A 57,671-nucleotide genomic window follows, 5' to 3' on the forward strand; every position below is an offset into this window, starting at 1 on the left:
GGGCGATAGATGCCAAGCGATGTGGTCGCTTTTTTCCCATTCGGGAACAAGATCGGCCAGTTGTAACTACCCTCGTAACCCTTTGCCTCCACGTCAATGCCCGCGAACAAATCGTAAGGACTTCGCCCGAGTTCATTCGCTTTCGCCGGGGAGTTCAGATACGGAGTCACGTAATCGTATTTCCCGTTTTCTTCATCTTTGTATTGCCAGCGAAAATCCAGAAACATCGCGTCGGATACCCTATTGGTCCCATTCTGGAAAAACATCGCGTTTTTGTCGGTCAGGGCCCCCTGCCACTTTATGTTGCCCTCGTTAATCATGGAATCGTACCAGATGATCTCCAACTCGGAGCCTTTGATTTGCTGCAAATATTCCAGGAAGCGCTGCATGTCGGCGGCATCCCCTTTGGAAGCTCCCTGCGTCTCCTGATTGATGAACCAGCCGTCGAACCCGTAATACCGGGCCGCCTCCACCAATTTATCCGCAACGGGGAACGTACCGTCTTTGCGCTGTTGCAGCAGATCATGCATCCATTCCAGCTTGCCGCCGTGCTCGGTCTGCGGCAAGAAAACGGTTCCAAAAACGGGTACCCCGTTTTTGTGCGCCGCATCGATCACATCCGCGCTTGGCGGTACAATTAGCCCTTCCCCGGCCGAACCGCCCCACATGACGAGCTTGTCGATGTACTGCCAGAAACTGAACGTGTAAGTGTGAAACTTCTCGGACCCTTGGGAAGGAGCCCCGCTCGTGCTCGGAAACATGGAGGACAGCGCGATGACCTTCGCCTCCGGCTTGGCGCTTGGATTCACGACGCCCCCAAGGAACCGGTCTTTCCGAAGCTTCACCGACCCCCGGTTAAACGCCGCATCCTTGTCGGTTGCCGGAGACCATTCCAGCAAAGTATCCGGATACCAGTAGGACGAATGCGGCTGTGCCGCCTCCGCTTTTCCGGGCGTTCCGAGAATAACTCCGGCGAGAAGCGCCGCTCCGGCTGCTGACATCATGACCTTTTTCCACTTCGTTTTCGTAAAATAGTCCAGCTTCACTCTTTTCATCATTCAACCTCCTGTTTTGGGGTATGAAAAAAGAGAAACGGCCGTACCCGCCGCCCGTTTCTCCGAATTTCTATTTTTGCTCGGCTTTCCAGGCATCAAACTGCTTTTGAGCTTCCGCAATGACTCTATCGATTCCGGCGTCCTTGAACTTCTGAAGCGCCTTCGGCAAATATTCGTCCGGATCCACCGATCCGGTGTACAGCGCCGGAATAAACTCTTTGGCTACGTTCGTGACCGCTGCGACTTCCGTCTTCACCGGTGCGGTATCGAAGTTGAAACCGAAAGTAGGCGCAACGATCGCCGACGAGTTGAATTTTTCGAAGGCATCCCATTTGTCTTTCGGCTCGCCTTCATGCAGGTAAGTCAGGAACATGTTGCCCAGCGCAAAGCCCGGCATTGCATAATTTTCATTCATTGCCGGAAGATCCTCGATGTAAGGGTCCTCCACTTTCTTGTAGTGGACGTCTTCAATTCCGTATTGAATCAGGTTACGCAAATAAGCGTCCGTATTCAGCAGATTCAGGAACATCATCGCCCGCTCCGGATTTTTGGAGTAGGAAGAAATCGCGAGCATGGACCCGGCGGCAGAGCTCGTATAAATGATCGGATCATGCATCGGTTTCGTTACGATGTCGTAGCCCGCGCTTCTCGACCAGCCGAGTTCGGCGTAAGGCTGCGTAATTTCACGGTCGACCAGCCATTTGCCGGTCTTCATGTTGTCGATGCCTTCCAGCGTGGCGATATCTTCGCGGACATAACCCGCTTTGTAATATTTCCGCATCGTTTGCAGTGCGGCTTTGAGCTCAGGCGATTCCAGAATATTCACGTATTTATTGTCTTTGGTATCAATGTACATACCGATCGGAATCTCATCGCCCAATACGAAATCGAACGGCAGATACGGCTTGAAGTTTTTCGGAACGGCCAAAGGAGTGATGTCGGCCGGTTCGTTCTCTTTAATCGTTTTCAGGAGCGGTTCCAGGTCTTCCAGCGTCGTTAGGTTGGAAATATCGAGATTGTATTTGTCCAGATACTTCTTGTTGAAACGCCAAACAAATTGTTGGGCCAGTTCTTTGTTGGCCGGAATTCCGTAGTTAACCCCGTTAACTTTCGTACCTTCGAGGAAGCGGGGATCCAACACTTCTTTAATCCCCTTGCCGTATTGGTCAAGCAGGTCGTTCAGCGGCATAAACGCGCCCTTGGCGGCATTCGGAAGATAGTCGAACGCCCAGGAGCTGGTGAACGCGATGTCGTAGTCTTCGCCCGAGCTGGTAATGACCTGCATGCGCTGGCTGTAATCGCCCCAGTCGATCATCGTAATGTCGACCTTGGCGTTGATTTTTTCGGATACGTATTTATTGATTTCTTCCTGCACTTTCGGCAGGTCGTTCTGGCTTGGACCGATCAGGTACAGCTTCAATGTCACCGGGTCCAGTTTGGAGACGTCGATCGAGCCGTCGCTCTGCACAGCCTCTCCCTCTTTTGCCGGCCCATTGCTTTTCTTCTCTCCGCCGCATCCCGCGAGAACCGCGGACAGCGCCAAAATCAAAGACAAGACCATAAAAAGGGACTTCTTCTTGTTCATTTTGTTTCCCCCTACGTACAAGTTGGATGATAAGAGCATTTATTGAAACCGCACTCACTCCGGCCGGGCAGCTGCTACGATTCTACGGCGGGTGTGGGAGCGGAAACAACCATAGTTATGGACCTGCCTGCCGGTTCAGGTTTAACCTTTTACCGAGCCGACGGTCAGACCTTGCACAAAATAACGCTGGAAGAACGGATACGCCATCACGATCGGAAGAGTGGCAAGCACGACCATCGCCATTCTTACGGTTTCCGTCGGCAGACTCGCTGCGGCGTTGAAGGAACCGAGGTTTTGGGCGTTTTTGATCAAAAAGTCCATGTTTTTCTCGATCTTCATCAGCATGAACTGCAACGGCGGCGTTAAATCCGGTTTATTGTAATAAAGCAGCGCATTGAACCAGTCGTTCCAATAAGCCAGGCAACTGAACAGCCCGATGGTGGCAATACCCGGCAAGGATACGGGGAGCACGATTCTAACAAAAGTCAGGAACTCCCCTGCCCCATCGATTTTGGCGGATTCGATGATCTCATCGGGAACCGTGGTTTGGAAAAACGTCCGCATGACGATGATCGAAAAAGCGCTCAAGGACAACGGAAGAATTAGGGACCAAACCGTATTCTGCAAATGCAGGAACTGGGTCATCACAATATATCCGGGAACCATCCCGCCGGAAAACAGCATCGTAAAAAACGCAAGAAAACTGAAAAAGCCGCGGAATTCAAAACTTCTTCTGGATACGGCATACGCGTAGGTCGTCACCAGAATCAAGGTGAACAGCGTACCCATTATGGTCACCAGCAGTGTGACGCCGAACGAAACAAGTAATTCGTGCCCGGTCTCGAAGATGTAGCTGTAGGCGGCGGTGCTGAATTTGCTGGGCCAAAGGCTGAAGCCTTCCAGCGCCAGCGTCTGCTCATCGGTCAAAGAGATGATAATGACGAACAGGAACGGAAAGACGCAAGAGAAAGAAAACAGCCCGATCACGATATTGAAAAATACGTTCCATGCCGGGGTGATTTCATTGAAATCCCGCTGCTTCTTTTTTCCCGGCTTGAGCGGCATTTCGATTTGAACAGGTCTTGATGTCATTGGCTATCCCCCCGGCTCTAAAAGATCGCATGATCTTTCTCAATTTTTCTGACGATCGCATTGGCTGCCAGAATGAGCACCAAACCGACCAGTGATTGGTAAAGGCCCGCTGCGGTACTCATGCCGATGTCCCCCATATTGATCAAGCCGCGATAAACGAAGGTATCGATGACATTGGTTACAGGGTACAAGGCACCCGCATCCTTCGGCAACTGGTAAAACAACCCGAAATCGGAGCGAAAAATGCCGCCGATGGCCAGAATCGTCAAAATGATCATGAGCGGTTTAAGCAGCGGTATGGTAATGTAGCGGATCTGCTTCCATTTGGTCGCCCCGTCGATGACGGCCGCTTCGTAGTAAGACTTGTCGATCCCGGTGATGGCGGCGAGATAAATAACGCTGTTATAGCCGACGCTCTTCCAGATCCCGACGAATACGATGATGAACGGCCAGTATTTGGGTTCCGAATACCAGCTGATCCGCTCCCCGCCGAAGAAGGTAATGATCTGGTTCAGCGTCCCTTTGTCCATGCTCAGGAAGGTGAACGCGAAATAACTGATAATGACCCAGGACAGGAAGTGCGGGAGAAACATCCCGGTTTGATACACCTTCGCCATCCGTTTGTTGACCAGTTCGCTTAAGAGAATCGCAAAGCCGACGGAAATGACCAGCCCGAGAAAAATGAGAACCAGGTTGTACAAGATCGTGTTTCTTGTGATCACGTATGCATCGCTGGTCGTAAACAAGTACTCGAAATTTTTGAGCCCTACCCACTTGCTGTTGAACACGCTGGCGAAAAATCCGTCACGGCTGATTCGGAAATCTTTAAATGCAAGGATTGAACCGAACATCGGCAAGTAGGCAAAAATAAGAAACCAGACGGTTCCTGGTATAACCATGATCAGCAGCGCCCGGTTGCGGACGACTTTTCTCCAAAATGCTGCCACGATCCTTCCTCCTTTGCCTGCTGTACCCTATGGAGTTAAGCGTTTCCAAGGGATGTTGAAATGTTTTCTGATTACGCATGTAACTGCTCCGTCATGGATCCCCTAAGACCAAAAACAAAGCACCGGCGAATAAACCGCCCTTCTGTTACGTTTGCCCTTAACTAACTCTATTTTGCCAAGTAAGCGCTATCTTCAACAAGTTGAAAAACCCTAGAAATCCATGGATAAATTAAAGAACAGTCTTTAAAAAAACAACAGGCCAACCCAAAAAGGTTGACCTGTCATGCGGCTATCCCGGAAAAATTACGACCTATTTGTTGTACATATGGCGCAATTCCGTCGGCGAAACTCCGGCGTACTTTTTGAACTGCCGATAGAAATAAGAGGTGTCAAGGTAGCCGACGCCAAGCGCGATCTCCGTAGTTTTACGGTCCGTGTTTATCAAAAGCTGGGTCGCCTTTTCAATCCGGTATTGGTTGACGTAATCCGAAAAGCTGTTTCCGACCTCCTGCTGGAACAGTTGACCCAAATAATTCGGGTGCAAACCCGCTTTTTGGCTTAGCGTCTTTAAAGACAGCTCTTCCGCGTAATGCCGGTGTACCTGCTCGACCAAAAAAGCTACATGCGGACTGAAGTCTTCACGGCCGGTCTCTTGCTTCTCCAGACTTCTCCGGACAACGGAGGTGACATGCCGGATCAGGGCAGGCAGCGTGCTGATTCTCCCGATCGGCGCAAACACTTCGCTGTAATCGGGATTGTCCTCCCTTTCTTTGACGGCGAGCATAAGCCGGAGGGCCGTGTTGACGCAGGACTCCCGCGGCGTTAAGTGCTCCCTGGTGGCGCTCCGCAGAACCCGTTCGATGAACGGCTCGACAACCTCGATCCTGCCTTCGATCAACAGCTCGACGTAATGCTCGTTATCCCACTCCAAAGACGGTAATCCGGCCTCCTCCGGCTTCGTTAATGCGGTAAACCGGATGCGTTCCTCCCCGGAAATCAGGTACCTGCGGAATACCGCCTTTGCAAGGCCGTAACTGTTCTGAACGCCTTTGGAATCACATCCCGCTCCGCCTTCCGAAATCCAGAAACTTGCCTCCGAGCCGTTTTGCACGGCCTCGGCGGCCAAAAGCAGCTGATGCTGCGCTGCGGAAGCGTCTTTTTGCCCCCCGAAAGCATACAGGATGACCAAATCGCCGTCCGGATCCATGAAGCTGATAACTTCCGCCTCTGCCGTCTTCGACTTCTCGACCGCCTTGGCCAGTTCCCGGCATTTCTCCCCCATTTCGTTTCTGAGGATTTCCGGCGCATCAGGATATTCCCCCGTAATCGGCCTAACGACGAACAACTGGTATAAACCGCAGTTTAGCGGCAGGCCCAACAATTCGGCGCGGTGCTTGAATTCCTGGCTTTCGATCTCCCCGCTGACCCAGCGTTGCAGGATGTTGCTTCGCAGCACTTCCCAATCCTCTTCAAAATGAACCTGCTGCAGTTCATCCCGGTCCCAATCCCCGCGGATATGGCGGATCGTGAATTCCAGTTCCTCAAGGTTAATCGGTTTCAGGATATAATTTTCAATCCCTAGCGTAATCCCCGCTTTGACATATTCGAATTCCTCATACCCGCTCAGCACCACGAATTTGACCTTTAACCCGGCTTCCTTAATCTTTCGGATTAGTTCGAGCCCGTTCATTCGCGGCATCATGATATCGGTAACCAATAAATCCACGGATTCCTCCCGAATCATCTCCAGAGCGCTCAATCCGTCATTCGCCGTCCCGGCAATTTCGATGCCGTATTTGCTCCAGTCGAGTATCGAGCTCAACCCTTGGGCGATCAACGGCTCGTCATCCACGAATAACACCTTTTTCATCACATGAATCCCTCCCTCAGAAGCGGTATTTCAATGCGGACGGTTGTACCTTGCCCTTCCTGGCTGCATACGGTGACTCCGTATTCGTCTCCATAGTTCATGCGTATTCTTTCATGGACATTGATCAGACCGATCGATGAACCTCCGCCCCCGGCAGGCTGGGGAGAAGGCGGAGCCGACAGCATCCGGTTGATTTCCTTCAGTCTTTCCGCCGGTATCCCCTTCCCGTTATCCGCTACCGTAATCGCAATCCGGTCTTTGTCACGTACGGTATGGAGCGATATTTCGTTATCGCTGTCCAGCGACCGGAATCCGTGAACGATATAATTTTCCACGATAGGCTGGATGAGCAGCTTAATGATTCGGCAATTCCCGATCTCGCCGTCCGTGCTAATCTCCACATTCAGGCGGCCTTCATAGCGGATCCGGAACAAGTCCAGATAAATGGAGCACAGTTCGATCTCTTCCTGGACCGTAACTACCGTATCCTTTTTGACCATGCTGCGGAACATGACGGAAAGGCTGTAAATCATTTGTCCCACATCCTTGGCACCGGAGGAATAGGCCTTCATCCGGATCGATTCCAGCGTGTTGTACAAGAAATGGGGATGAATCTGCGATTGCAGCGCGACTAATTCGGCATGCTTCTGCCTGATTTCCGACGTATACATTTTGTCGATGTACAGCTCCAGACGTTCGCACATATCGTTGACCCGTTCCGAGATTTGCTGAAGCTCATCTTCGCCCGGCATCTGTATCCGGATGGATAAGTCACCCTCCCCGATCCGGCTCATCGAGCGGATAATCCGCTGGATTTTCTTGGAGTATTTCCGCATGACCGTACTCGTAATGATAAAGCTGGCCGCGATAAACAGGAGGGTGCCGATCACCAGGCTGTTCCTCAGGCGCACCGTGCTATCGTGAATCGAAGATTTGGACACGATCCCGACGACCGATAATTCCGCGTTCCCGACGCTCAGCACATTCACCTTGGACATCTCATCAAGCTCAATCCATTTTCCCGTGTTATCCAATTCCGCCCGGTACGGATACGTCTGTCCGAAATAGCCCCCCTCTCCCTGTGAATCGTAAATGACCGTTCCCTGGGAACTCATCACCAGAATCCGCCCGCGGATTTCCGGCGTCCTTGTATTCAGCCAGGCGGATAGCTGTTTCGTGTCGAACTCCACCATCATCATCCCCATCTTTTCCAGCGTCCAGGGATCCTGAAGCTCACGGGTATAGGAGTAGACACCCGCCTGGGCCGAAGCGGCGGAATCCCAAAACCGGGCATCCTGATGAATCGTATCCCAGGCATAGATTCTGCGGCGGACGAACCAGGACTCCCACTCGGCTTTGGAACCGGTTTCATATTTGAGCTGCTGACTTACCGGCCGGATTTGCATGTAGAAATCTTTCGGATAGCTGTATATCGTAACTCCCGTAGCCCCCGGATTTTGTTCCAGATAGGATTTCAGGAGCGAGCTGAACGATCGGATCCGTTGTTCGCCGGGCCTGCTGAACAAATTCAGGCGATGGCTTAAATAGCTTTCGTACCGGTTATTCAAAAAATAGACCAAATCGTCGCTGAGCGCCGCGTCGCCGTAAATTTGCTGCACCGTGTTCTGAATGTTCTCGTACTGCCGGTTCAAATATATGCTCAAAACGTGCGCGGTTTTTAAATTGGCGTCGGTTTCCTCACGGATGATCCGCTGCACTTGATACTCATAAACCATGACCGCCGCGATCAGAAACAAAATCATCATGATGGCGGAATAGAGCAGGATGATCTTGTTAAACATTTTCCGTTTCAAGTGATTTAGATAAAAACGGCGAATTTTGTTCAAAGCGGGACACTTCCTGTCCTGTCGATTTTGGGTTCGCGTTTCAGTGTATCACCGCCGCCCCCTAAGCTGCAATCCGTATTTTCCGAAAGCAAGCGCCAATTATTTTTGTGTTTGAATTCTGCCATCGCTCTGATTATAATAGACCATGATCCCCTAAGATCACCGCAAAACAACACTTTCGAAGTCGTGTTTGGACTTCGCCTTCCTTTTTTTCTTCGCGTTTGCCCCTAAGATTCCAAAGGGGGTTCTTTCCTGATGTTTCTCACGCAGCACAAACTGCAAGCACGCATAAACGAATTATCCGCCTACCGTTACCGCGATAGCAGACCTATCCCTTTCTTTCACAGTCTGGAAGACACTCGACAAGAAATTAACCCCTCCCTGCCCGAAGTCTCGGCGAATTGGAGCAAAATGCGTACGGGCGATACCTGGAGCGGCCGCGATTTATATCTGTGGCTGTCTGCCGAAGCGGACATTCCGAAGTCGTGGGCCGGAGAGAAAATTCTGGGCCGCTTTGATTTCGGCGAAACCGGAGCGGGCAACAATTCCGGCTTTGAATCGCTATTTTATTTGCACGGCCAGCCTTATCAGGGCGTCGATTCCAATCATAAAGAAGTGTTCCTGCCGGACAGTCTGGCCGGGACAACGCAGCAGCTTCTGTTCCGGTTGTGGTCCGGTTTGGAAGGCGGCGGGCGGCCGCGAAACCAGACCCACGGCATCAAGCTGGCCGAGCTGTGCTGGCTGGATGAGGCCGTCGACGATTACTACTACACCGCCCTGGCGGTCTCGGAAACGGTACGCGTCCTGGACGAAAATTTGCCCGAGCGCGCGAAGCTGCTGCAATACGCCGACCGGTCCCTCGCTCTGATCGACTGGCGGGTGCCGGGTTCGGACGACTTTTACGCCTCGGTCCATGCGGCCAGAGACTTTCTCAACGAACAAATCGAAGGGATGGACAAAACGTCCCTCGTCAATATTACCTGCATCGGTCATACCCATATCGATGTGGCCTGGCTGTGGAGGCTGAAGCATACCCGGGAGAAATGCGCCCGCTCGTTTTCCACCGTCATGAGATTGATGGAAATGTATCCCGAGTACACCTTTTTACAAACCCAGCCACAGCTTTACGATTACGTCAAAAAGGATTATCCCGAACTGTATGAGGCGATCCGGGAGCGGGTTGCGGAAGGCCGCTGGGAAGCCGGGGGCGGCATGTGGCTGGAAGCCGACTGCAATCTGACCTCCGGTGAATCGCTGGTGCGCCAATTGCTTGTCGGAACCCGCTTCTTCAAGCAGGAGTTCGGAGCGGACTGCGACTACTTGTGGCTTCCCGACGTATTCGGCTACAGCTGGTCTCTCCCGCAGATTTTGAAAAAGTCCGGCATCCATACGTTCATGACCACGAAAATCAGCTGGAACCAGTACAACCGGATGCCGCATGATACGTTCAAATGGCGCGGGATCGACGGGACCGAAATTTTGACCCATTTCATCACCACCACCGAGCCTTGGTCGCAGCCGGGGTCCTGGTTCTATACGTATAACGGGCAAATCATCCCGAAAACGGTGAAGGGAAGCTGGGATGCCTACCGGGATAAAGAGCTGAACCAGGAACTCCTGTTCTCTTACGGCTATGGAGACGGGGGCGGCGGGGTCAACCGCGACATGCTGGAAATGCGCCGCCGGCTCGACAAGTTGCCGGGGCTTCCAAACTTAAGCACCGGCACGGCCGGAGACTACTTCCGAAAGCTTGGCGAGACGGTAAACCAAACCGACAGCTATGTCCATACCTGGGACGGCGAGCTGTATCTGGAATATCACCGGGGTACCTACACGAGCCAGGCGCATAACAAGCGGATGAACCGCAAGCTGGAGCTGCTGTATCGCGAAGCGGAGTGGCTGAACGTACTGCAGAGCGTAGCGAAGGGCGACTGGTCCCTGTATCCCGCCGCGAAGCTCAATGACGGCTGGAAGATCATTCTGCGCAACCAGTTCCATGACATTATCCCCGGCTCTTCCATCCGGGAAGTGTATGAGGACAGCACGATCGAATACGAACAAGCCGAGCAGCTTGCCATGCAGACGGTAGAAGCTGCGGTTCAGGCCGTTGGGATGCCGGAAACAGGCGACGCTCAAGTCTTCACGGTTTGGAATTCTTCCCCGTGGACGGAAACACGGCTGGCGGAAATTCCGGTACGCCCCGGATTGGAAACCGGCGTCTGGAGCGACGTCTCCGGCAACCGTCTCGCGGTACAGCGCGGCGATGGAGTCTGGATCGTGGAGGTGCCGAACGTTCCCGCTCTAGGCTATGCCGTGATCGCCTTCGAATCCGCGGCCCCGCAAGCGGCGGATCAGAATTCGCCGTTCATCCACCGGGAACGCGGACTTACAACCCCATTCTATGAGCTTGAATGGAATGAGCAAGGCCAGTTAACCCGGCTATACGACCGGGAAGAACAAAGGGAAGTGCTGGCCGCAGGCAAGCGGGGCAATCTGTTCCAGCTGTTCGAGGATAAACCGCTTGCTCACGAAGCCTGGGACATCGATATTTTTTACCAGCAAAAGTCGAGGGAACTCGGAGATCTCCAATCCTGCAAACTGGTGGAGTCCGGCCCTATTCGCACGGTAGTTCATTTTAGCTGGTCCTACGGGCAGTCGAAAATCGAACAGGACATGATCCTGTATGCCGGAAGCCGCCGGATCGACTTCGTCACGGAAGCCGACTGGCACGAACGCCAACAATTGCTCAAAGTGGCCTTCCCCGTCCATGTGCGGGCTACGGAAGCCACGTTCGACGTGCAGTTCGGCAACGTCAAGCGTCCGACCCATTGGAATACAAGTTGGGATGCCGCCCGGTTTGAAACCGTGGGCCACCAGTGGGCCGATCTGTCCGATAAAGGCTACGGCGTCAGCCTGATGAACGATTGCAAATACGGCTACGACATCAAGGACAATGTGCTTCGTCTCTCGCTAATCAAATGCGCGACGCATCCGGATATCGAAGCCGATCAAGGATACCACCGGTTCACCTATTCCCTGTTCCCGCATCAAGGGGACTGGCTGCAGGGCGATACCGTGCGTGAAGCCTGGATATTGAACAACCCGCTGCGTCATTCCCTTGGCGCCGCCCAAGGCCCGGCTAGCTCGCTGTTCAAATTGTCCGGCCGTACGGCCATGATCTCGGCCGTCAAGAAAGCCGAGGACCGGGATACCGTGATCGTCCGGATCCATGACTATTCGGGCAGCCGCAAGGCGCTGGAGCTGGACAGCGACCATAGAATCGTTGCCTGGAGAGAGTGCAACTTAATGGAACAATCCGACGAATCATGGAGTAATTCGCCGGGCATTTCCTTCGTGTTGAATCCTTATGAAATCAAGACGTTCGAGATCGAATTGAAGGCTTGAGGACAGTTAGACGATGTACAGGAGATCCCACCTCATTGGGGGAATCGAATTGTCGAGAAACCCCGTCCTTTTTCAAGGGCGGGGTTTCTCGGGTGCCCCATCTTCTTCATGTCGCAATAACGACCTTTTAGATCCTTATTTCCTCGAATGGGACAGGCATAGAGAAATAGTGTCCTTTTGGATCTTTATTTTTATGGAAACCTGCCAAAGCAGCTTCAAAGGGTCATTTCCTGCGAAAATTAGATCCCAAAAGTCCGCTATTTCATGCTACGTGACCCAAAAGCACAAAATAGCGCCCAAAAAGGGCATTATTCCGGCAGAGGAGTCAATTATTGAGGAGGGTGCGAAACACCCGGCTGATCCGGGACGGCGAACAGTTATACCGCACACGAAAAGAAACGATTGAGCGAAGCTTCGCGGATGCTAAAGATCTCCGTGGGTTTTGCTATTGCCGTTTGGCGCGGATTGGCTAACGTAAGAGGCAAGCCCTGATGACAGCCGCCGTGCAGAACAACATGAAGAAAATGGCTATCCACCTGGATCGGCTGGGAAAGCGGGGATGATCCCCCGCTTTTCAGGTTTGAAAATACAATGCGCATGAGAAAAAGATAAGCCCAACGTCTCATGACGTGGGTTTATCGACAATCTGAATCCCCCCACATCGGGGGATTTTTGTTTTCCGTATGGCTTAGCTTGACATAAAAGGGAATGGAAAATAAACTGGAAAATAAATAAACATTTTTGTTTTCCACGTTTTCCGAGAAGGAGGAGTTTTTCAGAAATGCGTCTGAGCTTAAAAAGTTTAATGGTTATGACCGATGTCGGATTCATCATTTACTGGGCGATAACCTTTTTAGAGTGGATTCCCAAAACCTATGCTTACCAAGACTATAGCAACCCGCTGCTTGTGTCATGGAACATGTCGTTTTTGCCGCTTGACCTGTTCATTTCGGGAACAGGCCTGATGGCGATTGCTTTATCGGCAAAGAAGAATCCCTTATGGAAGCCGCTAGCCCTCATATCCATGGTTTTGACTTTCTGCTCCGGGCTTCAGGCCATCGCTTTCTGGAGCATTCGGCTTGATTTCGATCTGTTATGGTGGATTCCCAACCTGTTTCTGATGCTGTATCCGCTATTCTTCATACCGGGATTGCTCCAACGGGAAGGAGGAATCCGGGCGTGAGAACAAAAATTATGGAAGCGGCAAAAAACGAATTCGCCTACCGGGGGCTGAAGTTCTCGATTCGCGATATCACGGCGCAGCTCGGAATCAGCTCAAAGACGCTGTACCAATACTTTGCATCAAAAGAGGAACTGGTCACCGCCTTAACCTTGGATGCGATCGACGAAATGAAATATACGGAAGCGATGATACTTAAGAATCCGTCCTTCTCTTTGCGGGAAAAAATACGGGAAGCGCTGGTAGTGCTCCCGAGCGCAATCATGATTAAAGATCTGCGCCTGCTGGATGATCTGCGGCGCAGCTACCCTCAGGCATGGAGCCACGCGGAGAAATACATTCGCGAGGGTTGGAGCGGAGTCGGAAAACTGGTAAAAGAAGGGATCCGGCAAGGCGTGATCCGCGAATTTGATTTCGATCTGTTCATACAGATGTATGTCGGTTCATTATACGGAATGATGGAGACGCGGGGAAACGGAGTGCCTTCCGCCGAAGACGTCGGCCGCATGGTCGACATTTTGCTGCACGGAATTTATGCCGAAAAGGAAAAATGAAACGATCCGGTTAACCCGTGAGCATGAAAAGAGACTGCCGAAAATGACCCTTAGCGGCCGTTCGGCAGTCTCTTCTGCTTAGAATAACTTATATGGAACCGGAGCTTATCTGCGAATTCCGATCGTCACGATCTCGCAGGGCCCGACCGGTAAGGAAAGCCCTCCGGCCGTGTTTCCGGACAAAGGCTGTGCGGGCTCCTCCAATATAGTCGTCTTATATAAATACTCCGACTTCATTTCCGGACTGAAGGTCAGTTCAGCGTCCCTATTGCTCATATTGTACCAGCGGAGCAGCAGATCCCCCGTCTCCTCGTTCATTTTGAGCGAAGAGAAAGCCAGCTCGGCTCCCTCCCACCGCAGCGGCGTTCCGAGCGGAGCGATTTGCCCGGTGTGCATACCCGTCTGGCACACCGTCCACGGAATCTGGAACTGGTAGGCTTCGGTATAGGCGCCGAACGCCCCGCCGCCTTCATGGCCGTAGGGGATCAGTTCCAGGCGGAAAGTATGCTCGCCGAGGCATTGCGCCTCGGGCGTCGGGAACAGGCCCCAGTCGCCCAACTCGCCGACGGAACGGAGCAGCGTCACGGCGATCGTATTGCGACCGTCCCGCAGCACTTCGTATTCGTTCAGGCCCAGGTTGGCTACCGCCAGGCCGGCATGGCCGTCGCTAATTTCCACAAAGGCTTGTTGATGCTGGGTATTGCTCGGGTTTGCCCATTCCGGAGCCGGCTCGTTGTCCCTGACGGCGATTTCGAACATGGAATCGACCTGATGCTTGGCTGCTGCGAGATCGGTCGGAAACAGAACGCGAATCCGGTGATCCTTCGCCCGGTTATCGAGGCTGCTTTCGATATGCAGCCCTTTGCCGCCTTTTTCCAAGGAGAGAACGGTGATGATTTCCAATGGAACGAGGCGCTTGCTGCGCTGCGCCTTGCGCTCGGGATAATAGACGAGCGCCCGCTGTTCCGCATCCAGCGTATCGTCCGCGGAAGCGGGGATTTCCCAGTGGTGGCGGATCTCTATGGATGCGCGGTACGGCGTATCCTCCAGCACGCGGATTTGCGCGGCCAGCCCCTTCGTGGTAAGCGCTTGTTCGCCTTCCGGTTGACGGTACATATATTCGTTGCCGATATCCCCGGTATCCTCGTAAACGCCGAGATCCCGGTAAGTGCGGCCCGATGTTTTATCGATCAGCGCAAAGGAGCCGTCCTCCGCGATTTCCACCTTGAGCGACGTATTTTCCATGACGAGGTGGCCGGTCAGCAATGAACCCGCGGTTTGAGGAATGGAGCTGGATGCCTCCTTCTCCCGGCGTACCCACGCATAAGCGCGGAGTCCGAGCGCCGGAACGTCTTCCGCCTGGAACGTGATCCGGACCCGGCGGCACATGTAAGGCTGACGGAACTTGTCATCCGGCAAATCGTAGCCGAACAGGAGCCCCAGATCTTCCACGGTGCATTCCACCGTCTTCCCGGCTTCGTCGACCAGAACGCGGCCGGACAAATCGGCCTCCTTCATCCGGCGGGCGGTTTCCTCCAGCGTAAAGCCTTCCCGCAAATACAAGCGGGCGGCATCCAGCTCCACCGAAATAACGCCGGTACGAGCCCAGCCCGTCGTATTCATCGCGACCAAAGGCAGCGGATCTTCCCCGTAGGCGGCGAACCCCGATGTATCGACCGCCTCGGCGATTACTTGCTTGCTGTCGTCGATGACGGCCTCGGCGACATGGCGGCTTTTGGCGAAGCGCGTTACCATTTCGCGGTGCACTTCATCCACGCTGCAGCCGCAGATGCTGTCGTGCGGATGGTTCTGCATCAGCGTTTTCCAGGCATAAGTAAACAGGTGATGCGGGTATTCCTTGCCCAGAAAATGCGCAAACGAGGCCAGCGGTTCAGCCACTTTTTCGAGCAAAGCTTGACCTTCCTGGTTCATTTGCTTCAGGTACACCCGGGCCGACGCCGTATTGACGAGCGTCCCCCAGCCGTCCGTGCGCTGGCTGCGCAGTTCGCCTTTCACGGAAGACAACTCCCGGTCCATTGCCCCTTCCAGCGACTGCAAATACTGCGGCAGGCTGGAGTGGACAAACTCCGTATCCGGGTATAACCGGGAGGCCGTTTCGATCGCTTCCGGCAGATCGAGCTGGATCGGCTGATGGTCGCAGCCGTTCATGAACAGCAGTTCCCCGGTGGACGCGTATTTCTCGGCGTCGGCCAGCTTGCGGTCCCAGAACGCCTTCGCCTCCGCTTCATCCGTCGGAACCTCGTTCCCGTTGGAATACCAGTTCGCGAACAGAATGCCGAGCACCTTCGAGCCGTCCGGCCCCTCCCAGATCAGTTCGGAGAAAGAGGACTCATACCCGCCGTCGGAAACGGTATTATTGAACCCGGTCGGCTTCACGCCGCGCCCGAAAAAAGCGTTATCGATCCCGGACTGCTTCATCAGCTGCGGCGTCTGCCCGACAAGGCCGAACGTATCGGGGAAATAGCCGATCTTGGCCGGCTCCCCATACCGTTTGGCGTCCTGATGGCCGATTTGCATGTTGCGCACATTCGCTTCTCCGCTAGTCAAGAACGCATCCTGCAAAATATACCACGGGCCGATCAAAATGCGGCCTTCCCGGATATGGGCTTCCAGCCGTTCTTTATTTTCGGGGCGGACCTGGAGATAGTCCTCCAAAATGATCGTCTGACCGTCCAGATAGAAGCTTTTGAACTCGCCGCCCTGGTCCAGTTTGTCCAGCAGCGCGTCCACCAGCGCTACGAGCCGGACATGATGCTTTTCATATGGCAAGTACCATTCTCTATCCCAGTGTGTGTGGGAAATGATATGGGCCGTTCTTTTTTTATTCATGCCTTGATTCCCCGCCTTCTTTAGCTATTTGGATCATAATTGTTTTTCTGAGTCAGGTCATTCCTCATTAATTTATCGTACCGGCCCGGTTTCATATAGAAGCTAAACTAAAGATATCGGTAGAAAAATTAAAGATGGGATCGTCGCGATCGGGTTGATCATGCCCCAATCCCATTAGCCGGAACCGGCCGGGAGGAATAAAGAACCGCCACCCTCGCTTCAAGCGAAGCAGGATAGCGGTTCTCCTGTTTCGGAAAAGCCCGTCATTGATTCACTATTGACTTCCGTAATCGATGGCTCTTCCGGTTCCTGTTCATTGCCTGTTTCCGTATTGCGCTTATACTTCCGCTTATGCTTCCAAAGGATACTTTTCCATGTAATCCAGCAACTCGTCCACGGTCGTGAAAGCGAGTCCCGTCACCGTATCGGCGCAGCCGTAATAGATGGCAATGCGGCCGGTGTCGGCATCGGTCAGGGCGGCGCACGGGAAGGTTACGTTCGGCACGTCTCCTACGCATTCGTACAGCGTTTCCGGGCCGAGGATGTAATTGCGGGAACGGGCGAGCACTTTCCAAGGCTCATTGATGTCCAGGAGCGCGCATCCCATGCGGTAAACGAACCCGTTGCAGGTATTGATGACGCCGTGATAGATCAGGAGCCAGCCTTTGTCGGTTTCGATCGGAACCGGCCCGGGGCCGATTTTTTTGGATTGCCATGCGGACTCGTCGCCGCTGATCGTACCCATCACGTAGCGGTGTTTCCCCCAGAACGTGAGGTCCGGGCTTACGCTGTAGAAGATGTCTCCGAACGGCGTGTGGCCCGTGTCGCTAGGACGGCTGACCATAGCATAGTAATCCCCGATTTTGCGCGGGAACAGTACTCCGTTACGGTTATAAGGCAAAAAGGCGTTTTCCAGCTGATGGAACGTTTTGAAATCGGTCGTGTATGCGATGCCGATGGTCGGGCCGTGATAGCCGTTGCACCAGGTGATGTAGTAACGGTCCCCGATCTTGCACACCCGCGGATCGTAGCGGTATTCCCGCTGGATTACTTCTTCGTCGCCTTCGAATTGGATCGGATCGTGATTGATGTTCCAGTTCACGCCGTCGTCGCTGAATCCGGCAAAAATATCCATGCTGACCGAACGCGAGTCGCAGCGGAACACGCCGGCAAACCCGCCCTCAAAAGGCACGACGGCGGAGTTGAACACGCTGTTGGAATTCGGGATCGCGTGGCGCTCGATGATCGGGTTAGAGGAATAACGCCAAACCGGTGCATTCAAGCCTTCGGGCTTCTCCTGCCAAGGCATGTTTGTCAGGGATTCGCCAATAATTTTGCTCATGATCATGTCTCCTTTTATAAGAACATTTATTTATAGATTCAGGTTAGTTCAAGATAAGCCGGCCGACTTACAAAATGCCTTCCTGCATGGCCCGGTACACGAGCTGCGAGAACAGGCTGTTCGACCAGGCGAACCACTTGCGTGTAAAAGTGTGCGGATCGTCGGCATGGAAGCCCTCATGCATGTAGCCGGTATCCGCGTCGGTCGCCTCCAGCATCGCGATCATCTCCAGCTTCTCTTCCTTGGTCTGCGCCGTGATGCCCTGCATCGACAAGGCCATATGCCAGATGTAATCCTTCGGCGTATGCGGGCTGCCGATACCCTTGGCGGCTTTCCCCTCGAAGTAGAACGGATTTTCCTTGCTGAGCGCGAAACGCCGCGTATTTTGGTAAATTTCATCGTCCGCGGTCACATAGCCGAGATACGGGATGGACATCAGACCCGGCGTACCCGCGTCGTCCATCAGGCAGTAGTTGCCGAAGCCGTCGGTTTCGTAGGCATAGATCGGCCCGAATTCAGGATGGCGGTAGATACCGTACAGCTTGATTCCGTGATCGACCTCGAACTCCAGTTCCTTCAATTCAGCCAGGAAATCCATATCGCGGAACACCCACTCCGCAAATTCCTGCATTTGGCGCAGCGCCACCACAGCGAACATATTGCCCGGAATGTTGTAGTGGAAGTCGCAAGCGTCGTCGCTGGAGCGGAAGCCCGACCAGATCATTCCCGTGTAATTAACCGGCATGCCGAGACCGCCGTTGCGCAGCGAATCTTCAGGAATTCCGTTGTTCCGGGAGAAACGGTACGGCGATTGTTCAAAATGATGCTGCTCGGTTTTGAACACGTCGTAGATCCGCCGCATCGCCGCTTTGAAGCCGGCATCGAAAATGTCGGTCCGCTCGGTTTCCTTCCAGTACGCATAGGCCAACCGGACGACGAAGCACAGCGAGTCGATTTCGAACTTGCGCTCCCATACCCATGGGGACATTTCCGTCACGTCCGTTGTGTTCCAGTGCCAGTCATTGGCCGATTCGTTAAACGCGTTGGCGTAAGGATCGACATGAATGTACATGATATGGCGTTTGATCAGGCCGCTAATGATCCGCTGCAGATCGGAGTCGTTCTTGGCCAGCGGTACGTAGTGGATCACCTGCTCCACCGAGTCGCGCAGCCAGGAGGCCGGAATATCGCCGGTAATGACAAAAGTCGTGCCGTCCTCCATCAGCTTGGTCGTCGTTTCCAGCGTGTTCGGAAAACAGTTTTTGAACAATTGCAGCAGCTTGGGGCGATGGGCGAGCTTGACTTCGGCGTCGGCAAGCACGTCTTGAACGGCCTGCGGAAGCTCCAGCTTCGGCATCGGTATTTTCGGTAGTCTAAATTGTTCCATGGGCTATCGACCGCTCCTTTTAAGGGAGTTCAAAAAGTCGACTTTCGATCACTCGACTTTTTGAACATGTATTTTGGGTTAGTTGTTTATTTTCAGTGTTTTGATCTCATACGGGGCAAAGTCCAGCTTGATCGGCCCCGCCGTGGCGCCCAGCGGCTCAACCTCCCGCTCCAGCGCGTCGGACAGGAATACCCCGCTATACGGCTGGATCCAGTTCAACTCCACGCGTTCGCGGCCGCCGGACGATTCATAGAAGCGAAGAATCACGCCGCTGCCGTCTTCGGCCGGTTTGACCGTATCGAGCACGACATGCTCGCCCGTGAAGCCGATCAGCGAGTGCACCGGCGGCAACGAACCTGCACGGGCTTCGGCGGCAATGACCGCCGGATCCAGATTCAGTTCCGCCGCAGCGCGCACCGTATGCGCCGATTGCCAATCCCCGGCATGCGGATACAGCGAATACGTAAATTCATGATCGCCCAAATCGGCGGTCACGTCCGGCCATTTCGGCGCGCGCAGCAAGGACAGGCGAATCGTGCTGCCCTGCACGTCGTAGCCGTACTTGCAGTCATTCAGCAGGCTGACGCCATAGCCGCGCTCGGATACATCGACGAAGCGATGTCCGCAGACTTCGTATTGCGCCTGCTCCCAGCTCGTATTCCGGTGCGTAACCCTTTCCAAAGCGCCGAACGGAATTTCGTAGGTCGCTTTATCCGTGACGACATCGATCGGGAAGCCGACCTTGAGCAGCTTGTGAGCTTCGTTCCAGCTTACCTTGGTCTCAAAATCGATCCGCCGGTCGTGATGATACAGGATCAAATCCTGAGTAATCTCCGATTGTCCGATGCTCCACCGGAACCGCAGCACGTCCCGCACGGCTCCGGCCGCAACCACCCGACTTTCCAGCAGTTCCGCTTGGCCGGCCGGCTGCCGCTCGTAGCGGCTGTCGATATCCCAGGCATCCCACAGCGTAGGCCGGTCATGGAAGAAATGGAACCGGTTCGCGGCTTCGCCCGCTTTGACGACTTCCCTGCCGGCGTCTTTATCCCAAAGGCTGACGATTTCACCGCGCTCATTGAATTTTAATCGGTAATACTCCGTTTCCCATTCGCTTGGGAATGTTTTCTCGCGGGCAGACGATCCCGGCATCTGTTCCTGTTTAGCTTCGCTTCGCAGCCAAATCGTCTTGTAGCCGAAGGCCGGAATTCCGGGTACGTGAACCCGGACCGCGTTATCTTCGCCTTGTACTCCAGAAGCGCCATCCAGGATCAGTTGTCCGCCGTTTTCGTCATATGCACTAAGAGTGCCGCTAAGCCCGTGGTCGCGGATGGAAACCGCCGTATCGCGGGACCAGCCCAGACTGTTAAAGACGATATAAGGCTTACCCTCGCCCTCCGTCGCCACCTCTCCGGCCAGAGACTCCAGACCCTGCAACAACCCGGCATTGCCTTTGCCGAAAATTTCTCTATATTCCTTTTCCGATGTCTCATAAGTTTCTGTGATCGCCGATCCCGGAATAATGTCATGGAACTGATTCAGTAAAATCAGCTTCCAGCCTTCATTCAAGTCTTTCCGGATTGCGTCAGTACGCTCTTCCTGCATACCCGGAACCACCAGCGTATTCCAAACCTCCGCCTCGCGGTATAAAATTTCCGCTTTTCGGTTGTTCCGCTTGTTGCGGCCATGCGTCGTGTAGGTGCCGCGGTGCAGCTCCAGGTACAGATCGCCGTGCCAGGCCGGAAGCTCCGGATGCGCCGCATCGATTCCGGCAAAGAACTCGGCCGCGGTACTGTACTCGCTGGCAGGCTGTCCGACCATAAGCTCGGCCCGATCATTATATTCCAGCATCTCGCGGGTTACGCCTCCGCCACCGTCGCCGTGGCCGTACAGCAGCATCTGTTCCGGGTGCGCAGCTTTCTCCCGATAAGATTGCCAATGATCGTGAATATCTTTAGGGAGCGTATTTTCGTTGACTCCATGATTCAAATAGGACAGCATCGGCGTTCCGTCAATCCCGACCCAGTGAAACAGATCGTACGGGAACACGTTCGTGTCGTTCCAGCCCAGCTTGGTCGTCATGAAGTAACGCACGCCGCCATGACGTAAAATCTGAGGCAGTGAAGCGCAGTAGCCGAACGTATCGGGCAGCCATTCGATCTCCGACGTCATGCCGAACTCCTCTTGATAAAAATGCTGCCCGTACAGCATTTGCCGCATCAGCGATTCCCCGCTAGGCAAATTCAAATCCGGTTCAACCCACATGCCGCCGACGAGTTCCCAGCGGCCTTCTTTGATCCGCTGCTTTACCCGTTCGTACAGCTCGGGGTCGTTCTCCTTTAAATAGGCGAACAACTGCGGCTGGCTCTGCGTATAGCGGTACTCCGGATACTCGCGCATCAGGGCGTCAACGGTCGAAAACGTCCGGCTCGCCTTGCGCACCGTTTCCCTGGCCGGCCACAGCCAAGCGATATCGATATGGGACTGGCCGACCATATGGATCAAGCCTTCGGCAGATCCTCCTATGCTCTTCACCCGTTCCCGGAGCCGCTGCTCCAGTTCCGTGATAGCCTGGCCTTCAGCAATCGCCGTAAAGTCCAAGGGAACGAATTCGTCCATCGCGGCATGCAGCGCCTCGATCAAGCGGGTGCGCCGGAAATCCTGTTCCGGCAGCAGCACGGCCGAATCGCGGATTACGGTTGCCGTGTACATTAAGCTTTGCACCGGGCGATTGACCAGGACCAGCCTGCTGTCGATCGATGTAATCGGCGGCTGAATAACCGCTTGACGGTTCAGGGGATCCACCGGTTCGGGAATCGGATCGAACAGTTCGATCTCCAGCTCCAGCGGATGATCTCCCGGCCCGGCAGGCAAGGTTACGAAAGTATGATTCCGGTCCAGGCCCTGGTACGATTTCCCGTTGATGCGCAGCAAACCTTCGCCACCGGAGGCAAATACGAGCCCGGCATGGCCGCCTTGCCACGATTCCGGCACCTCAAGCATCATCCGGAAGAAATACGTCGTTCCTTGCGTGCTGGGGAACCGCTCAAAATGCTGTCCCTCCGGATAATTCTTTTCCTCGGTATACTGCCCGGGAAGCCGATATTCGGAGGTCGTGATTTCCCACTCTCTCAGTTCCGATTGCTCCAGCCACTGCACATCGGCCAGCTCCCGGATAAACCGTTTGATCCGTTCCATAGCATTAACCCTCCCGTACGATCAGCTTGGCGCTCAGCGTCTCATTCACATGGCTTCCGACGTGAATTACGAATTCCCCGGGTTCCACGACCGGCTTGTAATCCCGGCCGATGTATTGCAGCTCTTCCGCTCCGATGGTAAACTCCACCCGCCGGGATTCACCCGGCGCGAGCTCTACCTTGCGGAAGCCTTTCAATTCCTTGGCCGGTCTCGTTACGATGCTGGCTACGTCGGTTACGTACAACTGGACTACTTCAGCGCCGGCCCGCTCGCCGGTATTTGTCACTTCCACCGCCACCTTTGCCGATCCGTCCGCAAGGATCGACTCCGGTCCGACGCTTAGATTCTCATATTTAAATTGCGTATAACTAAGGCCATATCCGAACGGATATCGCGGCTGTGAATCGGCTTCCAGATATCTCTTGCCGCGCGAACGCTTGCCGTTATAGTAAACCGGAAGCTGACCGACATCCTTCGGAATCGAAATCGTCAAGCGGCCCGACGGATTAATGTCACCGAATAACACGTCGGCGATCGCATGTCCGCCCTCCTGCCCCGGATACCAGGCCTCCACAATGGCGTCCGCGTGCTCGTCGATCCAAGGTTCAGTGATCGGCCGTCCATTGATATAAACCACGATTAGCGGCTTGCCCAATTTATGAACTTCCTGAATCAGTTCCAATTGGACTCCCGACAGCTTAAGGGACAAGCGGTCGATGCCTTCGCCGCAATCCATGTCGCTTTCCGAATTTCCGGTCACTTTGGAAGCCCCCGTCTTCAAATCGATGCTTCCTTCGCCAAAGTCCCGGGCGCTGGAACCGCCGACGACCATCACTACCGTATCGGCCTGCTCCGCACAGGATAAAGCAAGTTCAAAGCCTTCTTTGGAATCGCCTTTGATTCGGCATCCCGGGGCATACAGCACCCGCTCCGGCGCAGCGGCTAACTTGTCGCGTACGCCGCCAAGCACGGTCGTGACTTTCGACCGCGGCTGCGGCGAAGTATAATCGCCAAGCTGGTTATAACCAACGTCAGCGTTCGGGCCGATAACGGCGATGGTTCCCGCCGACTTCGACAACGGCAGCACGCCGCCTTCGTTTTTCAACAGCACGATGCCTTCCCCCGCGATTTTCCGGGCCAATTCCACATGTTCGGCGCTGCCGATCACCCGCTCGGCTTTCTCCGGATCGGCATAAGGCTGTTCGAACAGCCCCAGCTTGAACTTCAGCGTCAGAACGCGGCTGACGGCCTGGTCGACCACTGCCTCAGCCAACTGGCCGGACCGGACCGCATCAAGCAGATGCTTGCCGAACATCTCGCCGGACATCTCCATATCGATGCCCGCCTCGATCGCCTGAACGGCGGCATCCCGTCCGTCCCCGGCCACGTCATGGCCGGATGCCAGCATGTCGATAGCGCCGCAGTCCGTAATGACCATGCCGTCAAAGCCCCACTCGCCGCGAAGGACGCCGTCCAACAATTCGGTATTGGTCGTGCAAGGCACGCCGTCGATTTCGTTGTAGGCCGGCATGATGGAGGCCGCTCCCGCTTCCACGGCTTTGCGGAAAGGCAGCAGGTCCACCTCAAGCAGCTCGCGCCGTCCCATATGGACCGGACCGGCATTGCGGCCGCCTTCGGAGCTGCCATAGCCTACGAAATGTTTCAGGGTGGCGGCAACGCTGTCTTCTCCGTCCAGGCTGCTTCCCTGCAGCCCTTCTACCGAAGCCACCGCCATTTCGCCGATCAGATACGCATCCTCCCCGAAGCATTCCTCCGTCCGTCCCCAGCGGGGATCGCGGACGACGTCAAGCACGGGCGAATACGTCACCGCCCCGCCCTGACTGCGGGTTTCCAGGGCCACCGCCCGGCACATTTCCCGGTACAAATCCACGTTCCAGGTACTGCCGAGCGACAACGGCACGGGGAATACGGTGGCACCGATGGCCATATGCCCATGAGAGCATTCTTCCCCGATCAGGATCGGGATGCCGAGCCGGGAATGCTCGATCGCACACCGCTGGATCTCGTTGACCGCCTCGGCGCCCTGGCGGGGAGACAATCCGCTCTCCAGGGTCACTCCCGTCCAAGGGTCGGCGCGAAGCACGCCATATAAGGACCCGACGCCTCCGTCCGCCACTTGTTTTTTAAAGCTTTCCGTCAGCTCTATTTTTCCGTCTATATGCTCATAAGTCTGCCAGCCGAACGGCTGGATCAGCTGGCCGACCTTTTCTTCCAAAGTCATCAGGCTGAGCAAATGCTCCGCCCGCTCCTGTATCGGCTTAGTTTTGTCTTTATAGATCATGGTTTCCACTCTCTCCTCCAAATGATCCTATTCTTTAACTGCCCCTACCGTAAGACCTTGAATGAAATAACGCTGGAAAAACGGATATGCAAAAATGATCGGCCCCGTCGCCAGTACAACCATGGCCATCCGCGACGTATCCTGCGGCAATGAACGCAACGCCTCAAGACTCAAGGAGCTGTTTTGCGAATTTTGCAAAATGAACTGCATGCTGGTTTCGATACGCATCAGCATGGATTGAAGCGGAACCAGATTCGGATTGTCGATGTACAATAAGGCGTTAAACCAGTCGTTCCAATACCCCAAGGTGCTGAACAACCCGATGGTTGCCAAACCGGGAAGGGATAACGGCAATACGAGTTTGAGAAAAATCCGGAATTCTCCCGCTCCGTCGATTTTCCCTGATTCGATAATCGCGTCGGGAACGCTTGTACTGTAAAACGTACGCAGAATCATGATATAGAAGGCGTTGACCGCCAGCGGCAAAATCAGGGCCCAAACCGAATCTTTAAGCGAAAGCATTTGGGTCACGATAATGTAGGTCGGTACCAACCCGCCGTTGAACAGCATCGTAAAGAAGGCGAAAAACGCGAAGAAATTGCGGTATTTAAAGCTTTTACGCGAAATGGCGTAGGCATAAAAAGAAATAAACAGCAAACTGACGATCGTTCCCACTATGGTCACGAAGATCGTTACCCCGTAGGATCGAAGCAAAGTATCCCCGGTTTGGAACACGTAGCGGTAGGCTTCCAGGCTCCACCCTGCAGGGATCAATTTGTAGCCGTCTCTTGCCAGCACGTTTTCGTCCGTGAAAGAAATGATGACGACGAATATAAACGGAAATACGCACAAAAAGGCGAAAATACCGGCAAAGAGATTGAAGATTACGTTCCAGGGCGTTGAAAGCCGATGAAAATCGCGTGCTTTATAGGTTCTCGCAGACATGTTACTCACTCCTTCCGGTGGATTAGAACAAGGCGCTGTCCTTGTCAAATTTGCGTACGATATAATTCGAGGTCATGACCAGAACAAAGCCTACGACGGATTGATACAGACCTGCCGCCGTACTCATGCCGATCTCGCCGGTCGTTTTGAGTCCGCGATAGACATACGTATCGATAACGTTCGTAACCGAATACAGGGTGCCGGAATCTCGCGGAACCTGATAGAACAAACCGAAGTCCGCATAAAAGATTTTACCGACCGCCAATAGGGTCATGATCGTGATGATCGGAGTCAGCAGTGGAATCGTGATGTTGCGGATTTGCTGAAACTTGCTCGCGCCATCGATCATGGCCGCTTCATAAAGCGACTTATCGATCCCCATAATCGCCGCCAAATAAACTACGCTGTTGTAACCGACGGCTTTCCACAAATACACAAGGATAAGAATATAAGGCCAAACCTTGGGGTCGTTATACCATTGCATCGACTCCCAGCCGAGGCTCTGGAAAACCTGGTTGAGCAGCCCGCGCTCGGAGCTGAGGAAGCTGAATGCGAAATAACCGACGATAACCCAGGACAGAAAGTAGGGAAGGAACATGCCGGTTTGATATACTTTGGCCAGCCTTTTGTTGGCGATCTCGCTCAGCACCACGGCCATCAGCACGGATAAAATCAGGCCGAGGAAAATGAACGCGACATTATAGAGTAAGGTGTTTCTCGTGATGATGTAGGCATCGTTCGTACTGAACAAAAATTTAAAATTGTCCAAGCCCACCCATTTGCTGTTGACGATGCTCGCCCAGAAGCCGTCCCGGCTGAAGCGGTATTGCTTAAAGGCTATAATCGTGCCGAACATCGGCATGTAGGAGAAGAAGAGGAACCATAACGCACCCGGCAGAACCATTAGCAGCAACACTTTATTTTTGATGATATCGCGAAAAAATCCGCCTACCATTTTCATGCAAATCCCTCCTGATCGCTAAAATGAAAACCTGACGAGTGTAAAAAAGATCGGGCGTTAGGATCTTCACCCGCCCGATCTTCCTAAGCCTCATGAAGCTTTAATTACTTGTTGTTAGCGGCTCTCCACTCATCGATTTGTTTTTGCGCTTCGGCAATGATCTTGTCGAGTCCGGCTGCTTTGAATTTCTCGTTCGCTTTTGCCAGGTATTCGTTCGGATCTACCGTACCGGTCATCAGGGAAGACCAGAACTCTTCCTTCACGTTTTGCACGGCCGCGATTTCATTCGTTACCGCGGAAGTATCGAAGTTGAAGCCAAGCAACGGAGCGTTGATGCCCGATGCGTTGAATTTCTTGAATTCGTCCCATTTATTTTCCGGGTCCCCATCATTCAAGAAAGTGATCATGACGTTGCCTAGCGAGAATGTAGGCATGTCGTAGTTTTTGGCATCGGCCAGGTTTTTCACCGAAGTGTCATTCACTTTTTCATAATGAACGCCTTCGATACCCGAGTCGATCAGGTTGCGCAGATAAGGATCCGTGTTCAGCAGGTTCAGGAATTCCATCGCTTTCTCCGGATGCTCGGAGTTGGCGGAAATGGCTTGCATGGAGCCCATTACGGACCAGTTGTAAATGTACGGTTGGCTGGCTGGCGTCGAAACTACAGGATACCCGTAGCTAGCGGACCAGAGGTTATCGGCCAGCGGCTGCGTTGCCGCACGGTCCATGAACCATTTGCCGGATTTATACAGATCGTCAACGGATGTCGTCGTCGCTACTTCCGGAGAAACGTAACCCGCTTGGTAGTACTTGCGGACGGTATCCAGCGTCGATTTCGCTTCCGGAGTTTCGAGGATGTTGACAACCTTGTAGTCCTTCGTGTCCATATATACGGCCATCGGCATTTTCTCGATGACGTAGTCAAATGGCATAACCGGCATGAAATCCTTCACCATGGCGTAAGGAGTGATGCCCGGTTCGTTTTCCTTGATCGTTTTGAGCATCGGCTCCAAGCTTTCCATCGTTGTGGCCTGGCTCATGTCCAGATTGTACTTGTCGAGCAATTCTTTGTTGAAACGCCACACTTCTTGGGCCGGGAGTTCCTTATTGGCAGGAATCGCATAGTTATGTCCGTCAACCTTGGAGCCTTCCAGGAAAGCCGGGTCCAACGTTTCCTTGATGCCTTGCCCGTATTTGTCTAACAGGTCATCCAACTCCATAAAAGCGCCTTTCCGCGCATTTTGAACATAGTCGAATGCCCAGGAGCATGTGAACATGATGTCCATCGGCTCGCCGGAAGCGGCCATGACTTGCATTTTTTGCGTGTAATCCCCGAAGTCGATCATTTTCATGTCGATGGTAGCATTGATTTTTTCCAAGGTGTACTTGTTGACTTCCTCCACCACGCGGTTCAAGTCTTTTTGTGGAGCGCCGATGGTGTACCAGATCAGTTCAACCGGCTTTTCGGCCTTTGTTGAATTGCCCGAATTGCCTGTTGCCGCCGAATTGTCGGCCGCTTTGTTACCGCCGCAAGCGCTAACAATTAACGTAAGCGCAACCAACGAAGTCAGTAGCAAGGAGAAGCTTTTTCTTTTTTTGCTCATTTAGGTATAACCTCCCTTTGATGTAGAAGCATTAAATCTATCTTTACTGTAAGGCATGAAAGCATTTTCAAATAGAAGAGAAAATAAATAAATCATGGTTCAAAATAAAGAAAAGAGTCGGCCAGCAGAATTAATGCTAACCTAACCCTTTGAATTCCGTGGGCGATACCCCGACATATTTTTTGAATTGCTTGTAAAAATATCCAGTTTCCCAGTAGCCGACATTGCGGGCGATTTCATGAACTTTCTGGTTTGTCGTCTTCAGCATTTCCTTGGCCTTGTCGATCCGGTAACGGTTGATGTATTCGGTGAACGATTCGCCTACTTCTTTATGAAACAGCTGACCCAAATAAACCGGATGGATCTTGTACGTATTCCCCAGTGTCTTAAGCGAGAGATCCTGATTATAAGAATCCTGGATGGTGTTCAACACCTGCTGCACGACCGGGCTTTTGACATCCCGGCTCAGGGCCTCCATGACCGCAGCAGCCGTCTTCTTCACAATGGCAACAAGCTCCTCCAACGTGGTTGCCGATTGGATCTGCTCAAATCCGCCCGAAAACAAACCGATGTCTTCGGTATGGCGAATTTCCTGCAGTTCCAGCTTAAAACGGATCATCCATTCCAGAGACACTTCCTGGAGCAAAGCCGGAGACGCGGCACCCGACTCCCCCAATGAGGTAAACTGCCGGTCAATCAAAGCGAAAAGTCCCTCTTTGTCCCGGGCGAGCAGCAGTCTCGAGCTTTCGTTCCAGTCAAAGGAAGACGCCTCGGCGGCGGTCGCGGAGCGGGCGTTCAGACTGTCGTAGCTTATGATATCCTGTTCCGGAAAAATCATAAAATATTCCTGGGCCTTCTTCGCGTTTTCATAGCTGAGTGACGCTCCCGAATCCCTGTTCTCTACGCTGCCGAGGGAGATTTGGGGCTGATAAGGGGACAAAATTGAGGTAAGTCGGTCGATTCTCTCCTGAACCTCTTGTTTGCCCTGCTCCGCATCCTCAAAATGATGCAGCAGCACAATATCGCTATCGTTATTGCGAAACGGAACCACGCCCGGATCTCCGCCCAATTCCCGTTCGATCAGATTAAAAGAGCCGGCGGAATTCAACCTGAACCGCAGCAGCGAGATCAGAACGAGCGGCTTGTCGATGTCGATGCCAAGCAAGTCGGCTCTCTCTTTGAATTCCAGGGTGCCGATTTGGTTGAACAACCAACGATGCATCACATTATCACGCAGAATGCGGATGCTGTATTCGTTCAAAGCCTCATTGCTCCGGGACAATTCAAGCTTGTCGCGGACGCTGGTCAAAGTTCCGCGGAACTCCTCCAGATTGATCGGTTTCAGCAAATAATTTTCAATGCCTAGCGCCATTCCTTCTTTCAAATAGGCAAATTCGTCATATCCGCTTAACACGATCACCTTTAACGCCGGCTTGAACCTTCGCGCCTCGCGGATCAGGTGCAGGCCGGTCATTTCCGGCATCGAAATATCGGTAATCAGAATGTCGACCGGCTTTTCTTGCAATGCCTGTAGAGCGGCTTTCCCGTTTTCGGCCTGGCCGACGATCTCCATGCCGAGCTGGGCCCAATCCACGATATCGTACAATCCTTCGATGATAAACGGCTCATCGTCCACAAGAAATACTTTATACATTCCGGTCACCTTCCTCTAGCTCGGGAAAAGTCACGACCACCGTCGTCCCCCTACCCTCTTCGCTGTGTACTTCCACTCCATAAGCATCCCCGTACAGCAGTTTCAATCTCTCGTGGATGCTCCGCAGGCCGAAAGATTCCGCATATTCATCGTATCTCTGAAGTCCTTGATTAATTTCCTCCAGCCTGTCCGGGGGAATCCCCCACCCGTTATCCTCCACCTTGGCTTGCAGTATCCCTCCATCGGAAGGAACTACGGAAATCGAGACGATGTTATCGGCCCGGTCCGTCCGCAGCCCGTGGATGATGTAATTTTCGATGATGGGCTGTAGGGACATTTTCATGACGGGCCTGGTTTCAAGTTCCTTGTCATAATGAATTTCATACGCCAGCCTGTCCTTATAACGGATCCGAAACAACTCAAGATACATCCGGCAGGCTTCCAGTTCATCCTTTAGCGTGTAATTCCGCTTTTGCTGAACATAGTTCTTAAAGAGCATCGACAGGCTGTAGATCATTTCGCCGACATCGTTCGCTCCCTGCGAAACGGCGCGCATGCGGATCACTTCCAGCGTGTTGTACAGAAAATGCGGATTGACCCTGGATTCCAGCGCTTTCAATTCGGATTGCTTTTGCTTGATTTCCGCCTTATAGACCCTGTTGATATAGAGATTCAAATTATCGAGCACGCTGTTAAAGCTCTTGGAGATGAGCCCAAGCTCATCATCACGGTCGTCTTCGATGCGCACCGACAAATCGCCGTTTCTTACCTTGCGCGTAAAGCGGACGATGCCGTAAGTCCGTTTGGCAAAATTGATGATAAACAGGGACGGCAGGATGATCGCCACCAAAATGCAAATCGAGCTGATCGTCAGGATGGTGTTCCGGAGACCGCGATAAGTTTTGGCAAGTTCATGTTTCGGGACCGTACTCAGGACAGTGAAACCGCCCTGGTTTTGCATCAGTTTCGTGACGATCAGGTCATTGCCTATCGTTCCGTTGTCATACGCGGAATTGACCTGATCAAAATGGGGATATTCACGGCCGTAATACGTGCCCGAACTATCGAACAGAACATCGCCTTTGCTTGAAATTACAAGAATTTGGCCTTTCAGATTATCACGAAAGCGTTCCAGGCTATCCTGCACCCGGTTCGTGTCGAAATAGACGACCAACTGCCCCATGTTTCGCAATGACTGATCATTATTGACGGGAACCCGTACCGAGTATACCGGCGTTTCCGGCAAGCCGATTGTCTTGCGGATCCAGATATTCGGCAGGGAAACGCCGGTTTCTTCCTCCAGATACATCGCATCGGGAACATAGGAACGGGAGGCGTTGGTCGGTATGATTTTAAACTGCTTAAAACTATTATAGGCGTATAATTGCTGTATATCCGCGCTGTATAGCATAAGGCTCATGATATCCCGGTCATCCTCGACCTGGTTTCTGAAATACTGTACCGTATCCGTAGTGGAACCCGTATCGTTGAAAAACCGGTCCAGCCTGTACTTCACGTAGTCCTGATAAGGATGCTCCATAAAATAGGACGTATTATAAGCCAGTTCCCGGTCGCGGTAGACATCCCTCAGCATCCGCTGAACGGATTCGTACTTGCCGGAGATATAATTCGAAACGCTCTCAATCGCGCTCTTCTGCACGTCCATTTGCCGCTGAACCGCGGCTTCCGACATCACCCGATACATCAGATAGGAGAACGTAATGATCGTCAATATCATGATCATGGAGAAGAACAGGATGATTTTCATGAACAGGTTGTTTTTGAAGTATTTTCGGTAGATGCCCCCTATGATCATATCGCTCTCCTTTCCGCCGGGCGGCCGATTAACAAAATTATAACATGACCAAGCAAGCATTGCGGCTGACCCGATTATGACCTCATTATTAGCAAAACGGCTTCCGCAAGTATAACATCGGCTCATTTTCGGCTGGATTTCAGCTGAATTGCCGCCTAATTGTTTATTTTGAGCAGTTAAGATATATTGTCATCATTCGAAGATAGCCGGAGAAATCCATTCAAGGAGTTGCTTAAACCGTGATCCATATTTTAATTGCCGACGACGATCCCCACATCCGGGAATTGTTGACTTATTATTTGCAAGGAGAAGGTTATGGCGTCATCGAATCTGCCGACGGAATCGAGGCCTCGGCTATTTTGGCTTCAAGGCCCGTGCAGCTCGCCGTTATCGATGTCATGATGCCGGGAAAGGACGGGTTTCAGCTCTGCGAGGAGATCCGGGAAGATTACGATGTGCCCGTCATTTTGCTGACAGCCAAAGACCAGTTGTCCGACAAGGAGCAGGGCTATGCCGTAGGAACCGATGATTACGTCACCAAGCCGTTCGAGCCAAAAGAACTGCTGTTTCGGATCAAAGCGCTGCTGAGACGCTACCAAATGGTTAATGCGGAAACGATCCGGCTTGGCGATACCGTCATTGACCGCAAAAGCTATGAGGTCGTGTGCAAAGGGCAACAGCTGCTGCTGCCGATGAAGGAATTCGAGCTGCTGTCCCAGTTGGCCAGCTACCCGAACCGGATTTTTACCCGCGAAGAATTGATCGGACATATTTGGGGCTTCGACTTTGTCGGCGACGACCGGACGGTAGACGTCCATATCAAGCGCTTGCGGGACCGGTTTGCCGATTGCAGCGACGACTTTACGATCACCACGGTCCGGGGCGTAGGCTATAAACTGGAGGCCGCCAAGTGAGAAACCTATACCATCGTTTCGTCGCCACGACCGTCATCGTGATGATTCTCAGCAGTTCGCTGGCTTTCCTCGCCGCGAATCTATATTACCAGTATCGCTTGAAGCCGTTTAATGACGAAAAAGTCACGCATATGGCCGAACAGATCAAACAGTTCTACGAGCGGAACGGGGAGATCCATCTTGAATCCTACCTGAACCATATAGGGAAGCTGGGCTATCAGTTTTATGTGGTGGACGAGCAGGGCCAAGGTGCCTTTTACGGGGAAAATTTCCGGGAAACCGCTCTCGATCCGCAAGCCGTCCGGATGGTCCTCGACGGTCAGGTGTATCACGGAATTGCCGGGTTCCCCACCGGATTGTTAATCACCGGATTCTTCGACAATGATCTCGGCAACACGATCGGCGTACCGTTGAAACAGTCGGATGGGGAAACCTACGCTTTGTTCCTGCGCCCCAACGCCATGATCCAATTCGGAGAAATGCGGACTTTCTTTTCGATCATACTCCTCGTCTCCATTGTGCTAAGCATCCTTCTGGTTGCCTTCAGCACCCGATATTTGGTCAAGCCCATCGTCAAATTGAGCGAGGCAACCAAAATGCTGGCCCGGGGAAAATACAACATCAAACTGGACGTCAAACGCGACGATGAAATCGGAAAGCTGGCCGTTAACTTCTCGGACATGGCCAAAAGTTTGGGGCAGCTCGAAGCGATGCGCCAGGAATTCGTCTCCAACGTGTCCCATGAAATCCAGTCGCCGCTGGCGTCGATCCAAGGATTTTCGCACACGCTTCTGACCTCCGATTTGCCGCAGGAGCAGCGCCGCCACTATCTCGCGATCATCGAGGATGAGAGCCGGAGAATGTCGCAACTCAGCAAACAGCTGCTGACGCTTGCGTCGCTGGATAAGGAAGAAGCGATATTAGAGAAGATCAGCTTCGATGTGGGCGCCCAAATCAGGCAAGTGCTGTTCATGACCGAATGGAGCTGGCGCGAAAAAGAACTGGCCATCAAAATGGAGCTGCCTTCGCTCTTCATCCATGCGGACGGCAAGCTGCTGCACCAGGTTTGGATCAACCTGATTACGAACAGCATCAAGTTTACGGAAGAGGGCGGCACCATCTCGATCACTCTGCATCCAGTCGAGAAAAACCGTCTGGTTGCCGAAATTGCCGATACGGGCATCGGAATTTCGGAGAGCGACCTGCCGAATATTTTCCAACGGTTCTACCGGGCCGATAAATCAAGAAACCGTAAAGAGGGAAGCAGCGGATTAGGGCTGGCGATCGCCCATAAAATCGTCGAAATGCACGGAGGGGAAATCGAAGTGGATAGCGAACTCGGCAAAGGCACGAAATTCCGGGTCATTTTACCGCTGAAATCATCCAATGATTAATAGGATGAATATCCTCCATTTCATTTATCGTATGAATTACTTTTGGGACATTGTCCGCCCTGCTAAGGTTCCGTTCATATTCAGTTCACACACCCTGTCTATAGTTATTTTTGCAGCGAGGAATCGCTCATAAATAGATAACCGGATAGGAGCTGAATAGGGATGTTTCTCGCCTTACGTGAATTAAAGCATTCCAAAACGCGTTATATGCTGATTTCGTTGATCATGGTGCTGATCGCCTGGCTGGTCCTCTTTGTTTCCGGCCTGGCCAAGGGACTGTCTTCCGATAACGCCTCTTCGATTCAAAATATGAACGCGGATTACCTGGTGGTGGATCAGAACAGCGACCACCGATTGAACCGGTCGGTGATAACGGAAGACATGCTGACCCAGGTAGGCCGTGCAGCCGAGAAATCCGGCGGATTGGAAGCCGCGCCGCTCGGCGTTCAGATGTCTTCGGTGACCCAAGCCGGCTCGCCGAAAAAAATCGACGCCACCTTCTTCGCGATCGAAGCGGACGGCATGCTCGCGCCCGAAATAACGGAAGGCCGGATGATCGGAGATACCGCAGCCGATGAGGTCGTGGCGGATTCTTCTTTTAAAGATGAACATGGACTGAAGCTCGGCGACGTGATCGAAGATCAAATCTCCGACCGCTCATTTAAGATTGTCGGTTTTACCGATGGCCAATCGTTCAGCCACGCCCCTGTCCTTCATATGAATTTCACCGGATGGAAGACGATTACGGCAGATTCGCGTCCGACCGTTGCAGAGGGAGCCGTGGATGGAGATGCGGATAGTGCAGGTGTTGCTTTTAACGCTATTGCCTTAAAAGCAGCCGGTTCCGCAGCCAAGTCCATCGGCGATCAAGTGGACGGCATCGAAGTGGTCACCAAGGCCGAAGCCCTCAAAGGAATACCGGGCTATAAGGAAGAACAAGGCTCTTTGCTGATGATGATTGCATTTCTGTTTATTATTGCCGCATTCGTTTTGGCCGTATTCTTCTACGTGATCACGATTCAGAAAATGAACCAGTTCGGCGTGCTGAAAGCGATTGGCGCCAAAACAGGGTTCCTGGCACGCAGTCTGCTTTTCCAGGTCCTCTCCCTATCCATCTTCAGTCTCGCCATCGGGATTGCATTGACTTACGGAGTATCGTTCATACTGCCGGACAGCATGCCGTTTGAATTGAACCTCAAGCTGGTTGGCGGAAGCTCGCTGCTGTTTTTGGCGGTGGCGGTGATCGGCTCGTTGCTATCCCTTTTGCGGGTAGCCAAAGTAGATGCGATGGAAGCTATAGGGAGGGCTGCATAATGAATACCATGTTAAAAGAACAGGACGTAAATATGGGATCTACTCCTAAAAAGGACACGCTGCTGCTGCTCGACAAGGTCAGCAAAGTGTACGGGGACGGTGCTGCTTCGGTCAAGGTACTTGACCAAGTTTCTCTGGAGGTAAAAGCCGGGGAATTCGTGGCCGTCGTAGGCCCCTCCGGAGCCGGAAAAAGCACCTTCCTCTCCGTCGCCGGTGCCTTACTATCCCCATCCAGCGGCAAGATTCTGATCGGCGGCAGAGATATCAGCCGGCTGTCCGGGCCGGAGCTGAATGACGTGCGGCTTGCGAAGATCGGATTCATTTTTCAATCCGCCAACCTGATCCCCTACTTAACCGTCAGGGACCAGCTGTTGCTGATCGGGGAACTGGCCGGCAAGCCGAAGGCCGAGTCCAAAAAGAAAGCCGACGCCTTGCTTGAGCGCCTCGGTCTCGATCATCGGCTTCGCAACTACCCGGAAAGCCTGTCCGGCGGAGAGCGGCAGCGCGCGGCCATCGCTCGGGCTTGGATGAACGATCCCGAGATCATCCTCGCCGACGAGCCGACCGCCAGCCTCGATTCCGAGCGCGGCCGCGATGTCGTGCAAATGCTCGCCGACGAGGTCAAGCACCGCGGCAAGGCGGCCGTCATGGTCACCCATGACCAGCGCATGCTCGACCTGTGCGACCGCATCGTCTACATCGAGGACGGCAAGCTGTCGGAGGCCTAACGCATCCTGCGCTTTTCGGCACCTCATAGCCTTTTACTCTTAACAGGTTACTCTTAACCTCCTCTTTGCGCATTCGTGTGTCAGCCTCGGTAATCCTACTACAATGGGGTGAAGTTTCCATAAAGTTTGCACGATGCACGCGGTTTGGAATCCAGTTAGTTAAGTAACTAATTTGTTCTCCTTGAGGCTGGGCGCCATGGCGCAATCAGCAGGCCGTGCGTCGAAGATTAACTGGAAAACCTACAGTTAATTCCTTTGGCAAACCCCGTTTGAGCAGATTAACTGGAAATCCTACAGCTAATTTGAGCTCATGATGTGAAAACGGCGGAGAAAGCGGAAATTAACTGTAGAAAATACAGCTAATTGCCCAGAATGACCGAGTTGGGGGAAATTAACTGGAGGAAATACAGCTAATTGTCCAGCAGAGCGCCCAGTTTAGCGTCTTCAACGTCAAAAGCGCGTGATCCCTTCACCATAAAAGGAATCACGCGCTTTTTGCATGTTGTTATTCAGCTACTTTTCCTGCTAACCGCGTTAGCCGCGGAATTCCTGAAGCCCCTCGTTCAGCGAGCGGGTTGCGGAGTAAACTTGCTGATACAGCTTGAACAAGCGGCCGTAAGTTTCCACGTTGGCCGGGATCGGCTCGTACGTTTTGCCGTAGCCGATAAACTTGTCGGCGCACTCTTTCAAGCTGCCGAACCAGCCGCAGCCGACGGCGGCCATCATGGCCGAGCCCATGGCCGGGCCTTGCTCGTTCTTCAGCGACACGACCGGCGTGCCGAAGATGTCGGCTTGCATTTGCAGCCAGACTGGATTCTTGGCGCCGCCGCCGATGGAAATGACGCGTTCGACGGTGATGCTGGCCTCGCGGAACAAGGCCACGGACTCGGCTAGCGAGAAAGTGATGCCTTCCATCACCGCGCGGGCGAGGTGCTCGCGGCGGTGCGTGCCGGAGAGGCCGATGAAGCTACCGCGGATCACGCTGTCCGCATGCGGCGTACGTTCGCCGACCAGATACGGCGTGAACAAGAGGCCGTCCGCGCCTGGAGGCAGCGAGCCGACAGGCTCCAGCAGTTCATTGAAGCTAAGCTCCGGCGCCAGCGAGTCCTTGAACCAGCTCAGCGAATAGCCTGCCGCCAGGGTCACGCCCATGGCGTAAAAAGCGCCCGGATGTGCATGGTTGAAGAAGTGCACCTTGCCGGCGAAGTCCTTGTTCTTGTCCTCTTCGTACGTGAGGACAACGCCGGACGTGCCGATGCTGCACAGCGCATCGCCCTTGCGGACAATGCCGGCGCCTACCGCGCCGCAGGCATTGTCCGCGCCGCCGCCGAACACACGGGTGTCCGGCGAGAGCCCGCTCTGCTGCGCGAATTCCGGCAGCAGCGTGCCGGTTTGCTCCGTGCTGCCGACCAGCGGCGGGCAGAACCCTTCCGGAAGGCCGAACGCCTGAGCGATCTCCTCGCTCCAGGCCCCTTCCGGAACGTTCAGCAGCAGCGTGCCTGCGGCATCGGAGATTTCCATCTCTACGCGCCCGGTCATCCGGTAGCGAAGGTAATCCTTCGGCAGCACGAACCGTGCCGCCTTGGCGAACAGCTCGGGCTCATGCTTTTGCACCCACAGGATTTTCGGCAACGTAAATCCTTCCAGAGCCGCATTGCGCGTAACGTCGAGCAGCTTGCCGCCGAGCTTCTGCTCGATTTCCCGGCACTCCTTCGTCGTGCGCGTATCATTCCACAGAATCGCGTTGCGCAGCACATTGTTCTGCTCATCCATCAGGACCATGCCGTGCATTTGTCCCGAGAAGGACACGCCTTCGATATCGTCGCCCGAAACTCCGTTTTCCTGGAGCAATTGCTTCAGGCAGACGATCGTTCCGTCTACCCATTCCTCCGGATTTTGTTCGCTATAGCCCGGACGCTCCTGAATCAGCGGGTAAGCAGCCGTTGCTTCCCCTTTGATTTCTCCCTCCTTGTTCACCAGCACCGTTTTTACCGAGCTTGTGCCAAGGTCAATCCCTATAACATATTTCATCCGTGACGCTCTCCCTTCATCCAACTAGTCATCCAAGCCGCAACCAACCAGGCAGGCCAAATACCACAAAAAGGGACGGCAGGCGTCCCTTTTTGCTGTTTCAATCAAAGATCAATCGCACCGGTATTCATTCATTCCGACTGCTTATTTTGTTCCGAAGATATATTCGTTCAAACGGGCTTTCACCAGTTCGAGGTGGTTCGATTTGTTACGGATGTCGCTGTGCTCAAGAGCATAAGCTTCCAACGATTTGAAGTTGGCTTTACCGGACACGATGTCGGCGCCGATACCGGATTTGAAGCTGGAATAGCGCTCTTCAAGCAATCCGTCGATGAATTTTTCTTCTTTCATTTTGGCAGCCACTTTCAGGCCTTTCGCAAAGGTATCCATACCTGCGATGTGAGCATAGAACAAATCTTCAGGCTCGAAAGAAGTACGTCTTACTTTCGCGTCGAAGTTTACGCCGCCAGAGCCGATGCCGCCGTTTTCGAGAATTTCGTACATAGCAAGTGTAACGGAATACAGATCAGTCGGGAATTCGTCGGTATCCCAGCCGAGCAGCATGTCGCCTTGGTTAGCGTCGATCGAACCGAGCATGTTGTTGATACGGGCAACGCGCAGTTCATGTTCGAATGTGTGGCCTGCCAAAGTAGCATGGTTAGCTTCCAGGTTAAGCTTGAAGTGCTTATCCAAGCCGTATTTTTGCAAGAACGCGATCGTAGTAGCTGCGTCGAAATCATATTGGTGTTTTGTTGGCTCTTTTGGTTTTGGCTCGATCAGGAATTGGCCGGTGTAGCCGATTTCTTTGGCATAGTCCACAGCCATTTGGAAGAATCTTGCCAGGTTGTCAAGCTCAAGGCCCATATCGGTGTTCAACAGGGACTCGTAACCTTCGCGGCCGCCCCAGAATACGTAGTTCTCGGATCCCAGTTCAACCGCAGTTTCCAAGCCTTTTTTGACTTGAGCAGCTGCATAGGCGAATACGTCGGCATTCGAAGTCGTTGCTGCACCATGGACATAACGCGGGTTCGAGAACATGTTGGCCGTATTCCAGAGCAGTTTAACGCCTGTAGATTTCATGCCTTCTTTCAGTTTGGCGACGATCACATCAAGATTCGCGTTGGATTCTTTCAAAGTTGCGCCTTCAGGAGCTACGTCAACGTCATGGAAGCAGTAATAAGGAGCGCCGAGTTTTTCGAGGAATTCAAAGTTAACTTCAACGCGTTCTTTAGCCAGATCCAGGCCGGATACGGTTTCCCAAGGACGGATCATGTTGGCTTGACCGAAAGGATCGGTACCGTTCATTGTAAATGTATGCCAGTAAGCTACAGCAAACCGAAGGTGTTCTTTCATCGATTTTCCGAGTACGACTTCATTTTCGTTATAATGTTTAAATGCCAGAGGGTTGGTGGAGCCTGTGCCTTCATACGAAATCTTGCTAATGTTCTTGAAATAACTCACTTTTGAGTCCTCCCTGCATGATTTTAATTTTTTAGTAAGCCCTTTCATGGGCTCCCTTAAAAAGATGGTTCAATAAATCAATTTTCAGTCTGGAACGTAATCTAGGTGGTGAAAATCGCATTTTTTGAACTTGGTTCCAAAGGTAGCATGCCCTATCGAATTCATCGCATGCCCTTTTCAACTAGATCGTATCACGTTATACTTAGTTTGTCTAGTAAACTAACTAAGTTATTCAGTTACCATTTTGTTTTTATGTTATGATGGCAGATATGAGCAAGTCTATACGGAGGATTATGATGAAAATTACCGGCGACCAGCAGTTGATAAAAAAAATGAACAAGAGCATCGTGCTGGACACGATCCGTCAGCGCCAGCCCTTGTCCCGTGCGGATATCGCAGCCGGCATTGGACTGAACAAAGCGACGGTCTCCTCGCTCGTATCCGAACTGATCGACAGCAATCTCGTCACCGAAATCGGTCCGGGCGAATCGAGCGGCGGACGAAAACCGACTCTGCTTCTTTTTAATAAACATGCAGGCTTCGCCATCGGCGTAGACATTCGGGTCAGTGACCTGCTAGCCGTGCTGGTCGATTTAGAGGGTAACGTCATCCGTGAGAAAAACGTTCCTTTGAGTGATTTTTCACCGGAGGCGGTTATGGACCAAATCCGCAAAACCATCTCCCAGCTCAGCCGCAAGCTGCCGGAATCACCCTACGGAATCGTTGGGATCGGCATCGGAGTTCCCGGACTCGTCGATGAAAAAAGCAGCGTCGTTTCCGCTCCCAATCTGGGCTGGGAACACGTCGATCTGGCCGGAGCGCTCGCTGAAGAGTTTGGCGGCAACATTCATATAGATAACGAGGCGAATGCCGGAGCCATTGGCGAGAAGCTTTACGGTGTCGGAAAGGATTCGCTTAATCTGATCTACTTAAGCATCGGGGTAGGGATCGGTTCCGGAATTATCGTTGGAGGAGCACTGTACCGCGGCACTTCTAATTTCTCCGGCGAGGTCGGCCATATGACCGTTGCCGAGAACGGGCCGCTTTGCCGCTGCGGTAACCGGGGATGCTGGGAGACGCTAGCTTCGGAAAAGGCCATGCTGGACCGGGCGGCCGCCATCTGGCCGGGAGACGACGCCCCCGATCTGGAGGATGTCCTGAAGGCCGCCAAACAAGGCGATCAAGAAGCCGTTAATCTGCTTAATGAAATCGGCTCCCAACTCGGCGTAGGCCTGGCCAATCTGGTTAATATCCTCAACCCGGAACTCATCGTCATCGGCAACCGTTTGTCGCTGGCCGGCGAGCTGTTCGAAGAGGCCATGCTGCGCACGATCAAGAGCCGTAGCTTGTCCTATCACCGAAAAAAAACGCATGTCGATTTCGCCAAACTCGGCATCCGCTCAACGGCGCTAGGTGCGGCTTCCATGCCGATTACGGCTTTCCTGACCGACCCGGATGTAAGCGTCTAAGTATCCCCAACAACTACGCGCCAATCCATTTCGGCCAGTATGCCGACGATTACATTGTTTTCAACGATGTCTATAAATAAAGCAGGTCAGGTTGACGTGAAAGGGCCTGGCTGGAGTTCGGTAAACGGACAGCACAAACAAGGCGAGCATTTGCCGATTCGCAGGTGCTCTCTACTTTCATCTGCTCCGCTAGAATAGCGCCTATTTAGTACGTTATTCCGCGTTTTTGGATACTTAGCAAGAAACAGCGAACTTTCGGGCCCTTATTTCAGAGGAAATGACCATTTGGAGCTCTTTCAGCCGGTTTGTATTAAAATAACGTCCCAGGAGGACGCTATTTTCCTAATACCTTGCCTATTTGGGGAAATAAGGCCCCAAATGGGCGTTATTTGTGTTCCCGGCATAGCAAAATTGCCGGTTACGGTGACTGCGCAATGCTATGGACAAGCATAAATAACCGCAGCCATATGCGTGCGAACATGAGGTCGATGTCCATCCACCTGGATCGCGTCCAGGAACGGCGGATAATCCTGACAGGGATTTATCGACAATCTGAGGCGATCCCAAGGATTTCCTGCTCTTTTATTCCTTCATTCCGGATTCAGACGTGAGCTTTCCCGCTGATGTCATAGACGGGATTGCTGCGGAGTAACCTGATCGCTTCCTCTTCCGGAAGCGGTTTGCTGATGTAATATCCTTGAATCACGTCGCACTTAGCCCGTTTGACATGCAGCATTTGCTCCTCCGTTTCAACGCCTTCCGCCACCACCTGAAGTCCCATCTTCCTGCCGATCAGTACGATCGCCCGGGCAAGCGAACGATTGTCATCGTCTTTTGGCACCTGCTCGATAAACGTTTTATCGATCTTCAGTGTCGTGATCGGCAATTGCTTAAGATAACCGAGCGATGAATACCCCGTGCCGAAATCGTCGAGCGCAATCTGTATTCCCTTGGATCTTAAGAAAAACAAGTTTTGTATAAGCCGGTCAAACGACTCCACGATGGTCGATTCCGTAATTTCCAGCTCCAGATATTGCGGCTCAAGACCGGTCATTTCAAGCGCCGCCATGACCTTATCGACGAAATTATCCTGAAGCAGCTGAATGACCGAAATATTGACGGCGATTTTATAGGTTCCGTGTCCCTCATCCTGCAGCCGTTTGGCGAACATACATGACTGTAAAATAACCCATTCGCCAATGGAAACGATCAGTCTGCTATCTTCCGCAACCTTGATAAACGTGAGCGGCGAAACAAACCCTAACTCCGGACTGTTCCAACGGATCAACGATTCAAAGCCGTTAATCCGGCCCGTTTTCAAGCTGAGCTGCGGCTGATAATGGAGCAGAAACTCGTCATTTTGCAGGCCTTGCCGCAAATATTTCTCCAGTTGTACCCGCTCATTGAACGCCTGCAGAAACGAAGGATCAAAGACCATGTATTTCCCTTTGCCTGCTTCTTTGGCCGCATACATGGCTACGTCCGCATTCTTCAATATTTCCTCCGCGCTTTGGCCGTCTTGCGGATAATAGGAAATACCGATGCTGACCGAGACATAAAGGTCGCTGTCATGGATATGAAACGGTGTGTAGAATCCTTCAAGCAACCGATCAGCAAGTTCAACCGCCTGCTCTTTCCGCTCCATGTCCTTCATAAGGATGACGAACTCATCCCCGCCGAGGCGGAACAGGGTCCCTTCCTCTCCTATGATCCCGGAGAGACGGGCGCTGACATCCATCAGCAGACGGTCGCCGAATTTGTGTCCAAGCGTGTCATTAATATATTTAAAGTTATCCGTATCTACGAAAAATAAGGCCGCTTTCCCGTCGGGACGGGAGAACACCGCTTCCAGCTCCTCCAGCAAGTACAAGCGGTTCGGCAAATCGCTTAGGGCATCGTAATAAGCCAGATGTTGAAGACGTTGTTGAGACAATTTCAATTCATGGATATCTGTAATCGATCCCGTAAACCGGCAGGCTTCTCCCGTCTCATTAAACACGATTTTCCCGCGGGCCTGGAACCAGCGGTACTCCCCGTTTTTCGTACGGAGCCGATATTCGCATTCAAACAGGGACTTGCGATTATCAATAGCCGCTTCCATTTCGCGCTCATAATTGTCCATATCGTCCGGATGAATAATGTCCGTAATCATTTCGCTGGTCACATGATCTTCATAACTGTATCCCAATAGCTCGAACCATCTTTGGGAATAGTAATACCTTTTCCGCACCAGGTCGATTTCCCAAATGCCTCCATTGGAGGCTTCCGTAACAAGGCGGTAGCGCTCCTCATTCCGACGGAGCATCTCTTGATTCTCCAGCAGCTGTTCATAATTGATGCGCAGTTCCTCTTGGGCCGCCGTCAGCTCCTCGCATACCGCCTCCAAATCCTGATAGCTCTGCTGCAGGCGAAGCTCCGACTCCTTGCGGTCCGTAATATCGATCAGGGACCCGGCAAACCGGACGATCTGGCCCTCGCTGTTTTTCCGGAGTCTGCCACGGGCCTCGATCCAAATATAAGAGTCGTCCTTTTTGCGCATGCGGTACTCGCATTCATATACCGGCGTCTTTCCGTTCAAATAGTCCTGGCGCCGCTCCATGGCATCGACGAGATCGTCCGGGTGGACGAGCATTTTCCAGCCCTCGATGCTATGCGGTACCTCGATCCTGTCGTACCCGAGCAGCTCAAACATCCGGTCGGATACGAAATAATAGTCAGAATCGGGTACCGTATCCCAAATGACCGCGCCCGATCCCAACGTCGCTAATCTGAACCGCTCTTCGCTGATCCGCAGCTTGTCCTCTTTTTTGATCAATTCGTCGAACTGCAGCTCCAACTCCTCTTGGGTCGCCGCCAGTTCTTCATAGGTAGCCTCCAGCTCCTGATAGCTGCTTTGCAGCTTGTTCTCATACGTTTTGCGTTCCTGGATATCCACTCCCGCCACGATAAACACGTCCGGGTCTCCCGATAAGCCCCGGATCGTCGCCGAGCGGAACAAAAATACTTTAGGCGGGCTTCCGTCCGCGCATTCCAGCGTCATTTCCCGGTCATCCGCGAATTTCATGGTTAATGCATCGTCCAAAAGGGCGAACAATTCGCAGTAACGCTCCTTCAGAACGGGCAGATTATCGTATCTCATGCCGACAGCGTCAGCTTCCTTAATCCCGGTTAGCCATTCGGCATATTTATTGAAGCGGAGAATCGTCTTGTCCCCTTGAACCGCCCATATAAACAGGTTCGTATGATCCAGGACATCTTTGGAAAATTCTTTCTCCCCGTAAATCGTTCTCCGGAGCCGGTTGATATACAGCTTAAGCAGCACATAACTTAAGGCAATGAGCAACACAAGCACACAGCCGGCTAATATGTATCGGTTGCGGATCCGCTCCCCGTAAAAATCGGAATGTTTGAAGAAATATTTTTCGTACAACTCTTCATAATTCTCTTCCCCTCGCAGATCATCGATTCTTTGATTGATGTAATTAACCAGATCGGGCGAGCCTTTGCTTACGCCATAGGCAATGTCCACGGGATATAAATCATGCATGACCTGGCGGATTTCTTCGTTGAGGCCTTCTTTGACCATCAAATAATTGACGACTTGCTGGTTTTCGAACAGAAGATCGATCGATCCCTCTCTTAACGCTTTAAGCCCTTCTTCTACCGTCGGAAAAGTGCTGTAACTGTCCAAACCCACCTTTTCCTTGAGCTGTTGTTCCGTGTATTGTCCGGCCGCAACCCCGACGGTATAGTTCGACAAGGTTTCGACCGTTACTTCATCGTCAAAATATTCCCTGGCATAAACGCCAGCATATGTACGCATTACGGGTTTGGAATAAAGCAGATCGTCCTTCCGGCTATCCATCACCGCCATCAGCCCGACGGTATCGATCTCTTCTTTCTTAAGCCGATCATAGGAGGCATCCCAAGTATCAAAAGTAAAATAGATTGAATACCGGTCATCTTCAAACACCATTCGGGTCAGTTCAAGATCGAACCCGGAAGGATACCCGTGTTGATTGAACTTGTAGGGAGGATAGTCAAGCTCGGTGTAATAGGCTACGTTATAACGCACGCCTCCGGCTCCAAGGACGGAATTAGGGAAGGACGTTACAGTTACAAGCAGGACGGCAAAAATGAGCATCCAGAGGTTTCGCTTCATCATCATGCACCCTTTGATAGTATGGTCTTACACCCGGCCACTAGAAGAGAAAAGTGAGAGAACAGGAACAAGGAGCGGGAGTCATTGTACTTGAAGCAGTGACTTTGAGTCCATTTTTCCAGGATATTCATCCTTTTCCGTTTAATTTTAACATATTTCTGGAAGTTGAAATAGGATTTTTTACCTAACCTGCGAAACTTATCATTGAAAAAAACAAAGACCTGCCACTGCCTATAAGCAGCGTCAGGTCTTGCTCAACTTTATTTTTTTGTCGAATCGGGGGTGTTCTCCGCATCCAGAAACGGTTTATTAACAAAATAGTACATATAACCCATCAATAGAACGCCGCCCACCAGATTACCCAAAGTAACCGGGACCAGATTATGTACCACTCCGCCGAAGGAAATCGTCCCCGGGTGATTAAGCACCAGAGCGATCGCGAAAGTACACATGTTGGCGATACTGTGCTCGTATCCCGAAATGAAAAAACAAAAAACGAACAGCATCATGGCAAACATTTTAGCTCCGTCGCCCTGGAGCGACATCGGTACAAAGAAGGCCAGACAAACCAGCCAGTTACACAGAATCGCCCGGAAAAACAATTCGATCGTCGACGTACTCATCTTATGTTCCACGACATTCAGCAGAAAGCTATTTACGGAAGAATCCGTGAATAGTCCCGTCAGATAGATAAGCAGCGCAAAAGCACAGGCCCCGAGAATGTTGCCGAGATAACTGAGCACCCACAATTTCACGACCTGAAGCCACTTCAGCTTCTTTCGCAGTGCGGCGTACGTGTAATAAAAGGTATTTCCGGTAAACAGATCTCCGCCGCCGTAAGCGATCAGGATGATAGCCGCGCCGAATGTTACGGCCGCCATCGGATAGGTCAACGGTGAATGCTCCAAGTAGAAGAAGTTTCCTGTCTTGAAGGCTACAATTACCCCGAATCCGATGAACATGCTGGCAAGCATGGCTCTTGCGATGTAACGGAGCTGGCTTTGTTTAAAAATTTTGTATTTTTTCAGCGCCAACTCTTCCACTTTTAGCAGCGATTCAGTTTCCATAGTGCCTCCCTTGTATTATTTCTCCTCATTTTCCATATATCCGAGACATTGTCAAGCCAAATCCTTTTTCAGGAGTGAAGGTTGATATTTACTTTTTGCTCTAATTTGTGCATAATGATAATTAGCATATGATAATGATTATCATTATTGATTTGTCCGACTAGGATTCGGAATTTCACATAATAAGGAGTTTGAAGCCCATGAAAGTATCTACCCGCAAATCTTCGCTGCAAATCGACGATTACTTGGATCTGTTGAACCTTGCGTCCAGCTTGGGAGATCTCAAATGGCAAAAAGAGATTATCCGCAAGCTGGAATACCTGCAAGTTGATTTGCAACCCGGGAGACTAAATTAATCTCCCTTCTCCCTTAGGATGGATTGACAAGCGCAGGGGTTATCATGTATATTTTACAAAAATAGGATGTAATACACTTGCGATGGAAGCACCCGTAAGCAAAGGCACAGACCGTGCCTTTCTTGCGGGTGCTTTTTGTCGTCCGGAAGTCCCCGGAGCAATCCGGATACTTTTAATCAGAATCAAGGAGGAGTGTACAAAAATGAAGAAACATATCCTGATGGTGCTTGCCGTGGCCGTATGGCTTACATCGCTCCAGGGAGGGCGGACGGTTATGGCCGCAACCATTGAATTTACCGATTCCCTTGGAACCCAATTGAACAAGACCGCCGATGCCGCCGGAGGCGCATTGCGAACCAAAATCATCAAACAGTACGCCGACTTTTCCAAGCTACAAGATGAGCAAAGTTCCCTGACGAGCAAAACCTCTGCGCTTCATTATGACAATGAAGCCCGGCTTACCGCCGCCCGCAAAAAAATCAAGGACATCGACGGAGATACCATCCGCAAGCTTGATGATCAAGTGAAATCCGTTAAAACCAAGTATCAACCGCTGTTCGACTCCTATTCCTCAATCAGCAAACAGGCTTCCGCCGCTAAAAAGCTAAAAGACAAGACGTTGTACAAGCTGCTCCAAAGTCAGGCCGACGGTCTTAAAGCCGCCAGCACGCTGGCCAGGCACGATATCCGTAACAAAGAATCCGCACTCCAGGCGGCCAAGAAGGAAAAGAGCCGTAAGTCGGAGGAAATCCGGAAGATTCTCGGCGAAAGCGATGTCCATAAGAGCAAAATCAAGGCGGAGAAGAGCGCTATGGCGTCCACGAACAAACTGATTTCCACGGAATGGAGCAATTTTAAGGCAGCTGTGAAAAAGAGTGATGCCGACCGTACGTCCGACACGCTCGCCCGGCTGCATACCCTCTCTTCCCAAGTGCTGAAGAACAAGCAAAACATCTACAATCTGGAACTGAAAATTTCGGCATCCATCAAGAAAGCGGAGGACAAACTGCGTTAACGGTTGCTGATGCCCATTCAAAAAGGCTGCACCGGATCAATCCAGTACAGCCTTTCTTTCTTCTTTTGCAACTTATTATTTCTTCAAGGGATTAAATCGCGGAACTCACGGTTTCTTTAAGAAGGTAACGATTGACCTCTTTGGCTGCCTGACGGCCTTCTTGGATCGCCCAAACGACCAGACTCTGTCCGCGGCGCATGTCTCCGGCGGCAAATATCCCCTCAACGTTAGTGCTGTAGCTTCCTTCCTCGGTTTTCACGTTGGAGCGCGCATCTTGCTGAATGCCCAATTGCGACAACAAGCCCTCTTCCGGTCCGGTAAACCCGAGCGCCAGCAAGACCATGTCCGCCGGTAGTACTTGTTCGGTTCCCGGGATGAATGACGGAATCATCCCGCCTTGGTCCGAGGTCTTCCATTCAATCTCCGAAATTTGCACCCCGGAAACGGCTCCCCGTTCGTCGCCGACAAAGCGCTTCGTCGAGGTCAAATACCTGCGGGGATCGCTGCCGAACACCCGGATCGCCTCCTGCTGGCCGTAATCCGTCTTCAGCACCTTCGGCCATTCCGGCCAAGGATTTGCCGGCTGTCGGGTCAAAGGCGGCTGCGGCATGATTTCCAGTTGCGTAACGCTGCGGCAACCATGACGGATCGCCGTAGCCACGCAGTCCGTCCCGGTGTCTCCTCCGCCGATCACGACGATATCCTTGCCTTTGGCGGAAATATACCGGCCGTCTTCCAGGCCGGAATCCAACAGACTCCGCGTATTTTGCGTCAGAAAGTCCATCGCTTGATAGATCCCTTCCAGCTCTCTTCCTTCCACGTTCAGGTCCCGCATCCGCGTAGAACCGCCGCATAACACAACCGCATCGTAAGACTCCAGCAATTGATCCGTGGTAAGGTCTTTCCCTACTTCGCAGCCGGTCACAAAATCGATGCCTTCGGCTACAAGAAGGTCTACGCGGCGTTGTACTGTAGCTTTATCAAGCTTCATGTTCGGAATGCCGTACATGAGCAGGCCGCCGATCCGGTCCGCACGTTCATAAACCGTCACCGTATGTCCCGCTTGATTCAGCTGATCCGCACACGCCAGTCCGGCCGGACCGGAACCGACGACGGCCACTCTTTTTCCGGTCCGCGTCTCCGGAATTTCCGGCTGAATCCAGCCTTCGGCAAAGCCTCTATCGATGATCGCCTTCTCGATGCTCTTGATCGTTACGGGAGAACCGTTCTTGCCTACCGTACACGCTCCTTCGCATGGGGCAGGACAAACGCGGCCGGTGAACTCCGGAAAATTGTTTATTTTCTGCAGCCGTTTCAAGGCTTCCTTCCAGCTTCCGCGATACACCAGGTCGTTCCATTCGGGAATCAGATTGTGCACCGGGCAACCGGATGCCATTCCCGAGATCAGTCGTCCGGCATGGCAAAATGGAGTCCCGCAATCCATGCACCGGGCGCCCTGAACCCTCAGCTTCTCTTCTTCCAGCGGAACCGAAAATTCCTCCCAGGAAGATATCCGTCCCAACGGCTGAATTTCGCCCGGCACTTCCCTCTGATATTCCAAAAATCCGGTTGCTTTTCCCATCTCCATCCCCCTGTTCCCGTACGCCGCCCAATTCCATCCGAGTTCCCGCGTCATTGCGTTATCGTCATAAAGCGATACTTTACAAATTTGCAGCAATATCCCGGTTCGGCACACTAAATATGTTTATGTTATCACCGAACCCCTTGTCCACTGAATGAAGAATATCACTTCCAATGGCACAATTAAAAAGCCCCTGCGACATCTCTTTTATCCTCGATTGATAGGATGAAGATCTGTTTGCAGGGGTTTCCAGTAACCGGATTCCGGCTATATAAGTTGAACTATTCTTTAGTTCATTCCAGTTCCTCATGATTGCCCCGCCCGGAACCCGCAAGCCGTTCATGGCCCGCAAACAACTTGCCGCGGTATTCGAACGGAGAAATTCCCTCCAGTTCCTTAAACACCCTGGAGAACTGCTTCGTATTCTCGAAGCCGACTGCGGCTCCGATCTCCGACAATTTCAGCGTATCGGTTCCGATCATCTCTTTCGCCTTGCGAATGCGCACTTTCTTCAAATACAGCACAAAGCTTTCTCCCGTATAGGCTTTAAAAGCTTCGCTGAAATAGGAATAATTCAGAGAGACATAGTTGCTCACCATCGCCATATTCAGCGCACGATGATAGTTTTCTTCGATATAGGCGACCGCTTCCCTCATATCCCCATGTTCGCTATGAGCCGAACGGATTCCCTTAATATATTCGTCTAGCCCGAGCAGCAACTGCTCCAGCGATCTGTAATAGTCATGGAAGTGGCGGAAGTTCGTCATCGTGCCCACTTTCCGGTAGAGCTTCAATACTTCAATAGAAGCTTCCCCGTAAATCCGAAAAACTTCGTCCAGCACCTGTTCGTTGATGCGTCTGCTTACGGCTTCCAGATAAGCGATATCGATCCCGGGCAAAACCTCGATCCGGAAGATGTCATGCAGAAGCGCCCCGATTTCTTTTTCCCGGTTGGTGCCCAGAATGTTGCCAAGCTTGCGGATATCCTCCTCCGGTACGGGAAACGTCACCCTTTTTCCCTGCAGTTCACTGTACCAAATCAGCCGCGTTTTCGGAAAAATGAAGGTGTATTCCAGCGACGTCCGGGCATTCGCGTAACATTTGGCGATATCCTCCTGTCGGCTTCCCTCCTCGCTGATCCCCATCAGAAGTCCGCCCAGATCTTTCTCTGCGGCGAGTTGCGACAATTCCGCGAATTTCCGCTGCGGACCTCCGATCAGCACAACCCGGCCTTCACTGTCCAACAAAGAAGCATTTAAATGGCCTTGAACGCTGCTGAGCATATGTTCGGCCAGCGATTTAAGTTCGTCCCTATTCATCCGTCTTCCATCTTCATATCTATAGCTCAGCACGGCTACCGAAAAAGGAAGGGAGTAACCTTCGAATCCGATTTCCTCCCCCAGTTTGGCCGCCTCTTCCTCCGTTATCTCCGGCTGCAGCAGAAACTCCTGAAGACGCCTTGTCTGCAGTTGAATCCGGTAAGCTTCCGTTGTTGCAATCTGTTCGGCCAACTGCGAACGCTTCTTCAGGTCCTCCTCACTTTTGCGCAGGGCGGCAAACAGTTCATCCCGGCGAATCGGCTTCAATAGATAGTCCATAACCTGATACCTGATCGCGGCTTTAGCGTATTCGAAATCTTCATAGCCGCTGAGGATAATGACGATCGGCCGATGGCCCAGATCATCCGGTCTGGAGGTCCCCGACAGCTTTTCAATCAGTGCGATACCATCCATAACAGGCATACGGATATCGGTAATAACGACGTCCGCCCCCTCGGAGCGGTATAACTCCAGCGCTTCGGCGCCCTGTGTCGCTGTCATCACCTGATAGAGACCCGGAAATTCCCGCTCAATCATTGTCTTCAACCCGAGCCGGATATTTTTCTCGTCATCGACGATCAACAACTTTATCATTATTGCCTGCCCCTCCTGTCAAAAGCACTTTGGGTATGATCATAACCACGCTGGTATAGCCGCCCGGCTCGCTGAGCACTTCCAAACCGTAAGCCTGGCCGAAGAACAACCGGATCCTCTCCTGGACATTGATTAACCCGATTCCCCGGGCCTTTTCATCCTTTCCGAAACCGCCGGGAACTTTCTCCCTTGCGCCGATCAGACTCAGCTCCGCGTTCAACCTGTCCAACTGTTCGGGTTCGATCCCTTCCCCGTTATCCGTCACCGAAATCCGGATATTCTCTTCCTGATATTCGGCGACGCGAATGTAAACTTCCCGGGTACCCGGCTCTTCTCCCGTCCAGGCATGCTTTACGGCATTTTCGACAATCGGTTGAAGCGACATCTTGAGCACCTCCAATTCCATATAATCATCAGGTATATCGAGCTGGAGCTGAATGGGCTCATCAAATCGGATATTCATAACCTCTGTATAGTTCTCGATGTGCCGGATTTCATCGCGGAGCTTCACGTACTCTCCGGACCATTTGAAGTTATACCTCATCATGCCGCCAAGAGAAGTCAGCGCATCGGAGATGGCCCTCTGATTCTCGATTTCGGCCAGCATCTTAATGTTCTCTAATGTATTGTAGAGGAAATGAGCGTCGATTTGGCTATGAAGCGTACGCAGTTCCGCTTCCTTGGTCAAGGCCTGCTTGTATACAGCCTGCGCCAGCAGTGTATTGATGGTCTTCATCAGCTTCGAGAAGTGATGTGCCAGTTCCCCGACTTCGCCGCCCCCGCGGATGACGATTCCGCTGTATGCCTCTCCCCTCCGGACCTTTTTCATCTCTTCGGTCAGCAGACGAAGATTTTTCAAGATAAATGCATTCATTATATAGGCTATGACCGTTACCAATGTTATAAAGACGATGTTGGCACCGATTAGTAAATTGCGTGTATGTGATATTTCTTCCATCACATTGTCCATGGATACGATATTAAGCAGATCCGCATGGATTCGCTCGATCGGCTTGCGCAGCAGAAGAAATGAATTTCCGTTCTCCGAGTAATTATAATCCCATTCCCCGGTTGCCCTGTAATGCTGAAGCCGCTCCCGGATCACTGTTTGCATCTTTGGATTGGCCGCCAGGAAAGAATCTTTCTCCCGGGTGAAAATCTGAGACTCACTATCCACGATCAACATTTGCGATTGGCTGTCCTGAATGACAGAGTAGGTTCTGGGGCTAAACTTCTCCAGCAGCATATCTACTTGAACCATACCTACATGATGATTGGCCGGAATGCTCATTTCACGGAGAAGCGATACCTTTGGCGTTAATGCCGGGGACTGTCCCTTGTAGCGGTTAAGGATATCGGGATCATTGTTTAGGAAAGACCAGGATTCCGTTCCCTTCATCCGCATGGCCTTCTGGTACCAAACTTCGTCAGCTACTCTGCTTTCGCGCAGGAACATCGGCCAAATTTCAATAATGTTGTTGCTGGAGAACATCCGAAGATGCTCTACATTAGGGTTGTAATATTGAATACGCGTCAGATCCTTGAAGCTGTTATTCCCGAAATTAACCAGATCTTCGGTATCAGGTTCGCTTGTATTAGCCAGGTAGTCTTTTGCATCCGGATCCTCATACGCTACTTCCATGGCCCGGGCCATGGATTCGATCTGCGTATCGATATGGAGTTCCTCCATATCCAGCAAAGATTGGTTCTTGTCCCTGGCATCCCGCACATACATGTTGTTAATCATTTCATACGAATAAAAAGATACCAACGCGCAAGGTCCCAAAATAATAAAAACATAGGCGGCAATCAGGCGGCTCTGCAGCGAGCGGCGCCCGAACCAATACATGAAGGAATCCCATATCGATATCCAGCGCTTGCTCTTCATAGACGGTGACTCCTTTTTATAAACACCCAAAAGCCCGCTGCACGCGGGCTTTTGGGCGTGCTATTATTGCATGCCAAGCTTTTTCTTGTTCTCTTCGTATTTCGTTTGTTGGAATGCCATTACTTTGGCATTGCCCAAGTCTTCTTTCTTCTTCATGTAATCTGCATAAATCTTGTCGAATTCGGCCTCGGAAGAAGCCATCAACAGCTTAGGCAACGTTTTGCCGCGCAGATCTTTGATTTTGGTAAGGATGATACCCTCATCGGAGTTGGCCAACGGATCAATCAAGTCGAATTCCGAGACACTGTTCGTCTTGCCGCGAGTCCAGTCTTCCAATTGCTTGTATGGCTCTACTGCTTGAGGGGCCCATTGATTCGTAATGTTAGTATCTTGCATCATCCAGAATGTGAACGAGGATCCGTATTGCTTGTCGAATGCCGCGCGGTCTTTATTCATCAGATCAAATGCTTCAGGCTTGAATTGGTCTTTTCCGTCAATTGTATCATAGCTGACGCCTTTTTCACCAAGGAAAAGGTCCTTTTGGCCTTCTTCACTCATCAGGTAGCTCAGGAACTTGATTGCGCGAGCTTTATCCTTAACATCCTTGGAGATCAGGGTTACTGTCCAGCCGGAAATAGAAGGGCCGTTCAGCTTAGGCGCATCCAGGTTGGTGTTAGCCGGACCGTCCACGGCGATATAGATCTTGTTAGGATCTTGTTGGAACAAGGTGCCCAATTGAGCCGCAAAATCCGTACGTTGGTACAACATGGCAAAGTAACGGCCTTGTACGATTTTTTCTTCCATTTGCGCGCGCTTGTCGATGAAGATATCCTTCGCCAGCAAACCTTCTTGATTAGCTTGACGCAATGTCTTCATCCAGCGTACATATTCAGGATCGCTTTCGCGGTCATACAGCTTGCCGTCCTTTTCTCTCGGAATGGCCAGGAAGTTCTGAATGTAGCCTTCCAAAGAATCATTTCCGGTTGGCGTGAACTCATGCAGGCCAAGCGGGATGATCGGCTGACCGTCGATTTCAGGGAATTTCTCTTTAGCTGCTTTCAGAGCGGCTACGAAGCCTTCAGGCGTACGCATATCAGGGCTGCCGATTGCTTCATAAATGTCCTTGCGAACTACGAAAGTTTGGTTGGATACATAAGTATCGCCATATTTCTCATAGTCTTTAGGGGACGAGGAAGAGTTTGGATATCCATATACGTTGCCGTCTTGTTGCTCGTACCAACCAAGTTTGTCCGGGTCGGCCACTTTGAAGAAGTATGGATCATATTCTTCGGCCAATTTATTCAGCGGCTCAACAAGGCCGCCTTCGATCATTTTCTTCACGCCGTCTTCATACCAGCCAAGGGTGATGAAGTCAGGCAGTTTTCCGGAAGCGATCAGCGTATTCAGCTTCTCGTTTTCGTTACCGGCAGGAACGATGAAGTTAATGTCAACGCCAGTCTTTTTCGTTACATATTGAGATGTTGGATCCACGCCCCATTTATTCGGGAACCAGGCAAAGTTCAGATACCAGTCGAACGTAATCGGAGACGTGTCGGACTTCCAGCCCGGTTCATCAGCCGATGGTTTAGCAGCCGGTTCGGACGGCGTTGCCGTCTCCTTCGACGTGTTGTTAGCGTTTTCCGTTTTGGCTGCATTTTTGCCGTTACCGCCGCAAGCGGCCAGAGACAGAATCATGATACATGCCATCAAAAGCATCATCATTTTTTTGGACTTACTTTTCATGCCCATGCTTTTTTACCCCTTTTCTGAAATTGTTAAAATGCTATAAAGTGCAACCCCAAAGCCGCCGTGAAGCGGCCCGGAGGAGTTACTGAAATTAAGGCGGAACCACGCTGAAGATTAGCCCTTGATGGAACCGATCATCATTCCTTTGACGAAATAACGCTGCAGGAACGGATATGCAAATACGATCGGAAGCGTTGTGACAACCATCGTCGCCAATTTAACGGACTGCGAAGTTACCGTTTTGGTGACTGCGCTTCCTTGCAAGGCTGTAGTCATAATATTGGAACTCGACTGTGCTACCACCCGGTAAAGGAAGGTCTGAATCGGCTGCAGCGATTCGTTATTGACGTAGATAATCCCCGTAAAGTAGTCGTTCCATTGATATACCCCGTGGAACAGGGCGATGGTAGCGAGCACCGGCATAGATACCGGAAGCACAACCCTTAGGAAGACCGTCCAGTCGTTCGCCCCGTCGATTCGTGCCGCCTCTTCCAGGCCGTCGGGAATTTCGCGGAAAAAGGTCATGAAGATAATGAGATCAAAAAAGCTGAACAGCACCGGAATAATATAAACCCAAAAGTTGTCAAGCAAGTGCAGATCGCGAATGAGCAGATAAGTCGGAATAAGACCGCCGGAGAAGATCATGGTGATCGTTCCCATCAGGATATAAAGCTTGCCGCCGATCAGACCCTTGCGCGAGAAGGCATAAGCTACCATGGCCGTGAAAAATACGTGCGCCACCACCCCGAGGACGGTCTTGGCAACGGTGAGCCCCATTGCGGTCATAATGCCGGCATTATTGAATACAGCCTCATAGTTCTCCACACTGAATACCCGCGGCCACCAGTATATCCCCCCCAACATGGCATCCTTGCCGTCGTTGAAGGAATTGATCAATACATACCAAATCGGATACAGCGTAACAAAGCAGATAAGGAGCATTCCCAGATTGTTAAGGATATCGAAGGCGACATCGCCTTTTGTTCTGCGTTTGGTTAAAAACATGTGCATGTCCTCCTTGGCCTAAAACAACGAGGTGTCGTTGAGTTTTTTGGATACTTGGTTCGCAATCAGCAGCAGCGTGATCGCAATGACGGATTTAAACAATCCGATTGCCGCAGAGTACGAATATCGGCCGGAAGAAATACCTGTATAATATACATAGTAATCAATGACATTACTAGCGCTGTCGTTTAACGCGTTGCGCAATACCAGGATCTGGTCGAAGTTCGAGTTCAGTACGCCGCTGACAGCCAAAATAAACAGGATGCTAATCGTGGCTTTGATTGCCGGAAGCGTAACGTACCACATTTGCTGGAAACGACCGGCACCGTCGATTTTAGCGGCCTCGTACATTTCAGGAGAAATGCTCGTAATCGCGGCCAGATAGATAATCGCGGACCAACCGAGCTCCTTCCACACATCCGAAGTGATGACGATCGTCCAGAAGTACTTCGGTTCGGCCAGGTAAGAAATCGGCTGATCAACCAGGTGCAGCGCCATCAAGATTTCATTAATAATTCCCACGTCCGACAACCAGGTTGCAAGAATTCCGCCCAGCACGACCCAAGACAAGAAGTGAGGCAGATAAGAAATCGTCTGGATTGCTTTTTTGAAGCGCAGCGAGCGTACCTCATTCAAGAAGAGAGCAAATAAAATCGGCAGCGGGAACGTCAACAGCTTGATTAAGCTGATGCCGAGCGTATTTTTCATGACATAGCCAAAATTCTCATCCGACAAAAATTCTTTGAAATGCTCCAGTCCGACCCAAGGGGCTTCGGAAATGGTTCTGATGATATCGTAATCCTTAAACGCAATGATGATGCCGTACATGGGAACGTAGTTGAAAATAATCATCCAGGCGATGCCTAGAAGGGCCATGATTTGAACATGTCTTTGCGAATACAGTTTTTTCAGCCATTTGCGCCTCTCTGATGGCGGCGTCTCTTTTTGTGTCATGGCTGCAGGTTTAGTAGTCTGTTGCATTTCCATTCCCTCTGACCTCCAAGCTGTTCATGGGCTTTAATGTGTAAGCACTTCCAAAATCCATACTTTAATTCTAAGTTGATTCAGGGACAGAGGTAAGGCTTCATATTTCGTATTGGAGGGCTCATTTTTCGGTTGTCGAAAAAGTATCCATTGATTTCCTGAATGGCCCCCATGTATGATGGAATTGAGATGTACTCCCGTATACCGGACATCATCAGTTCAACCTACCCGTTTACGGTTCATTTTTAGGGGGTCTTACAGTGGACAAGGAAGTCTATCCTGCCCGAATCGAGTCTATGATCAATGCTTCCGCCTTGCTGAGTTCCATCGATTTGATGAACGTCGGCTTGGCGATTACCGATCCCAATTTGAAGGACAATCCGCTCGTATACGTCAACCAAGGGTTCGAGCAGATTACCGGATATTCCCGGGAAGAGGTTTTGATGCGAAATAGCCGGTTTCTTCAAGGAGAAGAGACGGATAAAGAACATCTTGGCGTCATTCGCCGGGCGATCAAGGAAGGCCGGGCGGACACGGTCACGATCAAAAATTACAAAAAGGACGGGAGCACTTTCTGGAACCAGTTCATCATTAGCCCCATTCTCGATTCGGACGGCAAACCGCTGTACTTTATCGGACTCCAGTTCGACGTCACCAAAGAAATGGAGGAGCGGGACGCTTCCAACCAGAAGATCCGCCAACTCTCTTACTTCGATCCGATAACAGGACTCTTGAACATGAACCGTTTTAAAGAAGTTGTTAAATCGGAGTTGTCCCTAACCGGCAGCGAACAGAAAACCGCCGCCATTTTGCGGGTAAACCTGAACCGATTCAGATATATTAACGAAAGTTACGGGGAAGCTGCAGGCAACGAGATTCTTGTCGGAGTTGCGGACCGGATTCGCGGCTGCTTCGGCGAAGGAACTCCAATATGCCGGAGCTTCGCGGATGAGTTTATCATTTTGCTGTCCCGTCTCTCCGATCCGTTGCAAATCCATAAAATGGCCAGCAATTTAAGCGGTCTGCTAAAGAAACCGTATATGATGCATGG

37 protein-coding genes and 1 pseudogene (2 of these 38 running past the window's edge) are annotated in these 57,671 nt (G+C 52.0%); 12 read left to right on the forward strand and 26 right to left on the reverse strand.

The features are described from left to right. The 6 genes from ACLB09_RS17545 to ACLB09_RS17570 form a co-directional block, all read right to left on the reverse strand. On the reverse strand, window positions 1-1,055 hold the start of the coding sequence (locus ACLB09_RS17545) for an endo-beta-N-acetylglucosaminidase (RefSeq protein ID WP_410771402.1). The gene continues 1,747 nt to the left of window position 1, outside the view; 1,055 of the gene's 2,802 nt are visible here — the first part of the coding sequence; the start codon lies at window positions 1,053-1,055; the stop codon falls past the left edge of the window. Between the two features lie 70 nt (window positions 1,056-1,125). Beyond that, window positions 1,126-2,640: an ABC transporter substrate-binding protein gene (locus ACLB09_RS17550; protein ID WP_410771154.1), complete on the reverse strand. Its 1,515-nt coding sequence runs from the start codon at window positions 2,638-2,640 to the stop codon at window positions 1,126-1,128. A 141-nt stretch (window positions 2,641-2,781) separates the two neighbouring features. After that, the gene (locus tag ACLB09_RS17555) at window positions 2,782-3,732 is read right to left on the reverse strand and encodes a carbohydrate ABC transporter permease (RefSeq protein WP_410771155.1); all 951 of its coding nucleotides are present in this window, start codon (window positions 3,730-3,732) and stop codon (window positions 2,782-2,784) included. Between the two features lie 17 nt (window positions 3,733-3,749). Continuing rightward, the gene (locus tag ACLB09_RS17560) at window positions 3,750-4,679 is read right to left on the reverse strand and encodes an ABC transporter permease (protein ID WP_410771156.1); all 930 of its coding nucleotides are present in this window, start codon (window positions 4,677-4,679) and stop codon (window positions 3,750-3,752) included. 310 nt (window positions 4,680-4,989) lie between these two features. Beyond that, complete coding sequence (locus tag ACLB09_RS17565; protein ID WP_410771157.1) at window positions 4,990-6,549, reverse strand: response regulator transcription factor; 1,560 nt, start codon at window positions 6,547-6,549, stop codon at window positions 4,990-4,992. Next, complete coding sequence (locus tag ACLB09_RS17570; protein ID WP_410771158.1) at window positions 6,549-8,396, reverse strand: sensor histidine kinase; 1,848 nt, start codon at window positions 8,394-8,396, stop codon at window positions 6,549-6,551. The genes ACLB09_RS17565 and ACLB09_RS17570 overlap by 1 nt, the downstream gene beginning before the upstream one ends. Window positions 8,397-8,651: 255 nt before the next feature. Here ACLB09_RS17570 and ACLB09_RS17575 point away from each other — a divergent pair, with 255 nt between their 5' ends. From ACLB09_RS17575 to ACLB09_RS17590, 4 genes and pseudogenes are all read left to right on the forward strand, one after another. Continuing rightward, window positions 8,652-11,801, forward strand: a complete 3,150-nt coding sequence (locus tag ACLB09_RS17575; RefSeq protein ID WP_410771159.1) for an alpha-mannosidase — start codon at window positions 8,652-8,654, stop codon at window positions 11,799-11,801. A 320-nt stretch (window positions 11,802-12,121) separates the two neighbouring features. Then, window positions 12,122-12,364, forward strand: a pseudogene (locus ACLB09_RS17580) (transposase); the annotation flags it as partial. A gap of 218 nt (window positions 12,365-12,582) precedes the next feature. Then, window positions 12,583-12,984, forward strand: a complete 402-nt coding sequence (locus tag ACLB09_RS17585) for a YvaD family protein (protein WP_410771160.1) — start codon at window positions 12,583-12,585, stop codon at window positions 12,982-12,984. Further along, complete coding sequence (locus ACLB09_RS17590) at window positions 12,981-13,535, forward strand: TetR/AcrR family transcriptional regulator (RefSeq protein ID WP_410771161.1); 555 nt, start codon at window positions 12,981-12,983, stop codon at window positions 13,533-13,535. Before ACLB09_RS17585 ends, ACLB09_RS17590 begins: the two co-directional genes overlap by 4 nt. Window positions 13,536-13,640: 105 nt before the next feature. On the opposite strand, the gene ACLB09_RS17595 is transcribed toward ACLB09_RS17590, so the two are convergent. From ACLB09_RS17595 to ACLB09_RS17640, 10 genes are all read right to left on the reverse strand, one after another. Beyond that, window positions 13,641-16,385, reverse strand: a complete 2,745-nt coding sequence (locus tag ACLB09_RS17595; protein WP_410771162.1) for an alpha-mannosidase — start codon at window positions 16,383-16,385, stop codon at window positions 13,641-13,643. Window positions 16,386-16,734: 349 nt separating this feature from the next. Beyond that, the gene (locus tag ACLB09_RS17600; protein ID WP_410771163.1) at window positions 16,735-17,727 is read right to left on the reverse strand and encodes a glycoside hydrolase family 130 protein; all 993 of its coding nucleotides are present in this window, start codon (window positions 17,725-17,727) and stop codon (window positions 16,735-16,737) included. Between the two features lie 67 nt (window positions 17,728-17,794). Then, complete coding sequence (locus ACLB09_RS17605; RefSeq protein ID WP_410771164.1) at window positions 17,795-19,114, reverse strand: glycoside hydrolase family 125 protein; 1,320 nt, start codon at window positions 19,112-19,114, stop codon at window positions 17,795-17,797. Window positions 19,115-19,192: 78 nt separating this feature from the next. Beyond that, window positions 19,193-22,309, reverse strand: a complete 3,117-nt coding sequence (locus tag ACLB09_RS17610; RefSeq protein WP_410771165.1) for an alpha-mannosidase — start codon at window positions 22,307-22,309, stop codon at window positions 19,193-19,195. Between the two features lie 4 nt (window positions 22,310-22,313). Beyond that, window positions 22,314-24,611: a glycoside hydrolase family 3 N-terminal domain-containing protein gene (locus ACLB09_RS17615; RefSeq protein ID WP_410771166.1), complete on the reverse strand. Its 2,298-nt coding sequence runs from the start codon at window positions 24,609-24,611 to the stop codon at window positions 22,314-22,316. 27 nt (window positions 24,612-24,638) lie between these two features. Next, on the reverse strand, window positions 24,639-25,556 hold the full coding sequence (locus tag ACLB09_RS17620) for a carbohydrate ABC transporter permease (protein ID WP_114497704.1): 918 nt from the start codon (window positions 25,554-25,556) through the stop codon (window positions 24,639-24,641). A 22-nt stretch (window positions 25,557-25,578) separates the two neighbouring features. Further along, on the reverse strand, window positions 25,579-26,517 hold the full coding sequence (locus ACLB09_RS17625) for an ABC transporter permease (RefSeq protein ID WP_410771167.1): 939 nt from the start codon (window positions 26,515-26,517) through the stop codon (window positions 25,579-25,581). A 104-nt stretch (window positions 26,518-26,621) separates the two neighbouring features. Then, window positions 26,622-28,121, reverse strand: a complete 1,500-nt coding sequence (locus ACLB09_RS17630) for an ABC transporter substrate-binding protein (RefSeq protein WP_410771168.1) — start codon at window positions 28,119-28,121, stop codon at window positions 26,622-26,624. Window positions 28,122-28,257: 136 nt separating this feature from the next. After that, window positions 28,258-29,775, reverse strand: a complete 1,518-nt coding sequence (locus tag ACLB09_RS17635; protein ID WP_410771169.1) for a response regulator transcription factor — start codon at window positions 29,773-29,775, stop codon at window positions 28,258-28,260. After that, entirely contained in the window at window positions 29,768-31,591 is a 1,824-nt protein-coding gene (locus tag ACLB09_RS17640) for a sensor histidine kinase (RefSeq protein ID WP_410771170.1), read from the reverse strand. The genes ACLB09_RS17635 and ACLB09_RS17640 overlap by 8 nt, the downstream gene beginning before the upstream one ends. A gap of 239 nt (window positions 31,592-31,830) precedes the next feature. On the opposite strand from ACLB09_RS17640, the gene ACLB09_RS17645 reads away from it, so the two are divergent. From ACLB09_RS17645 to ACLB09_RS17660, 4 genes are all read left to right on the forward strand, one after another. Next, window positions 31,831-32,505: a response regulator transcription factor gene (locus tag ACLB09_RS17645; RefSeq protein WP_410771171.1), complete on the forward strand. Its 675-nt coding sequence runs from the start codon at window positions 31,831-31,833 to the stop codon at window positions 32,503-32,505. Next, window positions 32,502-33,899, forward strand: coding sequence for a sensor histidine kinase (locus ACLB09_RS17650; protein ID WP_410771172.1), 1,398 nt, complete (start codon window positions 32,502-32,504; stop codon window positions 33,897-33,899). Before ACLB09_RS17645 ends, ACLB09_RS17650 begins: the two co-directional genes overlap by 4 nt. 162 nt (window positions 33,900-34,061) lie before the next feature. Beyond that, window positions 34,062-35,213 (forward strand): ABC transporter permease, encoded by a 1,152-nt coding sequence (locus ACLB09_RS17655; RefSeq protein ID WP_410771173.1) that lies wholly within the window; start codon window positions 34,062-34,064, stop codon window positions 35,211-35,213. A 32-nt stretch (window positions 35,214-35,245) separates the two neighbouring features. Next, a complete protein-coding gene (locus tag ACLB09_RS17660; RefSeq protein ID WP_410771403.1) occupies window positions 35,246-35,941 on the forward strand; it encodes an ABC transporter ATP-binding protein in 696 nt (231 codons plus the stop codon). A 534-nt stretch (window positions 35,942-36,475) separates the two neighbouring features. Here the strand turns inward: ACLB09_RS17660 and xylB are convergent. Then, on the reverse strand, window positions 36,476-37,972 hold the full coding sequence (gene xylB, locus ACLB09_RS17665) for a xylulokinase (protein ID WP_410771174.1): 1,497 nt from the start codon (window positions 37,970-37,972) through the stop codon (window positions 36,476-36,478). 144 nt (window positions 37,973-38,116) lie between these two features. Next, a complete protein-coding gene (xylA, locus tag ACLB09_RS17670; protein WP_410771175.1) occupies window positions 38,117-39,433 on the reverse strand; it encodes a xylose isomerase in 1,317 nt (438 codons plus the stop codon). Window positions 39,434-39,729: 296 nt separating this feature from the next. On the opposite strand from xylA, the gene ACLB09_RS17675 reads away from it, so the two are divergent. Then, window positions 39,730-40,902, forward strand: a complete 1,173-nt coding sequence (locus ACLB09_RS17675; RefSeq protein ID WP_410771176.1) for an ROK family protein — start codon at window positions 39,730-39,732, stop codon at window positions 40,900-40,902. A gap of 601 nt (window positions 40,903-41,503) precedes the next feature. Here ACLB09_RS17675 and ACLB09_RS17680 read toward each other — a convergent pair. Then, on the reverse strand, window positions 41,504-45,064 hold the full coding sequence (locus ACLB09_RS17680; protein ID WP_410771177.1) for an EAL domain-containing protein: 3,561 nt from the start codon (window positions 45,062-45,064) through the stop codon (window positions 41,504-41,506). A 260-nt stretch (window positions 45,065-45,324) separates the two neighbouring features. Further along, complete coding sequence (locus tag ACLB09_RS17685) at window positions 45,325-46,131, reverse strand: formate/nitrite transporter family protein (protein WP_410771178.1); 807 nt, start codon at window positions 46,129-46,131, stop codon at window positions 45,325-45,327. A gap of 200 nt (window positions 46,132-46,331) precedes the next feature. Between ACLB09_RS17685 and ACLB09_RS17690 the strand changes: the two genes are divergently transcribed. After that, window positions 46,332-46,487, forward strand: a complete 156-nt coding sequence (locus tag ACLB09_RS17690) for a hypothetical protein (protein ID WP_410771179.1) — start codon at window positions 46,332-46,334, stop codon at window positions 46,485-46,487. A gap of 202 nt (window positions 46,488-46,689) precedes the next feature. Beyond that, complete coding sequence (locus ACLB09_RS17695; protein WP_410771180.1) at window positions 46,690-47,502, forward strand: hypothetical protein; 813 nt, start codon at window positions 46,690-46,692, stop codon at window positions 47,500-47,502. Window positions 47,503-47,593: 91 nt separating this feature from the next. Here the strand turns inward: ACLB09_RS17695 and ACLB09_RS17700 are convergent, their stop codons facing one another. The 6 genes from ACLB09_RS17700 to ACLB09_RS17725 form a co-directional block, all read right to left on the reverse strand. Next, a complete protein-coding gene (locus ACLB09_RS17700; RefSeq protein ID WP_410771181.1) occupies window positions 47,594-49,084 on the reverse strand; it encodes a glutamate synthase subunit beta in 1,491 nt (496 codons plus the stop codon). A gap of 293 nt (window positions 49,085-49,377) precedes the next feature. Further along, on the reverse strand, window positions 49,378-50,997 hold the full coding sequence (locus tag ACLB09_RS17705; protein WP_410771182.1) for a response regulator: 1,620 nt from the start codon (window positions 50,995-50,997) through the stop codon (window positions 49,378-49,380). Then, complete coding sequence (locus tag ACLB09_RS17710; protein ID WP_410771183.1) at window positions 50,972-52,885, reverse strand: cache domain-containing sensor histidine kinase; 1,914 nt, start codon at window positions 52,883-52,885, stop codon at window positions 50,972-50,974. Before ACLB09_RS17710 ends, ACLB09_RS17705 begins: the two co-directional genes overlap by 26 nt. A gap of 63 nt (window positions 52,886-52,948) precedes the next feature. Then, complete coding sequence (locus ACLB09_RS17715; RefSeq protein ID WP_410771184.1) at window positions 52,949-54,634, reverse strand: extracellular solute-binding protein; 1,686 nt, start codon at window positions 54,632-54,634, stop codon at window positions 52,949-52,951. A 111-nt stretch (window positions 54,635-54,745) separates the two neighbouring features. Beyond that, window positions 54,746-55,636, reverse strand: a complete 891-nt coding sequence (locus tag ACLB09_RS17720) for a carbohydrate ABC transporter permease (protein ID WP_410771185.1) — start codon at window positions 55,634-55,636, stop codon at window positions 54,746-54,748. Between the two features lie 18 nt (window positions 55,637-55,654). Continuing rightward, window positions 55,655-56,590 (reverse strand): ABC transporter permease, encoded by a 936-nt coding sequence (locus ACLB09_RS17725; RefSeq protein ID WP_410771404.1) that lies wholly within the window; start codon window positions 56,588-56,590, stop codon window positions 55,655-55,657. Window positions 56,591-56,880: 290 nt separating this feature from the next. On the opposite strand from ACLB09_RS17725, the gene ACLB09_RS17730 reads away from it, so the two are divergent. Then, window positions 56,881-57,671 carry the 5' portion of a putative bifunctional diguanylate cyclase/phosphodiesterase gene (locus tag ACLB09_RS17730; protein WP_410771186.1) on the forward strand. 937 nt of this gene lie beyond the right edge of the window, so only the first 791 of its 1,728 coding nucleotides appear in the window; the start codon lies at window positions 56,881-56,883; its stop codon lies beyond the right edge, outside the window.

This window comes from Fontibacillus forbon, assembly GCF_046559655.1.
Classification (GTDB): Bacteria; Bacillota; Bacilli; order Paenibacillales; family Paenibacillaceae; genus Fontibacillus.

Bases quoted from the DNA above. Each gene is read 5' to 3' on its own strand.
- ACLB09_RS17550 (WP_410771154.1), bottom strand. From the start codon at position 2,640: ATGAACAAGAAGAAGTCCCTTTTTATGGTCTTGTCTTTGATTTTGGCG.
- ACLB09_RS17555 (WP_410771155.1), bottom strand. From the start codon at position 3,732: ATGACATCAAGACCTGTTCAAATCGAAATGCCGCTCAAGCCGGGAAAA.
- ACLB09_RS17565 (WP_410771157.1), bottom strand. From the start codon at position 6,549: ATGAAAAAGGTGTTATTCGTGGATGACGAGCCGTTGATCGCCCAAGGG.
- ACLB09_RS17575 (WP_410771159.1), top strand. From the start codon at position 8,652: ATGTTTCTCACGCAGCACAAACTGCAAGCACGCATAAACGAATTATCC.
- ACLB09_RS17585 (WP_410771160.1), top strand. From the start codon at position 12,583: ATGCGTCTGAGCTTAAAAAGTTTAATGGTTATGACCGATGTCGGATTC.
- ACLB09_RS17595 (WP_410771162.1), bottom strand. From the start codon at position 16,385: ATGAATAAAAAAAGAACGGCCCATATCATTTCCCACACACACTGGGAT.
- ACLB09_RS17600 (WP_410771163.1), bottom strand. From the start codon at position 17,727: ATGAGCAAAATTATTGGCGAATCCCTGACAAACATGCCTTGGCAGGAG.
- ACLB09_RS17605 (WP_410771164.1), bottom strand. From the start codon at position 19,114: ATGGAACAATTTAGACTACCGAAAATACCGATGCCGAAGCTGGAGCTT.
- ACLB09_RS17610 (WP_410771165.1), bottom strand. From the start codon at position 22,309: ATGGAACGGATCAAACGGTTTATCCGGGAGCTGGCCGATGTGCAGTGG.
- ACLB09_RS17615 (WP_410771166.1), bottom strand. From the start codon at position 24,611: ATGATCTATAAAGACAAAACTAAGCCGATACAGGAGCGGGCGGAGCAT.
- ACLB09_RS17620 (WP_114497704.1), bottom strand. From the start codon at position 25,556: ATGTCTGCGAGAACCTATAAAGCACGCGATTTTCATCGGCTTTCAACG.
- ACLB09_RS17625 (WP_410771167.1), bottom strand. From the start codon at position 26,517: ATGAAAATGGTAGGCGGATTTTTTCGCGATATCATCAAAAATAAAGTG.
- ACLB09_RS17630 (WP_410771168.1), bottom strand. From the start codon at position 28,121: ATGAGCAAAAAAAGAAAAAGCTTCTCCTTGCTACTGACTTCGTTGGTT.
- ACLB09_RS17635 (WP_410771169.1), bottom strand. From the start codon at position 29,775: ATGTATAAAGTATTTCTTGTGGACGATGAGCCGTTTATCATCGAAGGA.
- ACLB09_RS17640 (WP_410771170.1), bottom strand. From the start codon at position 31,591: ATGATCATAGGGGGCATCTACCGAAAATACTTCAAAAACAACCTGTTC.
- ACLB09_RS17655 (WP_410771173.1), top strand. From the start codon at position 34,062: ATGTTTCTCGCCTTACGTGAATTAAAGCATTCCAAAACGCGTTATATG.
- ACLB09_RS17660 (WP_410771403.1), top strand. From the start codon at position 35,246: ATGGGATCTACTCCTAAAAAGGACACGCTGCTGCTGCTCGACAAGGTC.
- xylB (WP_410771174.1), bottom strand. From the start codon at position 37,972: ATGAAATATGTTATAGGGATTGACCTTGGCACAAGCTCGGTAAAAACG.
- ACLB09_RS17675 (WP_410771176.1), top strand. From the start codon at position 39,730: ATGAAAATTACCGGCGACCAGCAGTTGATAAAAAAAATGAACAAGAGC.
- ACLB09_RS17680 (WP_410771177.1), bottom strand. From the start codon at position 45,064: ATGAAGCGAAACCTCTGGATGCTCATTTTTGCCGTCCTGCTTGTAACT.
- ACLB09_RS17685 (WP_410771178.1), bottom strand. From the start codon at position 46,131: ATGGAAACTGAATCGCTGCTAAAAGTGGAAGAGTTGGCGCTGAAAAAA.
- ACLB09_RS17690 (WP_410771179.1), top strand. From the start codon at position 46,332: ATGAAAGTATCTACCCGCAAATCTTCGCTGCAAATCGACGATTACTTG.
- ACLB09_RS17695 (WP_410771180.1), top strand. From the start codon at position 46,690: ATGAAGAAACATATCCTGATGGTGCTTGCCGTGGCCGTATGGCTTACA.
- ACLB09_RS17700 (WP_410771181.1), bottom strand. From the start codon at position 49,084: ATGGGAAAAGCAACCGGATTTTTGGAATATCAGAGGGAAGTGCCGGGC.
- ACLB09_RS17705 (WP_410771182.1), bottom strand. From the start codon at position 50,997: ATGATAAAGTTGTTGATCGTCGATGACGAGAAAAATATCCGGCTCGGG.
- ACLB09_RS17710 (WP_410771183.1), bottom strand. From the start codon at position 52,885: ATGAAGAGCAAGCGCTGGATATCGATATGGGATTCCTTCATGTATTGG.
- ACLB09_RS17715 (WP_410771184.1), bottom strand. From the start codon at position 54,634: ATGGGCATGAAAAGTAAGTCCAAAAAAATGATGATGCTTTTGATGGCA.
- ACLB09_RS17720 (WP_410771185.1), bottom strand. From the start codon at position 55,636: ATGTTTTTAACCAAACGCAGAACAAAAGGCGATGTCGCCTTCGATATC.
- ACLB09_RS17725 (WP_410771404.1), bottom strand. From the start codon at position 56,590: ATGACACAAAAAGAGACGCCGCCATCAGAGAGGCGCAAATGGCTGAAA.